This window comes from Rhizobium sp. NFACC06-2 (genome assembly GCF_900101425.1).
In the GTDB taxonomy this organism is placed as follows: domain Bacteria; phylum Pseudomonadota; class Alphaproteobacteria; order Rhizobiales; family Rhizobiaceae; genus Agrobacterium; species Agrobacterium leguminum.
This window is the reverse complement of sequence record NZ_FMVA01000017.1, coordinates 57,672-114,579: the sequence shown is the minus strand read 5'-3', so window position 1 is coordinate 114,579 and position 56,908 is coordinate 57,672. Positions and strand designations below refer to the sequence as shown.

Genomic DNA, 56,908 nt, shown 5'->3' with positions numbered 1-56,908 from the left:
GCGGTGCGCAACGTGCAGAAGGCCGCGCCGAAGGAAAAAACCGTTGTAGCGGTCGCCGTTGAACAGGTTCCTGCGCGCGCGCTTACGCAGCGCACGGGTGAACTGCCGGCAGAACAGGTTCCAGTCATTCTGGAATCAAGCGGCGCGGGCGATTTTCATCTGATTGACAGCGGCAACGGCCTGAAGCTCGAACAGTACGGTGACTACCGCGTCGTTCGTCCCGAGGCGCAGGCGCTGTGGCAGCCTTCCGTTCCTGATCGTGTGTGGCAGAATGCCGATGCCGTCTTTACCGGCGACACGGATGAGGACGGTATGGGGCGCTGGCGTTTCCCCAAGGCGGCTCTGGGTGAAACCTGGCCTCTCTCCCTGCTCGGGGTCGACTTTCTTGGCCGTTTCACCGCTTTCCGTCACGTCGGCGTCTTTCCGGAACAGATCGTCCATTGGGAATGGCTGAAAAATGCCGTCGAGACCGCCGACCGTCCGCTGAAAGTGCTGAACCTCTTCGGTTACACCGGCGTTGCGTCGCTGGTCGCGGCGGCCGCAGGCGCTGAAGTCACCCACGTGGATGCCTCCAAGAAGGCGATTGGCTGGGCCAAGGAAAATCAGGCGCTTGCCGGGCTCGAGCAGGCGCCGATCCGCTGGATTTGCGACGACGCGATGAAATTCATCCAGCGCGAGGAGCGTCGCGGCAGCACATACGACATCATCCTCACCGACCCGCCGAAATTCGGCCGCGGCACCCATGGCGAGGTCTGGCAATTATTCGACCATCTGCCGCTGATGCTGGATATCTGCCGGGAAATCCTGTCGCCCAAGGCGCTCGGCCTTGTGCTGACGGCCTATTCGATCAGGGCCAGCTTTTATTCGATGCATGAGCTGATGCGTGAAACCATGCGCGGCGCCGGTGGCGTCGTCGCATCCGGCGAACTGGTCATTCGCGAGGCGGGGCTTGACGGCAAGACGCCGGGCCGTGTGCTTTCCACATCGCTGTTCAGCCGCTGGGAGCCGAAATGATGAAAGATATGCGCGAAAACACCACGCGCCGGGTTGGCCAGGTCAAGGAAGTGACCAGCCTTGCCAATCCCATCATCAAGGATATCAAGGCGCTCACCCAGAAAAAGGGCAGGGAAGAGACCGGCACCTTCATGGCGGAAGGCCTGAAGCTGGTCATCGACGCGCTTGAACTCGGCTGGACGATCAAGACGCTGGTTTATGCCAAGGCCGCCAAGGGCAAGCCGCTGGTGGAGCAGGCGGCGGTGAAGACGGTCGCATCGGGTGGTTTGGTGCTCGAAGTCAGCGAAAAGGTTATCGCCTCGATCACCCGCCGCGACAATCCGCAAATGGTCGTCGGCATTTTCGAGCAGAAATGGAAGCCGCTGAAGGATATCCGCCCGGAAAAGGGCGAGACCTATATCGCGCTCGACCGGGTTCGAGATCCCGGCAATCTCGGCACCATCATTCGCACGGCTGATGCGGCCGGCGCTTCGGGCGTCATTCTCGTCGGGGATTGCACCGATCCGTTTTCGCTGGAAACGGTGCGCGCCACCATGGGGTCGGTTTTCGCCACGCCCGTCGCCCGCGCTTCGGTCGAGGAATTCCTGTCCTGGAAAAAATCGGCGCAGGTCAGCGTTGTCGCCACCCATCTCGCCGGCTCCGTGGATTACCGAAAGATCGACTATGCTGGAAAGCCGGTCGTGCTCCTGATGGGCAATGAGCAATCCGGCCTGCCGCCGGAACTCGCCGGCAAGGCCGACCAGCTTGCGCGCATTCCACAGCAGGGCCGCGCCGACAGCCTCAATCTCGCCATCGCAACCGCCGTCATGTTGTTTGAAGCACGGCGACATCTCCTCGAACTCGCACCGGTGACGTAATGGCCAAAGCGGCATTGTTCTCGAAATTCGGCCCGGCTTTCGCGCTGATCGTCGCCGCGCTGGTGCTGGACCAGATCGTCAAGCAGCTGGTCGAAGCTTATCTGCCGCTGCAGGAGATGGTTCCCGTTGCCCCGTTCCTGGCGCTTTATCGCACCTATAATCTCGGCGTGGCCTTTTCGATGCTGGAGGACATGCATGGCTGGTTCATCGTCAGCATGCGGCTCGTCATCGTGGTCTTCGTCTTATGGCTGTGGCGCAAGACGGCGGCAGACCGCACCTTTGCCCATCTCGGTTTCGCCTTCATCATCGCGGGTGCTGCCGGCAATCTGCTCGACCGTTTTTTTTATGGACATGTCATCGACTATATCCTGTTTCATACGCAGACATGGTCTTTCGCGGTCTTCAATCTGGCTGACAGTTTCATAACCATCGGCGCAGCCTGCGTTATTCTCGACGAGTTTTTGCACGCCCGGACGGCTAAAAAGTAAAATTTTAGGGTTTCAGCCAAACATATCAAAACCGCTGCCGTGGTAGCGGTTGCCTATGAGCGAACTGGCAAGACTTCGGCAGAAAGTTTCAGATGAGCTGGGCCTGGCCGCGACGGCGGCGCAGCCGGGGGATCGTGTCGAGGCAACAACGCACCATGCGGATGAAGAACATGCGACCGATACCAGGTCGATTGCGCTCTATGTCGCCGTGTCGTTGTCGGTCGGGGCTTTTTCCGCAGCCCTGATCGCGCTTGCTGTGCCTTATGCGGTTACCGTTGCGCTGGCGACCTTCTTTGGCGCGGTTCTCGTCGGTGTCCTGCTCTATGCGCTCTTTGATGAATCTTTCCATCAGCCCACCGTGCGGGCTGCGGATTCCGATCTTCGGCTGCGGCAAACGCAAAACCGCTCGCTGATTGCAGAGATGCAGGAATTCATGGGCGATATCGTCGTGATCCGTGACATGAACAGGCGCATCGTCGAAGCGAACCGGGTCTTTCGCGAAATGACCGGCTGTGCGGCGCCCGAAGGGCTGAGCTGCGAGGAAATCGGCATCGCTTTTCGTCCGGGCGACAAGGTCCATGCCTATGATGTGGAGATCGCGACCCCGTTCGGTCAGCGCATCTTTTCCTGGCATGATGTCGTGACCCGCGATCTGGCAAGCAGCCGTCTTCTCATCAGCAGCATCGCCCGAGACGTGACCGAAGAGCGGCTTGCGCTCGGCGAGCGCGAGGACGCCCGGCTGCGCGCCGAAAAGGCCGATGCCGAAAAGGCACGGCTGCTTGCCACCGTAAGCCATGAAATTCGCCTGCCGCTTTCCGGCATGCTGGGCATGAACCATCTTCTGTCGCAGACGAGGCTCAACGAGGAGCAGCGAAATTATCTCGATGGTATGCGGCAATCTGGCCAGTCGCTGGTGCAGCTTGTCGAGGATCTGCTGGATTATTCGACCATGGAGGCCGGCCGCTTCAGGCTCAACCCGCGCGCGGAAAACCTGCGCCGGCTGATCGAGAGCATCGTGGAGATGCTGGCCCATCGCGCCCATGAAAAAGGTATAGAAATCACCTCCTTCGTCGCGCCGAATGTGCCCGATCATCTCGATTTCGACCCGGCGAGGCTACGTCAGGTCCTCTTCAATCTCCTCGGCAATGCCGTCAAATTCACGCAGGAAGGCGGCGTCGTCATCCGGGCGCGCATGGCCGACGACGAATTGCACATTGCCGTCGAGGATACCGGCCCGGGCATGAGCCGGGCGGAACAGGCCCGTATTTTCGGGGAATTCGAGCAGGCGGGCCCGTTGTCGCAACGAAGTGCCGGCACGGGCCTTGGACTTGCGATTTCCGCTCGTATTGTGCGGGAATTCGGCGGCCGCCTCACTGTTTCGAGCCGCAAGGGCAAGGGCAGCACTTTCAAACTGGCATTTCGCCCGGCGGGCGCGCCTGCCGAAATGGCGGATCCGGGACGGCGTCATTGCCTGCGGCATACAAATGTCCTGCTCATCGCACCGAAGGGCGTGGCGGCGGCGGTGACGATGGAGGCGATCGAGGCTTTCGGCGGTCAATGCACTCTCATCCATCAGCCTGAAGATCTGGAAAAGCTGAGGAAGGGTTCTGCCGCACGGGCGGCCGACCTTACCGATATCATCGTCGACCGGCGCATTGCGCCGCTCTTCAGGGACGCCCTGAAGGATTGGCCGCAACAGAATGTCCGCCGCACGCTGCTGGTCAGCCCCGAAGAGCGGCCGTCGACCATGCATGTGGCCTTCGATGCCTGGTTGATCCGGCCATTGCGGGAAAAATCCCTGATCGACGTCCTGTGCGGCCGTCTGCGCGGCATTGAGAGGCGCGACGCCATCAACGACAACCACCCGGATGTGGGATTTTCCTCGCGGGTGGCGGAAGGGGCGAGCGGTATCGAGATACTCGTGGCCGAAGACGATGCCGTCAATCAGCGCATCATCCGCGCCGTTCTGGAAAAAAGCGGCTATATCGTCCGCGCTGTCGAGGACTTTGAGGCGTTGCGGCAATCTGTGGAGCCGGGCGCAACCCGCCTGCCTGACCTCATCGTCTCCGATCTCAACATGCCGGGCGGCGAGGGGCTCGATGTGCTTCCCGACCTTCTCCACATGCTGAAGGACGAAAGAAATATTCCCGTCATCGTGCTCAGCGCAGATGCGAGTGACGCGACTGCCGAAATCCTGCTTGCGGCCGGTGTTGGTGCGGTTTTGACCAAGCCTGCCGACCCGCGACGGCTGGTTGAGGAAATTCACCGTCTGCTGGAGGCGAAACGCCTGTCGCTGTCATAACTTGACAGACTCGCGCTGGCGGCATTTTGTCACTATTCTGTCGTCAATTAGTGATTTATGACAGGAAAATTCTTTGGTGGCGGAGCGATTCCCCATGGTTGCCGAAATCCTCAATCACGACATTTGTGAAAACAATGTTGTCATTCATCCTCGTCCCGAGGCAGCTCAGGACAATGAGGGTCTTTTCGGCCGTATCGGCACGCTGGAAACACGGCTCGCCAGAAATGAACGCGAGATCGATGCCGCGCAATCCGTGCGTTACCGGGTTTTCGTCGAGGAAATGAAGGCGCGGCTTCCCGCGGAAGCCATGCGCCGCAAGCGCGACATCGATGCCTGGGACAGCGTCTGCGATCATCTGCTGGTGCTCGACAAGGCGATCGAAGGCGACAGCGAAGACCAGATCGTCGGCACCTATCGCCTGCTGCGGCAGGAAATCGCGCTTGCCAATAACGGTTTTTATTCCGCCAGCGAATTCGACATCGCCGGTCTCGTCGCGCGCCATCCGGGCAAGCGCTTCATGGAGCTTGGCCGTTCCTGCGTGCTACCGGAATATCGCACCAAACGCACCGTCGAGCTTCTGTGGCAGGGCAACTGGGCCTATGCCGTAAAACACCGCATGGATGCCATGATCGGTTGCGCCTCCTTCCCCGGCGTGCAGCCGGAAGCCCACGCGCTTGCCCTGTCTTTCCTGCACCATAATTGCGTGGCCAAGGGCGAGTGGGAAGCTTCCGCTCTTCCCGAGCTTTATCATGAGATGGACCTTGTGCCGGCCGAAGCGCTGAACGCCCGCAAGGCGCTGAACGCCATGCCGCCGCTGATCAAGGGCTATATGCGCCTTGGCGCCATGTTCGGCTCCGGCGCGGTCGTGGACCATGCCTTCAATACCACAGACGTCCTCGTGGTCCTGCCGGTTTCGTCCATCGCCGGCCGTTACATCAGCTATTATGGCGGCGAGGCCGAGCGCATCAACGGCTGACCGGGTTTCGGCGCAGCCGGGCGGGATGTTCCTGTGGGCAGCGTTCCCGCGCGTGTTGTGTTGAGGTGGAGATTGCCGCTAGTGTCGGCCCTTCTTTTCCGCAACACGATATGACATCGGCAGGCCATTGACGGACGTTCTGACAACCGCTTCCCTGATCTCGGAAGAGAGCCGCGCGACGGCCACTCCGATGATGGAGCAATATATCGAGATCAAGGCGAACAATCCCGGTTCTCTGCTGTTTTACCGCATGGGCGATTTTTACGAATTGTTCTTCGACGATGCGGTTGAGGCTTCCCGCGCTCTCGGCATCACGCTGACGAAACGCGGCCAGCATATGGGGCACGATATTCCCATGTGCGGCGTCCCCGTCCATGCGGCGGATGATTATCTGCAGAAACTCATCCTGCGCGGTTATCGCGTTGCCGTCTGCGAACAGGTGGAAGATCCGGCGGAAGCCAAGAAGCGCGGTTCTAAGTCCGTGGTCAAGCGTGATGTGGTGCGGCTTGTCACGCCCGGCACACTGACCGAAGAAAAACTGCTGTCGCCGACGGAATCCAACTATCTGATGGCACTCGCCCGCATTCGCGGCAGTGCCGAGGCGCAATTTGCGCTCGCCTGGATCGATATTTCCACCGGCGTCTTCCGTCTGGCGGAAACGACGTTGACGCGGCTGCTCGCCGATATCTGGCGCATCGATCCGCGTGAGCTGATCGTCGCCGACAGCCTCTTCCATGACGAGGAACTGCGGCCGGTCTTTGATGTGCTTGGTCGCGTGGCGGTGCCGCAGCCGGCGATCCTCTTCGACAGCGCCACGGCGGAAGGGCGCATCGCGCGTTATTTCAGCGTCTCGACGCTGGACGGCTTCGGCACCTTTTCGCGAGTGGAAATGGCGGCCGCCGCCGCTGCCGTCGCCTATGTCGAGAAAACCCAGATCGCCGAGCGCCCGCCACTCGGTGCGCCGGAGCGCGAAAGCGCCGCTTCGACCCTTTTCATCGACCCCGCCACCCGCGCCAATCTGGAATTGGTAAAGACGCTGTCGGGCGAAAGGGACGGATCGCTGCTGCATGCCCTGAACCGCACGGTAACAGGCGGTGGCGCGCGGCTTCTCGCCGAGCGGCTGATGTCGCCCTTGACCGACCCGGAAAAAATAAACGCTCGCCTCGATGCCGTGGCCTATCTGATCGATGACGTCTCGCTGTGTGATGGCCTGCGGGATGCGCTGAAACAGGTTGCGGATATGCCGCGTGCGCTCTCCCGCCTTGCGCTGGAGCGCGGCGGCCCGCGCGATCTCGGCGCCATCAGGCAGGGGCTGGCTTCTGCCGAGAAGATTTCGGCCATTCTCGATCAGGGATTGTTGCCGGACGAGCTGGCGGCGGCGCTCGCGGATTTGAAAGCCCTGCCCGGCGGTCTCGAAGCCATGCTCGGCTCGATGCTTGCCGACGATCTACCGCTTCTGAAGCGTGATGGCGGATTTCTGCGTGAAGGCGCCAATCCCGAACTCGACGAGGTGCGGGCGCTGCGCGACCAGTCGCGTCGGGTGATTGCCGGCCTGCAACTGAAATATGCCGATGAGACCGGCATCAAGTCGCTCAAGATCAAGCACAACAATGTGCTGGGTTATTTTATCGAGGTCACGGCCGGCAATGCCGATGTGATGATAGCGACGGACGAGGCCAAGGCGCGTTTTATCCACCGCCAGACCATGGCAGGCGCCATGCGCTTCACCACCACCGAGCTTGCCGATCTTGAAAGCCGCATCGCCAATGCCGCTGCGCAGGCTTTGACCATGGAACTGGAAGCCTTCGAGCGCATGGTCAAGGCCGTGGTGCAACAGGCGGAAGCGATCAAGGCCGGCGCACTGGCACTGGCGGTGATCGATGTTGCCTCGAGCCTTGCCTATCTCGCCACCGAACAGGCCTATTGCCGACCGATCGTCGATGCTTCCATGACCTTTGCGATCAAGGGCGGGCGGCATCCGGTGGTGGAGCAGGCATTGCGGCGGCAGTCTGCCGGACCCTTCATCGCCAATAATTGCGATCTGTCAGCCGTCAACGGTGGTAAGAACGGCGCGATATGGCTACTCACCGGCCCGAATATGGGTGGTAAATCGACCTTCCTGCGCCAGAATGCGCTGATCGCCATTCTCGCGCAGATCGGTTCCTTCGTTCCGGCGGAAGCCGCCCATATCGGCGTCGTGGACCGGTTGTTTTCCCGTGTCGGCGCCTCCGACGATCTGGCGCGCGGCCGCTCGACCTTCATGGTGGAAATGGTGGAAACCGCCGCCATTCTCAACCAGGCGACGGATCGTTCGCTGGTCATTCTGGATGAGATCGGCCGGGGTACGGCGACCTTTGACGGTCTTTCCATCGCCTGGGCGGCGGTGGAGCATCTGCATGAGGTTAATCGTTGTCGTGGTCTCTTCGCCACCCACTTCCACGAATTGACCGTGCTGTCGGAAAAACTCGGCCGCCTTTCCAATGCCACGATGCGGGTGAAGGAGTGGGAAGGCGACGTCATCTTCCTGCACGAGGTCGGCCCGGGCGCTGCGGATCGTTCCTATGGCATTCAGGTGGCCCGGCTTGCGGGCCTGCCTGCATCGGTGGTGGAGCGCGCCCGCGAGGTGCTGACGAAGCTTGAAGATGCCGACCGCAAAAACCCGGCCAGCCAGTTGATCGACGATCTGCCGCTGTTCCAGATCGCGGTTCGCCGCGAGGAAACCCGCAAGGCCGGACCATCGAAGCTGGAGGAAGCTCTGAAAGGCTTCAACCCCGACGAAATGACGCCGCGTGAGGCATTGGACGCGCTCTATGCGTTGAAGAAAGAACTTGGCAAGGCTTAAGAGGATAGACTGCCTGTCCATCGCCTTTAAAACTCGCTATAGGACACTCCCATCGCAAGTGGTGGGATCTCCCACAGGACATGGATACCGGCATAGATGGCCATCAAGGACCTGGATTTTTCCGACATTCTCGATGTATCGGCGCTGAAGCGCGACTGTGACATCATCTTCAAGGAAGACGGCAAACGCATCGCCGATATCAAGTCCGATCTACTGCCGATCTTCCGCAAGGCCAGTACGGAAGGCCGGGAAAAGGCCAGAGAACTACTGAAAGCCGATGGCAGCGGCATTGACTGCGCCCGGCGCATCTCCTGGCTCCAGGATCGGCTGATCGAGACGCTCTATGATCTCGCCTGCCAATACGTCTATCCGAAAGATGCGCCGCAGATCGCGGTCGCCGCGGTTGGCGGTTACGGACGCGGCACGCTGGCGCCGGGATCGGATATCGATCTCCTGTTCCTGCTTCCCACCAAGAACACACCTGACATGCACAAGGCCGTGGAGTTCGTGCTCTATCTCCTCTGGGATCTCGGCTTCAAGGTCGGCCACGCCACCCGCACGGTGGATGAATGCATCCGCCTCTCCAAATCCGACATGACGATCCGCACCGCTATTTTGGAAGTGCGGGCGATCTGCGGCAAGAAATCCCTGACCGACGATCTCGAAAAACGCTTCGAGTCAGAAGTCGTCACCGGAACCGGCCCGGAATTCATCGCCGCCAAGCTCGCGGAGCGCGACCAGCGCCACCGCAAGGCTGGCGATACGCGTTATCTGGTGGAGCCGAACGTCAAGGAAGGCAAGGGCGGCTTGCGTGACCTGCACACGCTGTTCTGGATCGCCAAATATTATTACCACGTCCGCGACACGGCCGATCTCGTCAAACTCGGCGTTTTGTCACGGTCAGAACTGAAACTGTTCGAAAAGGCCGATGATTTTCTCTGGGCCGTCCGTTGCCAGATGCATTTCATCACCAACAAGGCCGAAGAGCGCCTTTCCTTCGACATTCAGCGCGAAATCGCCGATGCGCTCGGTTATCAGCCGCGCCCCGGCCTTTCCGCCGTCGAACGCTTCATGAAGCATTATTTCCTTGTGGCGAAGGATGTCGGCGATCTGACCCGCATCGTCTGCGCTGCCCTTGAAGACCGGCAGGCGAAGGATGTGCCTGGGCTTTCCGGCGTTCTCAGCCGCTTCGCCCACCGTGTGCGCAAGATTCCCGGCTCGGTGGAATTCGTCGAGGATCGGGGGCGCATCGCGCTTGCCAAACCCGACGTCTTCAAGAACGACCCGGTCAATCTGATCCGGCTGTTCCACATTGCCGATATCAACAATCTCGAACTGCATCCCGATGCGCTGCGTGTCGTTACGCGTTCGCTGTCGCTCATCAATGACGAGCTGCGGGAAAACGAAGAGGCAAACCGGCTTTTCCTGTCGATCCTGACATCACGGCGCGATCCGGCGTTGACCCTGCGCCGCATGAACGAGGCCGGCGTACTCGGCAAATTCATTCCCGAATTCGGCAAGATCGTCGCGATGATGCAGTTCAACATGTATCATCACTACACGGTGGATGAGCATTTGATCCGCTCCGTTGGCGTGCTCTCGGAAGTGGACAAGGGAACGGCTGTCGATGCCCACCCGCTCGCCAACCAGCTGATGCCCAGCGTCGAGGAACGTGAGGCGCTCTATGTCGCCGTTCTGTTGCACGATGTGGCAAAGGGCCGGCAGGAAGACCACTCGATTGCCGGCGCGCGTGTCGCCCGCAGGCTCTGCCAACGTTTTCGCCTCACCGGCAAGCAGACCGAAACGGTGGTCTGGCTGATCGAGCAGCATCTTTTGATGTCCATGGTCGCCCAGACGCGCGATCTGCATGACCGCAAGACCATCACCGATTTTGCCGACAAGGTGCAGTCCATGGAGCGGCTGAAGATGCTGCTGATCCTGACGGTCTGCGATATCCGCGCCGTCGGTCCGGGCGTGTGGAACGGCTGGAAGGGGCAGCTGCTGCGTTCGCTTTATTACGAGACCGAACTGCTGCTCTCGGGCGGCTTCTCGGAGGTCTCCCGCAAGGAGCGCGCGCAGATCGCCCGGCAGGCGCTCTACGACGCCCTCGAAGACTGGGGCCAGAAGGCGCGGCGTAAATATACCAAGCTACACTACGAGCCCTATCTGCTGACGGTGGCGCTCGAAGACCAGGTGCGCCACACCCGCTTCATCCGTGAGGCCGACAAGCAGGAAAAGGCGCTGTCGACCATGGTGCGCACCCATTCCTTCCACGCCATCACCGAAATTACCGTGCTGGCGCCCGACCATCCGCGTCTGCTGTCCATCATCACCGGTGCCTGTGCGGCGGCCGGCGCCAATATCGCCGATGCGCAGATTTTCACGACGTCCGATGGGCGGGCGCTGGATACGATCCTGATCAACCGCGAATTTCCGATCGATGAGGACGAGACGCGGCGCGGCAACAATGTCGGCAAGCTCATCGAGGAGGTTCTGTCCGGCAAGCAGCGCCTGCCGGAAATGATCGCCACCCGCACGAAGAGCCGCAAGAAGAAGAGCGCCTTCACCATTCCGCCCTCGGTCATCATCTCAAACGGGCTTTCGAACAAGTTCACCGTCATCGAAGTGGAATGCCTCGACCGGTCGGGGCTTCTGGCGGATATGACGGCTGTCATCGCCGACCTGTCGCTCGATATTCACTCCGCCCGCATCACCACCTTCGGCGAAAAGGTCATCGACACCTTCTATGTGACGGACCTCTTCGGGCAGAAGGTGACGAATGACAACCGGCAGGCCAGCATCGCCACGCGCCTGAAGGCGGTGATGAGCGAGCAGGAAGACGAATTGCGCGACCGTATGCCGAACGGCATCATCGCCCACCCAGACGTGGCGGCCCTGCCGGCCGCGCGCACGGCAAAGGCTTGAGATTATGAGCCTGATCGGCAAGTTCGCCACCGTCGGCACAGCCACGCTCGGCAGCCGCATCTTCGGCTTCCTGCGAGAAACCCTGATGGCAGCCGCCGTCGGCACCGGCCCGGTGGCGGATGCCTTCAATGCTGCTTTCCGTTTCCCCAATACCTTCCGGCGGCTGTTTGCTGAAGGTGCTTTCAACTCGGCCTTCGTGCCGCTGTTCGCCAAGGAAATCGAGGCGAACGGCATGGAGGGCGCGAGGCGCTTTTCTGAGGAAGTCTTCGGCGTCCTGTTCACAGTGCTTTTGGCCCTGACGATCCTGATGGAACTGTCGATGCCATTCATCGTGCGCACGGTGATCGCGCCGGGCTTTCTGGAAGACCCGGTGAAATTCGACAACACCGTCCATCTCGCCACCATCATGTTCCCCTATCTCGCCTGCATGTCTCTGGCGGCGATGATGGGCGGCATGCTGAACTCGCTGCATCGTTATTTCGCAGCCGCAATTGCTCCCGTTTTCCTCAACATCATCCTCATCGGCGTGCTCGCGCTTGCCTGGTGGAAGAATTATGATCCGCTTCAGGTAGGTTATGCGCTCTCCTGGGGCGTCATGGCGGCAGGCCTGGTGCAGCTCGCCATCGTCTGGATCGCCGTGCGCAATGCCGGCATGCGGATCGGCTTTCGCAGGCCGAGGCTGACGAAGAACGTGCAGCGCCTCCTGGTTCTTGCCCTGCCGGCAGCGATTACCGGCGGCATCACCCAGATCAATCTGCTGATCAACACCAATATCGCCTCTGCCGGCGAAGGTGTGATCTCGTCGCTTGCCTATGCCGACCGGATTTACCAGCTGCCGCTCGGCGTCGTCGGCATCGCGGTGGCCACCGTGCTTCTGCCGGAACTGGCGCGGGCGTTGCGCGGCGGGCATATGGTGGAGGCCGGAAGCCTGCAGAACCGCTCGGTCGAATTCGTACTGTTCCTGACACTGCCGGCTGCGGCTGCACTTCTCGTCATGGCGGAACCCATCGTGCGCTTCCTTTACGAGCGCGGCAACTTCTCGCCTTCAGCCACCGTCACCGTCGCGCAAATCCTTGGTATCTATGGTCTTGGTCTGCCAGCTTTTGTGCTGATCAAGGCCTTCATTCCGGGCTTCTTCGCCCGCGAGGATACGCGCACACCAATGATCTTCGCAGCGATTTCCGTGGTGGTGAACGTATCCCTGGCGCTGACGCTCTTCCCGCGCCTTGGCGGTCCGGGCATCGCCATTGCCGAAATCACCGCCGGCTGGGTCAATGCCGCCCTGCTGTTCGGCATGCTTTTGTGGCGCGGGCACTGGCACGTGGATATTCCGCTGCTCACCCGCATACCACGTCTGCTGCTGGCTGCGGCCCTGATGGCCGGTTTCGTGCACTACGCGCTGACCTGGCTGACTTTCGAACTGTCTTCCGCCTCGTCCATTTTTGTGCGGGCGGGCACCATCATGGCTCTCGTTTTCGCAGCCATGCTGGTCTATTTCGTGCTGGCCTTTGTTTCGGGTGGAGCCGATATCGGCATGGTCAAACGAGCCATCCGCAAGCGCGGCAAGAAGAACGTCGACACGGAGGCGGGCTGATGTCCTTTGCCGAAAACCGCCGCATCGCGCTCGTCACGCTTGTCGTGGACGATTACGATCGGGCGAAGGCGTTTTATTGCGACATTCTCGGGTTCGAATGCCTGTCCGATCAGCCGCTTGGCGACGGCAAGCGGTGGCTGGTGGTGAAGCCGCAAGGCGCCGATGGCGGCGCCCTGCTGCTTGCCGAGGCGGACGGTGAACCGCAGAGGCTCGCCATCGGCAACCAGACGGGCGGCCGTGTTGGGTTTTTCCTGCATACCGACAATTTCCAGTGCGATTATGAGACCATGCTCGCCCGCGGCGTGCGCTTTCTGGAAGAACCGCGCCACGAGGTTTATGGCTCCGTTGCGGTCTTTGCCGATCCTTATGGAAATCGCTGGGATCTTCTGGAACCGCGCGGCTGACAGGCCCTGAAACCGCTTGATTGCCGGGGGCTGCGGGTGCATAAGCGCGCGTGCAATTCCAACCATGGGGCGGGGCCCTCCACAAGCCTTTTCGAGGACGACAATGAACGCATTCAAGCCGCTGGTTTTCTCAGGCGTCCAGCCGACCGGCAATCTGCATCTCGGCAATTATCTCGGCGCGATCCGCAAGTTCGTGGCGCTGCAGGAAGATAACGACTGCATCTATTGCGTCGTCGACATGCATGCCATCACCGCCCAGCTCGTTCACTCGGACCTGAAGGCGCAGACCCGCTCGATTGCGGCCGCCTTCATCGCCTCGGGCATCGACCCCGTGAAGCACATCGTCTTCAACCAGTCGGCCGTGCCGCAGCATGCGGAACTCGCATGGGTGTTCAACTGCGTGGCGCGCATCGGCTGGATGGAGCGCATGACGCAGTTCAAGGACAAGTCAGGCAAGAACGCCGAGCAGGTGTCGCTCGGCCTGCTGGCCTATCCGAGCCTGATGGCTGCCGACATTCTCGTCTATCGCGCCACGCATGTTCCGGTTGGTGACGACCAGAAGCAGCATCTGGAACTTGCCCGCGATATCGCCCAGAAATTCAACATCGATTTCGGCGATCATATCCGCAAGGCGGGTCTCGGGCTCGATATCACCGTGGGCGATGAGCCGGTGCACGCCTATTTCCCGATGGTGGAGCCGTTGATCGGCGGTCCTGCACCGCGCGTGATGTCGCTCAAGGACGGCACCAAGAAAATGTCGAAGTCCGACCCTTCCGATCTTTCGCGCATCAACCTGATGGATGATGTCGATGCCATCTCGAAGAAGATCAAGAAGGCAAAGACCGATCCGGACGCGCTGCCGAGCGAAGTGGAAGGCCTGAAGGGCCGTCCCGAGGCCGAAAACCTCGTCGGCATCTATGCCGCGCTGTCCGACAGGACCAAGGCGGATGTTCTTTCCGAATTCGGCGGACAGCAGTTCTCGGCGTTCAAGCCGGCCCTTGTCGAGCTTGCGGTTAATGTTCTGGCCCCCGTCAACAACGAGATGCGCCGCCTTCTCGATGACCCGACCCATATCGACGCCATCCTCAAACAGGGCGGCGAGCGGGCACGCACCATTGCCGAAAAGACGATGAACGAGGTGCGCGACATTATCGGCTTCCTGCGCTGACAGGTCGCTGCTGCGCGAATGCGGCGGGCGGTTTGCGCCTGCCGTGATTTGATATAATCTCCGCCCGAACCGTCGGGCGGTTTTACGGATCACGGCGGACCTAGGGAGTGCAGAATGGTTTCAAAACGGCTGTCGCGTCTGGAAGGGCATCGTCGCAAATTTCTCGCTGTTATCGATGACACACCGGAATGCGAAAGGGCCGTGCACTATGCCGGTCGTCGTGCCAAGAACTCCAATGGCGGGCTGGTGCTGCTCTACATGATCCCGGAAGGCGATTTCCAGCAATGGCTGGGTGTTGAGCAGATCATGCGGGCCGAAGCGCGTGAGGAGGCGGAAGCCACGCTCGCCAAGATCGCCCAGAAGGTGCGCGAGACTATCGGCATCGAGCCGGAAGCCGTCATTCGCGAAGGCAGCGCCACCGAGCAAATCCACGGGCTGATCGAGGAAGACCGCGACATCGCGATTCTCGTTCTGGCAGCAGGCTCGACGAAGGAAGGGCCGGGACCGCTTGTTTCCTCCATCGCCGGACGTGGGGCAGCCTTTCCCATTCCCGTCACCGTGTTGCCGGATACGCTGTCGGACGAGGAAATCGACGCGCTCTGCTGAACCTGGTTTCGGGCAAGATCTTGGGGCTGACGATTTCTTGAATGTAATTATCATGTCAGGGCTTGAAGTGTAGCTTCGCCGGGCGTATTTTTTGGAAGAATTCTAAATTACGGGGCGTGAACGGCGACCTCGAAGGAGACAGACGATGTTCATTCAGACGGAAGCCACGCCGAACCCGACGACGCTGAAGTTCCTGCCGGGCAAAGTGGTGCTGGAAAGCGGTACGGCTGAGTTTCTCAACCCGTCGCAGGCGCAGGCTTCGCCGCTGGCGGAGCGCCTCTTCACCATTCCGGGTGTGACCGGCGTTTATTTCGGTTTCGATTTCATCACCGTCACCAAGGACGGTGCGGAATGGCAGCACCTGAAGCCTGCTATTCTGGGCTCGATCATGGAACATTTCATGTCCGGCCGCCCGATCATGGGCACGGCTGTTGCGGCTGAAGTGTCGGATGAGGAGGGCGAATTCTTCGAAGAGGGTGACGAAACCATCGTCGCCACCATCAAGGAGTTGCTGGATACCCGCGTCCGCCCCGCCGTGGCGCAGGATGGCGGCGATATCACCTTCCGCGGTTTCCGCGACGGCACGGTGTTCCTGAACATGAAGGGCGCCTGCTCGGGTTGCCCGTCCTCCACCGCCACGCTGAAGCATGGCGTTCAGAATCTGCTTCGCCATTTCGTGCCGGAAGTGCGCGAAGTCGAAGCGGTATAAAAGCGCAAGCCAGGCCATCATGATTGTTCTCGCACTCGACACCTCAGGTGTGGATTGTTCCGCCTGCGTTTATGATAGCGCCTCCGACAGGGTGCTCGGCGAGGTATGTGAAACGATCGGCAAGGGCCATGCCGAAAGGTTGATGGCGGTGATCGACGGTGCTCTGGAGCAGGCGCAACTGTCGCTCCAGAATGTCGGGCGCATCGCCGTGACCATCGGGCCGGGGTCTTTCACCGGTATCCGCGTCGGGGTCGCTGCCGCGCGCGGCTTTGCCCTGTCGCTCGGCGTCGAGGCCGTGGGTGTCACCACGCTTGAAACGCTGGCGCTTCATCATCTGCTTGCAAATCCCGGCCGGTCCGTGGCCGTTGCGCTGGATGCCAAGCGCGGCGAAGCCTATCTCCAGACATTCGGTGCGGATGGATCGCCATTGCGCGATGCTGCGCTTCTGCCCCTGGATGACGCCAAAACGGTTACTACCGGTTTTGATGGCGCCGTTATCGGTTCAGCCGCGCCGCTTTTGGCGGGGTTGGAGGTGGGTTCGGGACCGGATCACTTCCCGATTGCCTCGGTCGCGCGTGCTGCTGCGCGCAAGCCGGCTGGCCAGCCGAAACCCGCGCCGCTTTATCTGCGCGGGCCGGATGCCCGGCCGCAGACCGGTTTTGCGCTGGCACGTCAGGGCGTTGCCTGATAGGGCATTCGTCAACATGTGCGAATGATTCCTGTGATGCCCGATTCCTGTTATGTTTGACGACTATCTGACCTGGAAGCCCTATTTCGAGATCGTGCCGATGCAGCATGAGGATTGCGCCGCGGTGGCGGAGTTGCATGCGCTGCGCTTTCCGCGCCCTTGGAACGACGGGGAGTTTTCCGGGCTGCTGACGCAAGGGTCGGTTTTCGGTGCTGTCGCACGCCAGACCAACGCCTTTTTCAGCAAGCCGCTCGGTGGTTTCGTGCTGGCGCGGGAAGTGGCGGGCGAGGCGGAAATCCTGACCGTTGCCGTGGCCGACAAGTTCGCACGCGCCGGTCTCGGCTGGCGTCTGATGCAGTCGGCCATCCGCGAGGCGATGATGCGCGGCGCCGAAACCATGTTCCTTGAGGTGGATAATAATAATGCCTCTGCGCTGGGGCTTTACAGGAAGCTCGGCTTCAAAACCGTCGCGGAACGCAAGGCCTATTACGCCGCAAAGGATGGAACGAAGTCGACGGCGCTTGTCATGCGCCGCGATCTTCGCTAGTTCCCTGCGACAGGCATTTTTCGGCGAAAGCCGCAAACCGGAATTCTCAAAAGGCCAGAAGACGTGACAGACCTTTCGAAAACGCTGGAGGAGCTTTGCGCCGAACGCGGCATGCGGATGACGGATCAACGCCGTGTCATCGCCCGCGTCCTTCAGGAGTCAGCCGACCATCCCGATGTCGAGGAGCTTTACCGCCGCTCTTCCGCCGTGGATCCGCGCATCTCGATTTCCACCGTCTACAGAACGGTGAAGCTGTTCGAGGATGCCGGCATCATCGAGCGTCACGATTTTCGCGACGGCCGTTCGCGCTATGAGACCGTGCCCGAAGAACATCATGATCACCTGATCGACCTGAAGAACGGCGTGGTCATCGAATTTCATTCCGCCGAGATCGAGGCCCTTCAGGAAAAGATCGCCAGGGAACACGGCTTCAAGCTCGTGGATCACCGGCTGGAACTTTACGGCGTGCCGTTGAAGCCAGGCGAACGTTGAGACCCCGGTGAACGAGCGGGCGTTTTCCCCATGATGTGGCTCCGGACAGCCTATATTGCGGTCATTCTCCTGATCGTCACGCTTGTCTTGCTGCCGCTTCAACTGCTGGGCCTTGCCTTCGACTGGCGGCTTCGCCGTCGCATTCCGCGCCTCTGGCATCGCATCGCCTGCCATGTTCTCGGCATCCGCGTGCATGTGCATGGTGATGTGGAGCGGGCGAAACCGCTGATGCTTGCGGTCAATCACGCCTCGTGGAAGGACATCCTCGTTCTCGGCAGCATTGCCGACGTGGTGTTCATCGCCAAGACGGAAGTGCGGGACTGGCCGGTATTTGGCTGGCTTGCCCGCTTGCAGAAAAGCATCTTCGTTCAGCGTGAGCAGAAGCGCAGCACCGGCGCGCAGGTGAGCGAGATCGCCAGCCGCATGGCCGATGGCGAGATCGTCGTTTTGTTTCCCGAAGGCACCACCTCGGACGGCAACCGCATGCTTGCCGTCAAATCCTCGCTGTTCGGTGCGGCCTCCACCGCCGCTGAACAGGTACCGGGCAAGCTGGTTTATGTGCAGCCGGTCGCCATCGCCTATACCAGGGTGCACGGCATGGCCATGGGGCGTTACCACCGGGTCATCGCCGCCTGGCCGGGCAGCATCACGCTCGCGCCGCATCTGCTCGGCATCATCAGGGCCGGCGCCATCGATGTTGACGTGACCTTCGGTGACAGCGTTCCATTTCACAGCACGGATAATCGCAAGCGTCTGGCGACCGATATCGCCGCCTCCATCCGCTCCATGCTGGCCTTCAGCCTGCGCGGCGGCTGGCGGAATTAGCGAGATCATAGCTTTTCCGGCATTTTTCTGTTTAATCTGGCCGTGAAAAACACTAGATAGCCGCCATGACCCAGGAAACGCTTGGCTTCGACGCCCCACCCATGATTGCCCGCGAGGGTTCGAACAGCAGAAAGGTCTTCATCAAGACCTACGGCTGTCAGATGAACGTCTACGATTCCGTCCGTATGAGCGATGCGCTGGCGAAGGACGGCTATGTTCAGACGGAAGATATGGGCGAGGCGGATCTGGTTCTGCTGAACACCTGTCATATCCGCGAAAAGGCGGCTGAAAAGGTCTATTCGGCGCTCGGCCGCCTGCGCGACATGAAAAAATCGCGCGAAGAGCAGGGTCGCGAATTCATGATCGGCGTTGCCGGTTGCGTTGCGCAGGCGGAAGGCGAGGAAATCCTTCGCCGTGCGCCCGCCGTCGATGTCGTCATCGGCCCGCAGACCTATCATCGCCTGCCGGACGCCCTGAAGCGGGTGCGCGGCGGCGAGCGTGTCATCGAGACCGAATATGCGGTTGAGGACAAGTTCGAGCACCTGCCTGTCGCCGAAAAATCCACGCTGAGGACGCGCGGCGTAACGGCGTTTCTGACGGTGCAGGAAGGTTGCGACAAGTTCTGTACCTTCTGTGTCGTGCCCTATACGCGCGGTTCGGAAGTCTCCCGCCCCGTGCGCCAGATCGTCGATGAGGCGATGAAGCTCGTCGATGCCGGCGTGCGCGAGATCACGCTGCTCGGCCAAAACGTCAATGCCTGGCAGGGCGAAGGCCCGAAGGGTGAGAAATGGGGCCTTGCCGAGCTGCTTTACCGGCTGGCGGAAATTCCCGGCCTTGCACGGCTTCGCTACACCACCAGCCATCCGCGCGACATGGACGAGCGCCTGATCGGCGCGCATCGCGATCTCCGCATCCTGATGCCCTATCTGCATCTGCCGGTGCAATCGGGTTCGGACCGCATTCTGAAAGCGATGAACCGTCGCCATACGGGTGAGGAATATATCCAGCTTATCGAAAAAATCCGCGCTGCCCGCCCTGATATTGCCATGTCGGGAGACTTTATTGTCGGTTTCCCCGGTGAGACGGATCGCGATTTCGAAGATACGATGGCGATGGTCGAGACGGTGAAATATGCGCAGGCCTTCTCGTTCAAATATTCCACCCGCCCCGGCACGCCGGGAGCCGATCTCACCGATCAGGTTGCGGAAGAGGTGAAGGCCGAGCGACTGGAAAGATTGCAGGCCCTGTTGCTGCGGCAGCAGAAGGAATTTGCGGAATCGCTGGTCGGAAAAACCATGGATGTGCTGCTGGAAAAGCCCGGCCGCATGCCTGAGCAGTTGATAGGTCGCTCTCCATGGCTGCAATCCGTGAATCTTGATGCAAAGACTTTGAAAATCGGTGACATTGTTAATGTACGAATCACCGCAACGGGTCCAAACAGCTTGTTTGCCGAGGTGGCAGGGAGTTAGAGTAAGGAGCCGACACTGATTGGGACAGGAGCCTGACCGCTTGAACGCACACGAATTGGTATCAAATTCATCGCGCCAGCCACGCCAAGCCGCGACCGACGCCAATCACTTCGTCCTCACGTTCGAGAATAACAGGATAGCGGGAGAGCTATTCGGTCAGTTCGATCAGAACCTGAAGCTTCTGGAACAGCGCCTCAATATCGACGCTCGCCCGCGCGGTAATTCCGTTGCCATCACCGGCGATGTCGTTGCCACCAATCAGGCTCGTCGGGCGCTGGATTTCCTTTATGAACGGCTGCTCAAAGGCGGAACCGCCGAGGTCTCCGATGTCGAAGGCGCGATCCGCATGGCCATGGCCGCCGACGACCAGCTGACCTTGCCGACGATGGAACGCAAGGCGAAGATTTCCATGGCACAGATTTCCACCCGCAAGAAGACCATCGCTGCCCGCACGCCGACACAGGACGTCTACATGCGGGCACTGGAGCAATCCGAACTGGTTTTCGGCGTCGGCCCCGCCGGCACCGGCAAGACCTATCTTGCCGTGGCGCATGCGGCGCAGCTTCTGGAGCGCGGCGCGGTTGACCGTATCATCCTGTCGCGCCCCGCCGTCGAAGCGGGTGAGCGCCTGGGCTTCCTGCCGGGCGACATGAAGGAAAAGGTCGATCCTTATCTGCGTCCGCTTTATGACGCGCTTTATGACATGATGCCGGGCGACAAGGTGGAGCGCGCCATTCAGGCGGGCGTCATCGAAATCGCACCGCTTGCCTTCATGCGCGGCCGCACGCTGGCCAATGCCGCCGTCATTCTGGACGAAGCCCAGAACACCACGACCATGCAGATGAAGATGTTCCTCACCCGTCTTGGTGAGAACGGCCGCATGATCGTGACCGGTGACCCAAGCCAGGTGGACTTGCCGCGCGGCGTCAAATCCGGTCTTGTCGAGGCCCTGCAAATCCTCGGCGATGTGGAAGGCGTGTCCGTCGTGCGCTTCAAGGATGTCGATGTCGTTCGTCATCCGATGGTGGCGCGTATCGTCCGGGCTTACGAATCCCACACGGCCGTGCCGGATGAAAGCCTCGTAAAGGGCAGCTGACGTAAAGACAATGACAGCTCTGGATATTCAAATCAGTGTCGAGGCCGAAGGCTGGTCCTCGGAAGAGGATCTGCTGGCCTTCGCCACCAGGGTGCTGGACGCGGCGGTTGATTTCCTGAAGCGGGAAGAGGACCAACCTTTCCCGAAAATGCCGGTGGAACTGTCGCTGGTCTTCACCGACGACGAAAATATTCGCGAAATCAACGCTGAGTGGCGCGACAAGGACAAAGCAACCAATGTCTTGTCTTTCCCGGCTTTTCCGCTGGAGCCGGGCGGAATGCCGGGCCCGATGCTGGGCGATATCGTCATCGCGCGCGAGACGGTTGAACGCGAGGCCCTTGAACTTGAGAAGAGTTTCGGGGATCATCTGACCCATCTGCTCGTCCATGGGTTCCTGCATTTGTTCGGTTACGACCACATGGACGAGGAAGAAGCGGAAGAAATGGAGTCGCTTGAGACTCGCATTTTGGCGGTGCTTGGCCTATCTGATCCTTACGCGGGTCAGGAACCGCTTTAAATATTGTCTGGAGCCATGAACGAACATTCTGCACGACCTGCCAATGAGGGCAGAGAAAACGGCGAGCAGTCCTCTTCGGAGGAGGGCAGTAGTCACTTACGTCACGACTACAACGCCAAGCCGAAATCGACCATCTGGTCACGCATCGCACGGTTGCTGAAACCATCCCAGGGCGAGCGCCTGCGCGAGGATTTGACCGACGCGCTGATGGACGACACCGAAATCGGTGCGGCCTTTTCGCCCGAAGAACGGGCGATGCTCAACAATATCCTGCGTTTCCGCGAGGTTAGGGTCGAAGATATTATGATCCCGCGTGTGGACATCGACGGTCTCGATGAGAATATGACGATCGGCGATGCGCTGATCCTCTTCGAGGAAACCGGGCGTTCCCGCATGCCGGTCTATGACGAGACGCTGGATAATCCGAAGGGCATGATCCACATTCGCGATCTGCTGGCCTATGTCGCCAAGCAGGCCCGCAACAAACGCCGTGCCGGTTCGCGGAGCGTCGCTTACGGTGAGGTAAAGGCGCCGCGTTCACCGCGACCGAATTTCGACCTGGCACGTGTCGATCTGGAACAGACGGTCGCCGCTGCCGGGTTGGTGCGCAAAATTCTTTTCGCACCGCCCTCCATGCTGGCCTCCGACCTTTTGAAGACGATGCAGGCCCAGAGAACCCAGCTTGCGCTGGTGATTGACGAGTATGGCGGCACCGACGGTCTCGTCAGCCACGAGGATATCGTCGAGATGGTCGTGGGTGATATCGATGACGAGCACGACAAGGACGAGGCGATGTTTTCGCGTCTTTCAGCCGATGTGCTTGTCGCGGATGCGCGCGCAGAACTCACCGAACTTGCCGAGGCGATCGGGCCGGAATTCGATGTGCGTGAACATCTGGAGGAAATCGATACGCTCGGCGGTCTCATCTTCTTCGCGCTCGGCCGCATTCCGGCCAAGGGCGAGGTGGTCAGGGCCGTGCCAGGTTTCGAGTTCCAGATCCTCGATGCGGATAGCAGGCGCATCAAGGGCGTTCGTATCGTCCGCGATCACGGCTCCGAAGGTGAGGATGATCGCGCTCCGGGCGAAGCGGGCGCCAATGAGGTGATTGCGCTGCCTGCGCCGGATGTTCGCCTTATCACGCACCAGCAGAACGCCGATTAAGAAAGGGCGACGGGGTTTTTCCCCGTCGCTTCCACCTTTCGACATATCAATCCGACAGGTATTAGTGCCCGTGTTCGGCGTCGAAAAGAACACATGGCGCTTCGGTCGCCATGCCTCCTGTGGACTGCGAATCTTTTTTCCTTTACGTCGGGTCTAAGGGGAAATTCCGTGGCGCGGCCTTGTCGGCTGCGGGCTTTTCCGGACGCGCATAAACGGAGATGGCATGGAGCGTCTTGCAGGCAGGGTAATGCTGGCCGGCGGCATGAGCCGCGCAGTTATGGCGATTGCCGCAGGTGCGGTCGGGGCGCTCGCTTTGCCTCCATTCGGCTTTTTCGCGGCGCTGTTTTTCTCTTTCACCCTGCTTGTCTGGCTCGTGGATGGCTGCACCGGCAAGCCGGGCGGCGGCCTCTTCAGCCGCATCCTGCCGGCCTTCGGCATCGGCTGGTGTTTCGGGCTCGGTTACTTCGTCGCGGGCCTATGGTGGCTCGGCAATGCTCTCCTGCTGGAGGCCGATGAATTCGCCTGGGCGCTGCCGCTCGCCATCCTTGGTCTTCCCGCTTTTCTGGCGTTGTTTTACGGTTTTGCGGTTGCCGCAGCCAATCTCCTCTGGTCGGAGGGGCTCGGCCGTATCGCTGCACTTGCTGCCGCGTTCGGCTTTTCGGAATGGCTGCGCAGCTTCCTGGCCACCGGCTTTCCCTGGAACGCCATCGGTTACGGCATCATGCCCATCCCGATCATGATGCAGTCGGCACATCTGCTTGGTCTTTTCAGCGTGACGACGCTTGCGGTTTTCATCTTCGCCTCGCCGGCGCTGATAGGCACGAAAAAAGGAATGTGGTCGGGTCTCGTCGTGGCGGGGCTGCTACTGGCCGGCCATTTCGGTTATGGCTTCTACCGTCTCCAGACGCCGGCGGAAGTGCCCGCAGACGCACTGACCGTTCGGATCGTGCAGCCTTCCATCGATCAGTCACGCAAGATGCTGAACGCGGATAGGGCGGAGATTTTTGGCGAGCACCTGCGGCTCTCGGCTCTGCCGCCCGGCGAAGGGAAAAAGCGCCCTGATATCATCGTCTGGCCGGAAACCTCCGTGCCGTTCATTCTGACGCAAAACCCGGATGCTCTGGCGGAAATCGCCAAAACGCTGGAAGATGGGCAGGTGCTGTTCACGGGCGCCGTCAGAATGGAAGATCAGGGGGCAGGCCGCCCGCCGCGTTATTACAATTCGGTCTATGCGATCGACAGCCAGGGCGAGATCATCGGCGCGACCGACAAGGTGCATCTCACTCCTTTTGGCGAATATGTCCCCTTTGAAGGCATCCTGCGGGAATTCGGCATCGACAATGTCATCGCCCTGCCGGGGGGCTTTTCCGCAGCTTCCTCGCGCACGCCGCTCACGCTTCCTTCGGGTAAGACCTTCTATCCTCTCATCTGCTACGAGATCATTTTCCCGGGTGAGATGACGCCGGGGCTGGCCGGTTCGGCCGCCATCCTGAATGTGACCAATGATGGCTGGTTCGGCGATACGCCCGGCCCCTATCAGCATTTTCTGCAGGCGAGGGTCCGGGCCGTTGAGACGGGCGTGCCGGTGATTCGCGGTGCCAATACCGGAATTTCCGCCGTCATAGACCCCTATGGCCGCATTATTGCGGGGCTCGATTACGGTCGGGTGGGAATTGTTGACGCCACTTTGAGTGGTGGGTCAAACGACGCATTTACTTACGACATACATCGGACGTATTTCTGGTTGATTTTTTCTATCTTGATGATCGTTGCGGTATTTCCCGCCTTGAGTTTCGCTCGGCGCCAGAATTGACCGGGAACCCCTGTAATTGCATAGTGAATACGTCAGTCGTAAAACAAGTTTAGACGCTGTCGAATTGCCGACTCATTTCTTCGAATAGTAATGAAGCGAGATATCAACCCTTTCCGAGTGTCAGGACCGCATGATGACCGAGAATAAGAAAAAGCCTAATCCCATCGACATTCATGTCGGAAGCCGAATTCGCCTTCGCAGAACCATGCTCGGAATGAGCCAGGAGAAGCTGGGTGAAAGTCTCGGAATTACCTTTCAGCAAATCCAGAAGTATGAAAAAGGCACGAACCGCGTTGGCGCCAGCCGCCTCCAGAATATTTCCGCGATCCTCAATGTGCCCGTTTCCTTTTTTTTCGAAGATGCACCCGGCGATCAGGCTGGCGGCACACCCGGCATGGCGGAGGCGTCGAGCTCCAACTATGTGGTCGACTTTCTGTCCTCGGCTGAAGGTCTGCAGCTGAACCGCGCCTTCGTGAAGATCGCCGACCCGAAGGTTCGCCGCCGTCTCGTCGATCTCGTCAAGGCGCTCGCCGCCGAAGGTGACGCCGAGTAAGCGCAGCCCGCGCGACGCAGAAAATTTCCGGCACGGGATGCCGGGCACTCAACGGTCCGCAAGGACCGTTTTTTTGTGCCCGATTGAAAAGGAATTCTCACATAAAGATATATTTATGTGGTTGTGTCCTTGTTTTTCACGGCCGAAATGACTAACAAACTCCAAGACCGTTCTTTGAGGGGAATCCCGCATGCGTGCCAATTATCTGTTCACCAGCGAGTCCGTGGCCGAGGGTCATCCGGACAAGGTTTGTGATCGTATTTCCGATGAAATTGTGGATCTCATCTATCGTGAAGCGTCCAAGACGGGCGTTGACCCGTGGACCGTGCGCATTGCCTGCGAAACGCTTGCGACGACCAACCGCGTCGTTATCGCCGGTGAGGTTCGGGTTCCCGATACGCTTCTGAAGAAGGACAAGGACGGCAAGGTCCTCAAGGACGCCGCTGGCCATCCGGTCATCAACCCCTCGAAGTTCAAGTCCGCCGCCCGCAAGGCGATCCGCGACATCGGCTACGAACAGGATGGTTTCCACTGGAAGACCGCCAAGATCGACGTTCTCCTGCATCCTCAGTCTGCTGATATCGCGCAGGGCGTGGACAACGCCTCCGACAAGCAGGGCGACGAGGGCGCTGGCGACCAGGGCATCATGTTCGGTTACGCCTGCAAGGAAACGCCGGACCTCATGCCGGCTCCGATCTATTATTCCCATCGTATCCTGCAGCTGCTCGCCACCGCCCGTAAAAGCGGCGACGGCGAAGCGGCCAAGCTCGGCCCCGACGCCAAGAGCCAGGTCACGGTTCGTTACGTCGACGGCAAGGCGGCCGAAGCCGTATCCATCGTTCTGTCCACACAGCATCTCGATGCAAGCTGGGATTCGAAGAAGGTTCGCGCCGTTGTCGAACCTTATATCCGCGAAGCTCTGGGCGACCTGAAGATCGCTGACGATTGCCAGTGGTACATCAACCCGACCGGCAAGTTCGTCATCGGCGGCCCCGATGGTGACGCTGGCCTTACGGGTCGCAAGATCATCGTCGACACGTATGGCGGCGCTGCGCCCCACGGCGGCGGTGCATTCTCCGGCAAGGACACGACCAAGGTCGACCGTTCCGCCGCCTATGCCGCCCGTTATCTCGCCAAGAACGTCGTGGCTGCCGGTCTTGCCGAGCGCTGCACGATCCAGATTTCCTACGCAATCGGCATCGCCCAGCCGCTGTCGATCTATGTCGATCTGCATGGCACCGGCAAGGTCAGCGAAGATCAGGTCGAGGCCGCGATCCGCAAGGTCATGGACCTTTCGCCGTCGGGCATTCGCCGTCATCTCGATCTCAACAAGCCGATCTACGCCAAGACGTCTTCCTACGGCCATTTCGGCCGCAAGGCCGGCCGTGACGGCTCCTTCTCCTGGGAGAAGCTCGATCTGGTGAAGCCGCTCAAGGAAGCTTTGAGCGCTTGAAGCATTTCCGGTAAAATCGCGTAGCGGTTTTACGTCCGGAAATGCGTCAACCAGATATCGCGCTTGTTATTTGACGGCGATTGAGAGATACCGTCACCAACCTTGTAACCCGCACAGTGCCTCATGTGGCGCTGTGCGGGTTAGGTCTATTTGTTCTTGAGAGTATGAGATGACGGAAGAACGGCGTTCGCGCGCGACGGAAGCGTTTTTTGGCAGACGCAAGGGCAAGCCCCTGCGCCATCAGCAGGTCGATACAATCGAGAACCTGTTGCCTTTGCTGAAAATCGATCTGGAAAGCGCCCCGCCGCAAAATCTCGCCGCTCTTTTTCCCGCGGATGTGCGGTCGATCCGTCTGGAGATAGGCTTTGGCGGCGGCGAGCATCTCGCCCACCGCGCGGTTGAAAACCCGGAGACGGGTTTCATCGGCGTGGAGCCCTTCGTCAATTCCATGGCCAAGCTGCTCGCTGCCGTGCGTGAACGCGAGCTCATGAATATCCGCCTTTACGACGATGATGCGACGCAATTGCTGGACTGGCTGCCCGAGGGATCGATCGATCATATCGACCTTCTCTATCCTGACCCTTGGCCGAAGAAGAAGCACTGGAAGCGTCGTTTCGTTTCAGACGTCAACCTTGCCCGCTTCCATCGTGTGCTGAAACCCGGTGGAAAGTTCTGCTTCGCTTCCGATATCGATACCTACGTGAACTGGACGCTGCAGCATTGCGCCCGCCATGGCGGCTTCGAATGGACAGCGACGAGCGCTGAAGACTGGCGCACGCCCTACGCCAACTGGCCGGGCACGCGTTATGAGAACAAGGCGAAAAGAGAAGGCCGCAGCTCAGCCTATCTCACCTTCATTCGTCGTTGAGCGGCTGATCCCTCAGAGTGCCGCATCCACTTCCGCGGCAAGCGGAATGGAAGGCTGCGCGCCGGCGCGGGTGCAGGCGAGCGAACCTGCGACGGCGGCGCGCTTCAGCGCCCTTTCGAAATCCATACCCTGATCGAGGCTCGCGGCGAGATAACCGCAGAAGGTGTCGCCCGCACCGACCGTATCGACCGGTTCGATCTTGAGGCCGGAAGCCCGGAAAACCTTGCCGTTGCGCATGGCGATCACACCATCGGCACCGAGCGTCACGATCAATGTTTGGCCGGTCCTGTCATGCAGGGCTTTCAGTTCGTTTTCCCGCTCAGAACCGGAAAGGCCGTTCTTTCCGATCAGCAATTCGAACTCGGTTTCATTGGCGATGACGATATCGGCAAGGCCCGCAAGCCGCGGCCCATCGGCGGTCAGTGGCGCAGTATTGATGACGGTGGTGACGCGCTTTGCCTTCGCAGCCGTCAGCGCCGCTTCGATAGCGGGCGCGGGTATCTCGAACTGCAGCATCAAAATATCGCCCGCCGACATTTCCGCCAGGGCTTTCGCGGCGTCGGATGCGGAGACTTCACCATTGGCGGCGGGAATGACCGAGATCATGTTTTCCCCGCCTTCGCCGATAAGGATCACTGCCGTCCCCGTAGGGCCGGGCGTGGTCTTCACCAGTGAGAGATCGGTGCCGGCGTCGCGCAGCAATGTCAGCGCCGGCGCGGCAAAGGTGTCATCGCCCGCAGCCCCTGCCATCTTGACCGTGGCGCCCGCACGCCGTGCGGCCAGCGCCTGGTTGGCTCCCTTGCCGCCGGCGGCCGTGGAGAAGGTCTCGCCCGTCACGGTTTCACCCGGCTTGGGCAGGCGTTTGGCGGTGGCGACGAGGTCCATGTTGATGGAGCCGAAAACAGTAATCATGGAGGGCGTGTCCGTATAGAATTCAAGCAAGGCGGCGACTTTGCCCGAGCGGATCACTCGTCGTCAACCACCCGCAACTTTGCCGTTCCCGCCCTGTTCTCGGCAAAGCGTCGAGCCTGCTCGATTTCCCCGTGCGAAGTCTCTTTTTCCGTCGGTGAAAAATCGAGACCCTCGATTTTCTGGCCGCGCGCCAGCACCTTGTCGGAGGAGATCAGCATCATGTCGATATCTTTTTGGGCCAATCCAAAATGTGCCTGCAGCTTGCGCGTCCGGTCGTCCAGCCGCCGCACATCGTCCATCAGCAATGCCACTTCACCCTGAATGAGATGCGCCTGCTCGCGCATGCGCTGATCCTTGAGCACGGACTGGATGACCTGTACCGACAGCATCAGAAGTGACGGCGAAACGATGACGACACGGGCGCGGTGGGCGCGTTGCACCAGATATTCGAAGTGCTGGTGAATATCGGCGAAGATCGATTCGGACGGCACGAAGATGAAGGCCGTATCCTGCGTCTCACCGCGGATGAGATATTTCTCGGCCACATCGCGAATATGCACTTCCATATCGCGGCGGAACTGCTGCACGGCGGCGCGTTTGGTTTCTGGCGTTTCGTCCGCCTTGATGGCGTTCCACGCCTCCAGCGGAAACTTGGCGTCGATGACGAGCGGCGGGGCATTGTTGGGCATCTTGATGGTGCAGTCAGGCCGGTATCCGTTCGAAAGCGTTGGCTGCAACTGGAAGGCCCCGGCCGGAAGCGCATCGGCAATCAGCGTCTCCATGCGGGCCTGTCCAAAGGCGCCGCGCGTCTGCTTGTTGGAAAGGATGGCCTGCAGCCCGACCACATCCTTGGCCAGATCCTGAATATTGCCCTGCGCGGCGTCGATGACCGCGAGACGCTCCTGCAGGCGGCTCAGATTCTCATGCGTCGACCGGGTCTGCTCCGTCAGTGTTTCGCCAAGGCGCTGCGACATGCCGTCGAGGCGCTGGTTCAGCGTCTGGCTCATCTCGGTCTGGCGGGTGCCGAGCGTTTCCGCCATGGCGGCAATGCGGCCATGCAGTTCGGACTGTGTTTTGAGGAGGTCGGAGATTTCGCCATCGGCTCCCGCTTTTTTCGCACGGCTCGCCGTCACCAGCCAGGTCGTGACCAGACCGAAAACCAGAGCCGCGAGCAGCGCGCCGAAGCTGATGTCGACGGAGCCGGCCCGTAACGCGGGATCGAGGAGAACGGAGAAATCTATGCTCATGATTAAATCTAGCAGGTTTCTTGTGATTCGGAAGATCAAAACAAGAACATTCCTGCGGCGGAAATGAGTCGGGCGGGGCGGATGCCGGAGGCTGATTGAACCTCGTGTTTTTTATTTCCTCCGCGCAAGAGATACGTTATGGGAAGCCATGACCATCAAACCGCTTATCATTTTGCCCGATCCCGTGCTGCGCCAGCAATCGAAGCCCATCGAAAAGGTGGATGCCGAGGTGCTGCGTCTTGCCGACGACATGCTGGAAACCATGTATGATGCGCCGGGTATCGGCCTCGCCGCCATTCAGATCGGCGTGGCGCGCCGCATGCTGGTGATCGACGTTGCGCGTGAAGGCGAGGAAAAGACCCCGATCGTCTTCATCAATCCGGAAATCCTCAAGGTGTCGGACGATGTCTCGACCTATGAAGAAGGCTGCCTCTCCATCCCCGATTATTACGCCGAGGTTGAGCGTCCCGCGTCGCTCACGGTGCAATATGTCGGCCGTGACGGCAAGCAGCAGACGGTCGAGGCGGATGGCCTGCTCGCCACCTGCCTGCAGCACGAGATCGATCACCTGAACGGCGTTCTCTTCATCGACCATATTTCGCGGCTGAAGCGCGACATGGTCATCAAGAAATTCACGAAAGCGGCCCGCGCAAAGATCTGATCCGTCGCCGCAGGCGAACGGAGCGGAAGACAGGGCAGGGGGCGATCATGGCTCTTCGCATCATATTCATGGGCACGCCGGAATTTTCCGTTCCGACGTTGCGTGCATTGGCGGAAGTCGGTCACGAGATCGCCGCCGTCTACACCCAGCCGCCGCGTCCAGGCGGCCGTCGCGGCCTTGATCTGCAGAAATCGCCGGTGCATCAGGCTGCGGAACTGCTGAGTTTACCGGTACTGACACCATTGAATTTCAAGGCAGAGGAAGATCGCCAGCAGTTCCGGGATTTCAATGCCGATGTCGCGGTCGTCGTGGCTTACGGGCTGCTGCTGCCCGAAGCGATCCTCTCCGGCACACGTCTTGGCTGTTACAATGGTCACGCCTCGCTGCTTCCGCGCTGGCGCGGTGCTGCCCCCATTCAGCGGGCGATCATGGCCGGGGACACTGAAACCGGCATGATGGTCATGAAAATGGAAAAGGGGCTCGATACCGGCCCCGTCGCGCTCACCGCAAAGGTGGCGATCGACGAAAATATGACGGCCGGCGAGCTGCATGACAGCCTGATGCTGACAGGCGCTCGGTTGATGCGTCAGGCGATGGACAAGCTGGAAGCAGATGAGCTGCCCCTCGTCGAGCAGGCGGAAGAAGGCGTTCTCTACGCCGCGAAAATCGACAAAGGCGAGACCCGCATCGATTTTTCAAGACCGGCGCAGGATGTGCATAATCATATTCGTGGCCTTTCGCCGTTTCCCGGCTCATGGCTGGAGATGGAGATCGGCGGCAAGCCCGAGCGCGTCAAGGTACTGGCGTCCGAGCTCGCCAGCGGAATGGGCGAGGCAGGCAGCGCACTGGATGATGTCCTCACCATTGCCTGTGGCAGCGGCGCCGTGCGGCTCACACGTTTGCAGAAGGCGGGCGGCAAGCCGATGTCGGCGGCCGATTTCGTGCGCGGTACCCCGGTTCCGGCCACCACGAGGCTCGGCTGATGCCACGGTTTCGCATGACCGTCGAATATGACGGTACGCCCTATTATGGTTGGCAGAGACAGGAAAACGGCCCCTCGGTTCAGGGTGCGCTGGAGGCTGCGGTTCGGTCGCTGACCGGCGAGAGCGTTTCCATTCGCGGCGCTGGCCGCACCGATTCCGGCGTGCATGCCGTTGGCCAGGTCGTTCACGTCGATCTCTCGCGAGACTGGGAGCCCTACAAGCTACGCAATGCCCTCAATGCGCACCTCGCCATGGCGGGTGAAGCGTTGGCCGTGCTCGATGCCGCTTCCGTGACTGAGGATTTCGACGCCCGTTTTTCCGCCCTTCGTCGGCACTATCTCTACCGCATCATCTGCCGCAAAGCCCGGCTGGCGCTGGAGCACAAGCGGGCGTGGTGGGTGTCGAAGGACCTCGATCACGAGCGCATGCATGAAGCCGCCCAGATGCTTGTCGGCCGGCACGATTTCACCACCTTCCGCTCGGTCCATTGCCAGGCGAACAGCCCCGTGCGCACGCTCGACCGGCTGGACGTGACGCGCAATGGCGATCTCATTGAGATTCGTGCCACCGCGCAGAGCTTTCTGCATAATCAGATACGCTCCTTCGCGGGCACGCTGAAACTGGCGGGCGAAGGCGGCATGACCCCGGACGACGTGCGTGCTGCACTGGAGGCGCGGGATCGCAAGGCCTGCGGCCCGGTTGCACCGCCGGACGGTCTTTATTTCACGCAGGTCGATTATCCCGAGGTCATTCCGCCGCGCCGCCGCCCGGAAATCGAAATAGCGGAAGATGCGGACTGACCGAAAGCCCGCCGCCTCTCAGGCGGGGTAGACGCCGAGAAAACGCTGCAATGCTTCCGACAGCAACATGGCGGGCACCAGCAGCGTCATGACGATTGCCGAAACGAGCAGCGACTGGTCGCGGATGAAAAATCTGACGATCCGCGAAAAGGCGAAGACCAGCGACAGAAGCAGTGCCAGCCAGAGAATGGCGATCAGCCCCTGCAGCGGCGGCAGAAAGAATGCGATCAGGATCAGGACGGCATAGGCATAGGAAAAGGGCAGCGACAGCCAGTTCATTGTGGTGACGAGCGGTGCGAATTTTTCCCGGGCGCCAAAGGCGTAGAGCAGCATGCCGATCAACAGCAGCGGCACGATCCAGCAGATGGCCTCGACCATGGCCAGGCGGAAGAAGAAGATAAAGCCTGTTCCGGTTCCGGGCGGATAGCTGGCGAGAAAGGCGGCGCGCAGCCACAGCCAGGAAACCAGCATGGCCGGCAGGCACCACAGCGCCGAATAGAAGGATCGCCACATGCCGCGCTCGGAGAGATCGAGATACCGCGCGCCATTGTGATCGCCGAGCAGCAGAAGCCACAGGCCTGTCAGATAGAGCCTGACTTCACTTGCCGTCGGCATGGGCGAACCAGCGTTCGATAAAGGTCTCGTAAATGCGCGTCAGCGTCTCGAGATCGGCAACTGCCACGCGCTCATCGACCATATGCATGGTCTGTCCGACGAGACCGAACTCCACGACAGGGCAATAATCCTTGATGAAGCGCGCATCCGAGGTGCCGCCGGTGGTCGAAAGCTTCGGCTCCTTGCCGGTTACGGCTTCAACCGCGTCTGACAGTGACGAGATGAGCGCATTGTTGCGGGTCAGGAAGACATGGCTCGGACGGTCCGCCCAGACGATCTCATATTTGACCGGAGCCCGGTCGGGGCGAAGCTCGCCTTCGGCTGCGGCGGCATCGAGGCGGCGGATGATTTCCGCCCGCAGGCTCTCTGCCGTCCAGCTATCGTTGAAACGAATGTTGAAGGCCGCCGTCGCCCGCGCCGGGATGACATTGGTGGCGGCATTGCCGGTATCGACGGTCGTTACTTCCAGATTGGAGGGCTGGAAATTGTCGGTGCCATGATCGAAGGGCGGATGCATTAGCGCATGGGTCAGTTGCAGCAGACCGCGAATGGGGTTGTCGGCGAGATGCGGATAGGCGGCATGGCCCTGCACGCCATGAACCGTGATGCGGCCGGAAAGCGATCCCCGGCGGCCGATCTTGATCATGTCGCCAAGCTGGTCGGGATTGGTCGGCTCGCCCACCACGCAGGCATCCCATGTCTCGCCCTTGGCGGCCGCCCATTCCAGCAGCTTGGAGGTGCCGTTGATCGACGGGCCTTCCTCATCGCCTGTAATCAGGAAGGAAACGGAGCCCTGCGGTTTGCCGTGTTTTTCAATATGGCGGGCAATGGCGGCAACGAAACAGGCGATGCCACCCTTCATGTCCACTGCACCGCGACCGAACATTTCGCCGCCGGCGATTTCAGCCGCAAACGGCGGATGGCTCCATGCGGCCTCGTCGCCCACCGGAACGACATCCGTATGGCCGGCAAACATTAGATGCGGACCTTCGGTGCCGAGCCGGGCGTAAAGGTTCTCCACGTCAGGCGTTCCCGCCTCGCTCGCCACCATCCTGTCCACCTGGAAACCAAGCGGTGAAAGCAGGGTGTCGAGCAGGGAAAGCGCGCCGCCTTCCGCAGGCGTCACCGAAGGGCAACGGATGAGGGCGGCGAGATTGGCAACGGGATCGGTCGTGGTCATGGCAGTCGCTTTATATCAGTCGCGCAGAAGCTCATTGATGCCGGTCTTGGAGCGGGTCTTTTCATCGACGCGCTTGACGATGACGGCGCAATAAAGGCTCGGGCCCGGCTCGCCGTTCGGGAAAGGCTTGCCCGGCATGGTGCCGGCAACGACGACGGAATAGGGCGGCACTTCGCCATAGGTGATCTCACCGGTGGCGCGGTCGACGATCTTGGTGGACTTGCCGATGAAGACGCCCATGCCGAGAACGGCGCCTTCACGCACGATGCAGCCTTCGACGACTTCCGAACGGGCACCGATGAAGCAATTGTCCTCGATGATCGTCGGGCCCGCCTGCAGGGGCTCCAGAACGCCGCCGATGCCGACGCCGCCCGACAGATGCACATTCTTGCCGATCTGCGCGCAGGAGCCGACGGTCGCCCAGGTGTCGACCATCGTGCCTTCATCGACATAGGCGCCGAGATTGACGAAGGAAGGCATCAGGACCACGTTCTTGGCGACATAGGCGGAGCGGCGCACGACGGCGTTCGGCACGGCGCGGAAACCGGCGGCGCGGAACTGGTTTTCACCCCAATTCTCGAATTTCGACGGCACCTTGTCCCACCAGGTGGATTCGCCCGGTCCGCCGGTGACGATCTCCATGTCGTTCAGGCGGAAAGAGAGAAGCACGGCCTTTTTCAGCCACTGGTTCACCTTCCAGTTTCCGTCAGCCTGCTTTTCGGCCACGCGTGCCTTGCCGCTATCGAGAAGTTGAAGAGATGTGTCCACGGCGTCGCGAACCTCGCCCTTCGTCGATACATTCACGCCATCGCGGTTGTCGAAGGCGGTTTCGATGATGGTTTCGAGGGAAGAGAGATCCGTAAGGCTCATGGAAAATTCCTTGAATGTCGCGTGTGGTGTGGTCACGGAAAGGCCCGCGCCGCTGGAAGGCTTTGGCCATTTGATCTAAGGGAGTGTTGGAAAGGCGTCAATGTGATTTGGGTGATTTGGCGCGTCAGACGAAAGGCATGGAAATGACACGACTGAAAAACGGCAAGTTGCGGCGCAAGGACGGGGCATGGGACCCCTTGAAGCGCAGTGCTGTGGACAAGCAGCAGGCCGAGGTCGTTGTCAAAACGCCGCAGTCGGATTCTCCGTCTTACCGGCTGGCCTATGTGGATACGGACTTTCTCTGCCGTGAGGAATTGCGCCCCGTCCGGCTGCAGCTCGAACTTCTGAAGACGGAAATGGCGCTCACCGAGCGCGGGATCAATTCCACCGTCGTGATGTTCGGCGGCGCCCGCATTCCCGAACCGGGCGGAGAGGCCTGGGCGGCGCGCAACGAAACGCAGAAGCGCAATCTCGAGCAATCCTCAGTTTATTACGATGAAGCGCGAAAGTTCGCCCGCCTTTGCACCGACTACGGTGCGAAATCCGGTCACCTGGAATATGTCGTGGTCACCGGCGGCGGTCCCGGCGTCATGGAGGCGGGTAACCGAGGCGCCATGGATGCCGGCGGCCCTTCCATCGGCCTCAATATCGTTTTGCCACACGAGCAGGCGCCCAACCCTTATGTAACGCCGGAACTGAGCTTCAACTTCCACTATTTCGCCATCCGGAAAATGCACTTCCTGATGCGGGCGAAGGCCGTGGTGGTTTTCCCCGGTGGTTTTGGCACGCTGGATGAGCTTTTCGAGGCTTTGACACTGATCCAGACCAAGCGCATGGCCCCGATCCCTCTCATTCTTTTTGGAGAAAAGTTCTGGCGATCCGTCGTCAATTTCGGGTTCTTGGCGGATTTCGGCACCATCGCTCCCGAAGATATGAATCTCCTGCACTTTGCCGAAACGGCAGACGATGCCTGGAAAATCATTTCCGACTACTACGAACATTGAAGATGCCTGGCGCGACAAAGTAACATTAGGAATTAATTAGCAGATAATATTCTAATTTGCCTCGTCGCGCTGCAGCGCACTGTCCCCACGCGGACGGGCCTCCATGACGGAGATTGTCATCCGTTGACGTCAGCTCTTTCGGGTTGACGATTTCCATTTGGGGCCGAAATGTTCAATCTCAAAGTGAAGTCGCTTGCGACCAAGCTGATCCTCGTAACCGGCTGTGCCATCACCACGGTTCTCGTTGCATCCAATTCCTTCCTCATCTTCCAGACCAGCGAGCGCGTGCATGCGCTCACCATGGATCAGGCCAATACGGAAGCCCGCGCCATAGCCAACGTCATCGCCGCCGATGTCGGCGAACTCGGCAGCGCCGCGCGCTCCATGGCTGGCGTCATCGGCCGGGCGCATCAGGCGAAATCGATGGATCGTCCCGGTATCGTCAACATCCTCAAGGCCAACGTCGAGCAGAATACTTTTGCATTCGGCAGCTGGTTCTGTGAGCAGCTTGGCCTTTTTGATGGGCAGAGCAAGGAGATTGCGGGCAGGCTCGATCTCGGTACGAATGAAAACGGCGCGTTTGCGCCCTACTGGTCGAAGACCCAGAAGGGCGACATCCAGTTCTCGACCTTCAAGAACGATTATGCGGCGGAGTGGTATGCGCTGGCCGCCAAGACCGGCAAGGGTGCAATTACCCAGCCTTACCTCGCTGAAGGCACGGAAGTGCCGACCACGATGACCTCGCTTGCCTATCCCGTCATGTCGGATGGCAAGATGATCGGTGTGGCCGGTGTCGATATTTCGCTCGCCTCGCTCACCCAGAAACTGCAGGCGCTGCATCCTTTCGAAACCGGTCGTGTCACCCTTGTCTCGCAGGGTGGCCAGTGGCTGGTGCCGCCGACGCCTGAGCAGAACATGAAGGCCTATGACGGAGAAGGCGCAAGCACCGTCCAGAGTGCGCTCGCCTCCGGCAAGCAGGGCCTCATCGAAAATCTTGGCCTCGATACCGACGCGCCATATAACCGTCTCGTTTATCCATTCGCCGTTCCTGGTCTCAACGCAACCTGGGTCGTCCTTGTCGATATTCCCCATCAAGCCTTGAATGCTCCGGTTCAGGAGCAGACCTATCTGATGATCATCGGTGCGATCGTCATTCTCGCCGCCGTCATTGCAGCGCTTTATTTTGCAGTCCGTTATTTCGTTCGCAACCCGCTTGCATCGCTGGTTACCGACGTCAGGACTTTGAGCGACGGTCGCTACGATGTGCCGGTCTCCGGTCAGGACCGTCAGGATGAAACGGGTTCGGTTGCCACAGCGCTTGAAGGTTTCCGTGCCAAGCTTGCCGGCATCCGTGAAATGGAAGCCGAAGCCACCGCCCAGCGCGGTCACGCCGAAACGGAGCGCCAGCGCTCTGAGTTCGAACGCAACGAAAACAGCCGCATGCAGCAGCACATTGTCAGCGTTTTAGGCTCGGGTCTGAATGCTCTGTCGCAGGGCAACCTGACCTACCGTATTCAGGACGAGTTCCCGGGCGAATACGCGAAGCTGCGCGAGGACTTCAACTCGGCGCTCGCCAGCCTCGAGGAAACGGTTTCCACCGTCAACGCAACCGTCGTCAGCATCGGCAATGGTACCGGCGAGATCACCCGCGCCGCTAGCGATCTCTCGCATCGCACGGAACAGCAGGCCGCCAGCCTCGAAGAAACCGCTGCCGCACTTAATGAGCTGACCGCACAGGTCAATTCCAGTGCGGAGAATGCCGCAGAGGCAGCCGGCGCCGTCAGCCATGCCTGCGACGACGCCGGTAAGTCTGGCGAGGTCGTGCAGCAGGCCGTCAACTCCATGCAGGGCATTGCGCAATCTTCGGCGGAAATCTCCCGTATCATCGGGGTGATCGACGAGATCGCCTTCCAGACCAATCTTCTTGCGCTGAATGCCGGCGTCGAAGCGGCCCGCGCGGGTGATGCAGGCAAGGGCTTTGCCGTTGTCGCACAGGAAGTGCGCGAACTCGCGCAGCGCTCCGCAACTGCTGCCAAGGAGATCAAGGGCCTCATCAACACCTCGGCCACGCAGGTGGGCGAGGGTGTTCAGCTGGTCGGCAAGGCCGGCGACACGATGAAAAAGATCGCCGATCAGGTTCTTCAGATCAACCAGCTGATACGGCAGATCTCTGCCTCGGCCAGCGAGCAGGCGGTGGGCCTGAAGGAAATCAACTCCGCCGTCACGCAGATGGATCAGGTCACCCAGCAGAATGCCGCGATGGTAGAGGAAACCACGGCGGCCAGCGTGACGCTGAACAGCGAAGCCGAAACCCTGAAATCGCTTGTTGCCGGTTTCGTGGTCTCCGGTGGCCATTCAAGCCAGCAATTGCGCGCCACGGCAGCAGCAATGCGTGCGCCCGCTGCTCCGGCAAGGGCTCTCGCTTCGGCTCCCCGTGCCCGTCCGAGAACCAGCGGTGCAAACGCACTGGCGCAGGATGACTGGACAGAATTCTGATCCGCCATTCCCGCTTTAAATAAAAAGGGCCGCTGGTTTTTCCAGCGGCCCTTTTTGTTCCTTTCCGGATCAGAGCCGTGCGAAACGTTCGGTCAGCAACTCGAAGAAGCCGTCGGAATCCACATTGCGCATCACGCGGGCATTGGCGGGACGGTCAGTCACCCGCCACCAGTCCACCACGGTCATGCCCATGGTCAGCTCGGAATGGACCTCGATCTCGACATTGCACTCGCGGCCCTTAAACAGTTCGGGCTTGATGAGATAGGCAATGACGCTCGGATCATGCAGCGGACCGCCGTCAGAACCGTATTTCTCGATGTCGAAACGCTCGAAAAACTCCAGCATTTCCGCCATGGCGATGGCAGGGCGCGTGCCGATGTCGCGAATGCGGCTGACACGCGCCTTGGTCGTCAGCAATTGATGTGTGACATCGAGCGGCATCATGACGATGGGCATGCCGGAGCGGAAGACGATATCGGCGGCCTGCGGGTCGACATAGATGTTGAATTCCGCCGCCGGGGTGATGTTGCCGCCCTCGAAGAAACCGCCGCCCATCATCACCAGTTCCTTGACGCGGTCGGCGATTTCCGGCGCCTTCAGGAGCGCCAGCGCCACATTGGTCAGCGCGCCGAGCGTGCAGAGCGTTACGGTGCCGGCGGGTTCCCGCATCAGCGTTTCGATGATGAAATCGACCGCATGCTGCTTTTGCGCTTCCATGGTCGGCTCATCGAGAACCGGGCCATCGAGGCCGGTGCTGCCGTGAACGTGCTCGGCGGTGATGGGCTTGCGCACCAGCGGCTTCTCGGCGCCCTCATAGACGGGAATATCGGTGCGGCCGCACAATTCGCTGATGATGCGGATGTTGCGGCTGGTCAGCTTCAGCGGAACGTTGCCGGCGACGGCGCACAATCCGAGAATGTCGATTTCCTCCGGGCTTGCGAAGGCGAGCATGATTGCCGCTGCGTCGTCCTGGCCCGGATCGGTGTCGATAATGATTTTTCTGCGTTCTGCCATGTCTTGCCCGCCGTTGAGATGAGCGCTTTTTTCGAGCGGCGGGTGCTCACTTGTCAAGCCTCATTCCCCGGTGTCCCCTTTGCTCGTCGCCGCGTCTTGCGTATTGCGGTTGTGCTTCCCATATTGCAGGGGCCGGTACGATTGACCGGCGAGGTTGCCGGAAGCGGGACCGCGAAACGTCGCTTGGTTGCAAGGACAAAAGAGACATGAGCCGCATGACGCCATTAACCCACCCGCTTTTGCTGGGTTTTGATGCCATGGAAAAAACGCTGGAGCGCATGGCGAAGGCCAATGACGGCTATCCTCCCTATAATATCGAGCGCCTGCCGGGCGGTGACGACGTGCCGGAACGCCTGCGCATCACCATCGCGGTTGCCGGTTTTTCGCAGGACGATCTGGATGTGACGACGGCCGATAACCAGCTCGTCATTCGCGGGCGCCAGCAGGAACAGGAGAAACGCGATTTTCTCTATCGCGGCATCGCGGCCCGCCAGTTCCAGCGGGTGTTCGTGCTTGCCGAGGGCATGCAGGTCAGGGAAGCGCGCCTGCGCAACGGCCTGCTTTCCATCGATCTGGTCCGGCCGGAAATTTCAAACGTGGTGAAGAAAATTAATATTTCCGTCTCAGAGTAGAACGTGAACGCCGGAATCCGACACGAATCGCTCGGCGTGAAGAAGGAGGCTGAAATATGCTGTTGAAAGAAGCGCATGCGCGTCTCACCCAATCCCAGCTCGCCCATATCGGCGAAGGAGAAGTGGGATATATCCGCAAGATCCGCGCGGAAGACGTCAGCCGCTGTTTCCCGGAAGCGCCCGATCTCGATCCGCAATTGGACCTTTGGGCGCTGTTCGGTGCAGATGGTACGCCGATCCTCCTGACGGACAACCGGTCCAGTACGTTTTTCAAGGCTGCCGAAGACGATCTCCAGACCGTCAGCCTGCATTGAAGAAAAAAGCCCGCTTTTGAGCGGGCTTTTTCTTTAGCGGGTTAAAGGAACGGGCGGTCCGGCATGTCGTCGATGGAGATGACGCCGTCCTTGTTCTTGTCCAGCCGTTCGAACATCTTTTCGCCGGCAGCGGTGAATTCGGCCTTGCTGACCTGACCGTTCTCGTCGGTATCGGCCCAGCGGATCAGCGCGAAACCTGCGCCCTTGCCGCCATGCTTGCCCCAGCCCTGATGGCCGAAACGGCCGCCATGTTCGCGCTCGGCATGTCTTTCGGCGCGCTTGCCCTCGGGGCCCTTGCCGTCTTCGGCTTTGGCGTCCTCACGCTCGGGGCGCGGATTGGCGGCGCGGAAAGCTTCCATCTTCGCCTGACGATACTCACGCATTTCCTTCGGCGTGATCGAGCCGTCCTTGTCCTTGTCGATCTCGGTGAAGAGCGCGTCCTGACGGGCGGCGAATTCCTCCTTGGAAATCTTGCCGTCCTTGTTGCTGTCGGCCACCTTCAGCAGGTGAACGAAGGCCGCTTCCTGGCGGATCGGCATGCGCTCGCCATGGCCTTTGCCCGGAGCGGGCGGAGCGGCAAAGCTTGCCGTCGCGGCCGTGCCGATCAAAAGGGCTGCGCCAAGAGCAGACAGGGCGATTTTTCGTGTGGTCATCGTCATTACCTTTCTTTGGTGTCCCTGAAGAGAAGATAGTGACGTCGCGCAGGCCCCACCACTTAAACATCCGTAAGGTGGATGAAGCTTCGGTAATGTTCGCTGCTCAGCCTGCGATGGTTTTCGTCAGGAAGCCGGTCAGGTCGTCGGTGATGTAGTCGATATGCGCATCCGTGGCGGCGGGGATTTCCCAGCGTTCCATGATGATGCCCTCGAGATTGGCGGGGACGAGCAGAACGGTCTTCATGCCGAGCGCCTTGGGCGCCGCGAGATTGCGCGGCAAATCCTCGAACATGGCGGCTTTTTGCGTGTCGAGTTTCGCAAGCGCCGCGAACTTCTCATAGGTCGCGCTGGCCGGTTTCGGCAGATAGCCCGCGGCGACGATATCGAAAATATCCTCGAAATGATCGAGAATACCGAGCGCACCGGCCGCCGCCTGCGCATGTTTGAGGCTTCCGTTGGTAAGGATGAATTTGCGGCCCGGCAAAGCCTTGATTGCCTCGCCGAGTTCCGGATGCGGCTTCAGCGCCGAATAATCGATGGCATGGGCGCGTTCCAGAAACTCGTCCGGGCTGATGCCGTAGTGGATCATCAGCCCCTGAAGCGTCGTGCCATGGTCATGATAATAGCGCTTCTGCAGTGCCCGGGCCTCGTCGGGATCGAGCTTCAAAAGCTCCGCCACATAGGCCGTCATGTTACGGTCGATCTGCGAAAACAGATTGATGTGATGCGGATAGAGCGTGTTATCGAGATCGAAGACCCATTCGCTCACATGGTCGAAATCGGCGGCTTCGGGCAGGTTTTTCGGCTTTGTGTCCATGGGCTGCTTTATGCCCGTTTCGAAGGCCGAAGAAAATCGAAAAGACGACGATTGATCAGAAAATCGGGCTTGGCTGCGGCCTCCGGTGCATGATACCGCCAAGGCCATGGAACTCTGGATAGGCATCACTTTCGCAAGCGCGTTCTTGCAGAACCTGCGCTCGACCCTGCAAAAGCACCTCAAGGGCATGATGGGCACCACGGGCGCGACCTTCGTGCGCTTCGTTTTCGGCATGCCTTTCGCTCTCGCCTATCTTGCTTTTCTGCATTTCGGGCTCGGCCGCCCTCTGCCGGTGCCGAACATGTCCTTCGCCGTGTGGGCGACGGTCGGCGCCATGGCGCAGATCGCCGCCACCTTCCTGCTGGTGCACCTGTTCTCCTTCCGTAATTTTGCGGTTGGAACGGCCTATTCCCGCACCGAGCCGGCGCAGGCGGCGCTGTTTGCGCTTATTTTCATCGGGGAAAGCGTCAATGGCGGCACATTGGCGGCCATCGCCATCTCGGTCGCCGGCGTCATGCTTATTTCGGTGGCGCGCACGGAAGTCACGCCCGCTTCCTTCTTCACGTCGATCTTCAGCCGGACAGCGGGTATCGGCCTTGCCTCGGGGGCTTTCTTCGGCCTGTCATCGGTTGCCTACCGGTCGGCGTCGCTCGCGCTTGCGCCGAGCCTTCCCGCCCCGGACGCGATGATGCAGGCGGGCTTTACCCTCGTTGTCGTCATCGTCATGCAGACGGTGTCGATGTTCCTGTGGATCGTCTGGCGCGAGCGGGAAGAGTTGCGGCGGATCGCCAGGGTGTGGAAACCGTCGCTTGCGGTCGGTTTCGTAGGTGCCACGGCCTCATTCGGCTGGTTCACGGCGATGACCCTGCAACAGGCCGCCGTGGTGAAGGCATTGGCGCAGGTGGAGATGCTCTTCGCCTTCGCTTCGACCGTGCTTTTCTTCAAGGAGAAGATCAACCGGCTCGAACTCTCCGGCTGCCTGCTGATTGTCGTGGGTGTGCTGTCGCTGCTGGCATTCGGCTGAATGCCCGATGTGGCGAACAGGCTCGCTGTCCGCCACCTGAAGCACGTCAGGGCACGATGAGCGTGCCGGCGCCTTCCGTGAAGATTTCCAGAAGGACGGAATGCGGCGTCTTGCCGTTGAGGATCACCACGCCCTGAACACCGGCCTTGATAGCGTCGATGCAGGTCTCGACCTTCGGGATCATACCGCCGGAAATCGTGCCGTCCTTGATGAGCGCACGCGCCTGCGAGACGGTGAGTTCCTTGATGAGTTCCTTGTTCTTGTCGAGAACGCCGGGAACGTCGGTGAGAAACAGCAGACGCGAGGCGTGAAGCGCACCCGCAATCGCGCCGGCGAAGGTATCGGCGTTGATATTGTAGGTGGCACCATCGCGGCCTGGCGCGACCGGGGCGATGACCGGGATCATTTCCGACTTGGCGAGCAGGTCTAGCAGGGTGCGGTCGACTTCGGTGACTTCGCCGACGAAGCCGAGATCGAGCACACGTTCGATATTGCTGTCGGGATCGATGACGGTCTTTTTAGCCTTTTCGGCAAAGACCATGTTGCCGTCCTTGCCGCACAGGCCGATGGCCCATTCGCCCGTCTGGTTGATGAGGGCGACGATTTCCTTGTTGATCGAGCCGGCCAGAACCATTTCGACGATCTCGACCGTCTTGGCGTCAGTGACGCGCAGTCCGCCCTCGAATTTCGATTCGATGCCCATCTTGGTCAGCATCGCGCCGATCTGCGGGCCGCCGCCATGTACGACGATGGGGTTAATGCCCGATTGCTTCAAAAGGGCGATGTCTTCCGCGAAAGCCTTGCCGAGCGTGGAATCCCCCATGGCGTGGCCGCCATATTTCACCACGATGGTCTTGTTCTCGTATTTCTGCATGAAAGGCAGAGCCTGTGCGAGCAGCCGCGCCTGAGTTTCGCTTTCGGAAAACGTCATCTAAAAACCTCGGTCTGTGGTTGCGGCCGTTGAAAGCCTGTCACCGCTCTAAAGCAAGTCTTTGACGGATGAAATAACCTCCTGGCCTTATTGTGTCGGCAGCGGTCAAATTTCTTTTTTTTGGCTGTCCCAGCGCTGTAATGCGATTGACATAAAGGCCCAATGGGACCAGCCTTGTAGGGGAAAGGGGAGGGGTTAATTCAGGGCGATATGGGATGTCGCGCGCCGCGGGAGCGATGCTGACCTGAACGACCGAGGAGCGAGAGACCCATGACGGCACCCGATAGAGACAAGCAAAGCGGTTTGCGGGATGAAGTCCTTGCGGGCGAATATGTGCTGGGTGCCCTGCCGCCGGAAAGCATGGCGGAGCTTGCCAAGCGCGTCAAACGCGACCGCCAGTTCGCAGCCATGGTCAGGCGCTGGCGGGACAATCTGGCGGAAACCGAATATCGCGAAAACGCGACCGTCGCCGCGCTGCTGGAACGGGACCCAAGCCGCTCCGGCCTGCCATTCAGGGGCCAGCCGCTACGGGGTGGCAGCATGTTCGCAGCCATGCTTTCGGAGGTCTGGCATTCCGTGCGCTTCTGGCGCCTTCTGGCGTTGACGGCGATGCTCTGGACCGCCGTTCTGCTTTTCACCATCGCCTGAGAGGCGTGTCTTTCAAAGAGAGATCGTTCTGACGATCTCGGCCCGCAGGCTATCCAGCCCGAATGATTTTTCCGAGGATGTGGCGAGAACTTCCGGATAGGCGGCGGGACGCTTGCGGATTTTCTCCAGCGTTTCGCCGATCAGCCGCGGAACGCCGGCATCCTTGATCTTGTCCGTCTTCGTCAGCACGATCTGGTAGGAAACGGCCGCCTTGTCGAGCAGGGTCAGAACCTCTTCGTCGTTCTTTTTCACGCCGTGGCGGGAATCGATCAGCACGTAAACGCGCTTCAGCGTCGCACGCCCGCGCAGATAATCGAAGACGAGCTTCGTCCAGGCATCGACCTGATCCTTCGGGGCCTGCGCATAACCGTAACCGGGCATGTCGACCAGCGCCATCGGCGGCAGATCGCCCGCTTCGCCGGAATAACCATCCGGAACGAAATAGTTCAGTTCCTGCGTGCGTCCGGGCGTATTGGACGTGCGGGCAAGCCCCTTGTGGCCCACCAGCGCATTGATGAGCGAGGACTTGCCGACATTCGAACGGCCGGCGAAGGCAATCTCCGGCGGGCCTTCGGGCGGCAGAAATTTCATCGCGGGAACGCCGCGAATGAAAATCCAAGGTCGCCCGAACAGGGGCTTTTCGGTTGCCGTGCCGGTCTCGGTCATTTCGATTGCACCGGCTTTCGCTTGAACAGCCCCTTGATGTTATCGAACAGCTCGATCTTGGCGCCCTGGCGCTTCATGATGACGGCCTGCTGGGTGATGGAGAGCGTATTGTTCCATGCCCAGTAGATGACCAGACCGGCCGGGAAGGAGGCCAGCATGAAGGTGAAGATCAGCGGCATCCAGTTGAAGATCATCGCCTGCGTCGGATCGGGCGGCGTCGGGTTCATGCGCATCTGCAGGAACATGGTGATGCCCATGACAAGCGGCCAGACACCGATCATCAGGAAGTGCGGCACATCATAGGGCAGAAGGCCGAAGAGGTTGAACAGCGATGTCGGGTCCGGCGCGGAAAGGTCGTGAATCCAGCCGAAGAACGGCGCATGCCGCATTTCGATGGTGACGTAGATGACCTTGTAGAGCGCGAAGAAGACCGGGATCTGCAAAAGCATCGGCCAGCAGCCGGCAACAGGATTGATCTTCTCTTCCTTGTAGAGCTGCATCATCGCCTGCTGCATGGCCATGCGGTCATCGCCATGCTTGGCCTTCAGCTCTTCCATCTTCGGCTGCACGCGCTTCATGTTCGCCATGGAAGCATATTGCTTGCTGGCGAGCGGGAAGAAGAGAGCCTTGACGACGATGGTGGTGAGCAGGATCGCCACGCCGAAATTACCAAAATAACGGAAGAAGAAATCCATCAGTTTGAACATCGGCTTGGTGATGAAGTAGAACCAGCCCCAGTCGATCAGAAGGTCGAACTTCGGAATGGCGTAGGTCGTCTCGTAACGGTCGACCAGCGGCACTTCCTTGGCACCAGCGAAAACGAGGCTCTTCAGCTCGATCGACTGGCCGGGCTCGACCGTCAGCGGGTCGCTCTTGAAATCGGCCTGATAGCTCGGCTGATTGCCGGTGATGTGCGAATAACGGGTTTCGAACGGCGTCGTCTGCGGCGGAACGATGGCCGCGGCCCAATATTTGTCGGTGATGCCGAGCCAGCCGCCGGTCGCCTTGGCAACCGTTACCGGTGCTTCTTCGACGTCCTTGTATTTTTCTTCCGTCAGGCTGCCGTCTTTGCCCGAAACGCCGAGAAAACCTTCATGGATGACGAAGACCGGGGGAACTGCGGGCTTGTTGTTGCGCGTCACGCGGCCATAGGTGGCGAAGGAGATCGCTGCCTGTCCGGGGTTCTCCACCTTGTCGGCGACCGAGATCATGTAATGCTCGTCGATCGAAACCGTACGGGAGAAAATCACGCCCTTGGAATTGGTGTAGGTGAGGGTGACCGGGGTGGTTTCCGTCAGCTTGTCGCCACTTGCGAGCGTCCAGACGGTGGTCGGGCCGGGAACGCCGCCGACTTCCTGTGCTGCAACGTAACCGAGTTCGGTGAAGTAGCCGTCCTTGGTGTCGGAGGGCGAGAACAGCGTGATGATCGGACTCGAGTCATCGACGGTCTCATGGTAGTCCTTGAGCCGGATGTCATCGAAGCGGGCGCCGGTAAGGTTGATCGAGCCGGCGATGGCGTTGGTCTCGATGGCCACGCGCTGGGTTCTTGCAATCGACTCTTCGCGGGTCGCCGTGGCGGCAGTCTGCGGTGAGGAAGCGGGCGGTGCGCCTTCAACGGCAGCGCCTGGTGCGGCGCCCGGCGCCTGCTGCTGTTGCTGCGTCGTCTGCTGCTGCGCCTGGCGGGCCTCTTCGGCGCGGCGCTGCTGCTCGATACGCGGATTCATGTAAAGGAATTGCCAGGCGAGGACGATGACAACCGAAAGGGCTATCGCGATGAAGTAATTACGGTTCTTTTCCATCATTCTTTCCTGGAGCGGGTCTCCTGGGACCGTTTCGGTTTCGCCGTTCCTTCAATTCGCTCGTTAAGGAGAGACTGAAGTTTCGGGAAGGCCGCATCGAGCACGTCCCTGCGGGCGACAATCACATAGTCATGACCGGGCTTCATTGCGAATCCGGCAGAAAGCCTGACGGCTTCCTTGAGACGGCGGCGCATGCGATTTCGCTCTACCGCGTTGCCTTGTCTTTTCGTTACGGTAAAACCGACGCGAGGCTCGGTTTCCGGGGCTTTCCGGTCAAGCACTTCCAGAAGAAAGGTGCCTCCCCGCCGTTTTTCTCCTGCCTGAACGGCAAGGAAATCCGACCGGTTTTTAAGCCGGCCGGGCAGTTTTCCTGTCTTACTCATGTGCCCGCGACTTTCACCGGGTCACAGAGGCGGCAATTAAGCCGAAAGACGAGCGCGGCCGCGCGCACGGCGGGCTGCGAGAACCTTGCGGCCGCCGGCGGTAGCCATACGGGCGCGGAAGCCATGGCGACGCTTGCGGACAAGCTTGGACGGTTGGTAAGTACGCTTCGACATTTATTTAATACCGCGGTGTGCGGCCCTTCTTGAATTTGCAATAATTTGCAAGAGCGTTTCGTTTTTTGCACGGCTAACCCCGCCTGGGCGAGCTTTCAATGGCCGAGCGTGCGCGGCTTATAAGGGCATAGGCCGAGCAAAGTCAATTGCCGAAGGGGTTTTCGCGCTTCACCTTTTGCGGAAAACGCACCGCCATCTCCTTCGCCGACTGCCGAGAGAGGCCGATTCCGGCGCGCAATCGATAAAATCTGAAATTCTTTCTTAACGCGGCGTTGATAAATCTTGTGACGCGAAAAAGTTATGCCAGCTTCCCATTTTCATCGCGCGGCTGGTTTTTGTTGGGGGAACGAAGTTGAGAATTCGCGGTCGTATCAATCTACTTGTCGGGCTGATGAGCCTTGTGGCCTGTACCATTGGCGGGCTGTCCATCTATGCGATCAACGAATTCTGGGTTCGGTCGCATCACTTCGAGGAAGCGGCCGAAAGGGCCTACAAGGGCGAGGCGCTCAACCGCCTGGTGACGGCAGTCGTCATGGAGGCGCGCGGTGTCTACGCGGCAGCCGATGTGGCGGCAGCTACCCCCTTTGCCGACGGCATGGTCAAAAACCTCGACGCCATGGAAAAGCTCATTGCCAGCTGGGCGCCGCTCGTGCCGGCGGAACAACAGGCGAGTTTCGACAAGCTTGTCGGCCGGTCCAAGGAATTCCGCACTTTCCGTCTGGAGACCGTGCGGCTGGCGAAGGAAAACGGGCCGCAGGCGGCCAGCCAGCAGGGCAATAACGAGGCGAACCGCGCCAACCGCAAGGCCTATCAGGCGGAGATCGACAGCGTCGTGAAAAACGACCTCGCCGAACTCGAAGTCGTGAAGGCAGGAGTAGATTCTTTCAGCACCGCGATATTCTGGGTGATCGTCGCGGTGACGGTTGCCGGTGTCGGCGCGGGAGCCGCCTTCGGTCTCTACATAGGAACGCAGCAGCTCAGCGCACCCATCCGCAGGGTTTCGCAGGTGATGAATGCCGTGGCCGATGGAAATCTCGACGCGGACGTCCCCTATCTCGGCCGCAACGACGAAATCGGCGAAATGGCTGCGGCCGTCGAGGTCTTCAAGAAAAACGGCAGCGAAGTGCGCCGCATGAATGCGCAGGAAGCCGCCACGCGCGCCAAGAGCGACGATCTGCAGGCCGGCATGGCCATCGTCGTCGACGCTGCGGCCCAGGGCGATTTCAGCCGCCGCATCAACAAGGACTATGGCGACGACAACCTCAATCGTTTCGCCGCGACCATCAATTCGCTCCTCACCGGCGTCCATAATGGCGTATCCGAGACCAGCCGCGTCATCGAAAGCCTTGCGCGGGGCGATCTGACGGAGAGAATGGATGGCGAGTTCCGGGGCGTCTTTGCCGAACTCCAGGGGAACGTCAACCAGACGCTGACCAAGCTGCGGGAGACGATGCGGGAAGTGCGCGGCAGCACGGAAGGCATCAGCGGTAACGCGAACGAATTGCGCTCGGCGGCCGACGACCTGTCGAAGCGGACCGAGCAGCAGGCCGCGGCGCTGGAGGAAACCTCCGCCGCTCTGGATGAGATTACCGCCGTCGTCCGCAATTCGACCGACCGTGCGCAGGAAGCCAGCGCCATGGTTGCCGAAACAAAGCAGAAGACGGAAGAGTCCGCCAATGTCGTGCGCGATGCCGTGTCCGCCATGGATCGCATCGAGCACGCCTCGCGCGAAATCAGCCAGATCATCAATGTCATCGACGAAATTGCATTCCAGACCAACCTGCTGGCGCTGAATGCCGGCGTGGAAGCCGCCCGTGCGGGTGAAGCCGGCAAGGGATTTGCCGTCGTCGCTCAGGAAGTGCGAGAACTTGCGCAACGATCCGCAACGGCCGCGAAGGACATCAAGGCGCTGATCACCAAATCCGGCGAAGAGGTCGGGCGTGGCGTATCGCTGGTGCAGAGAACCGGCGGCGCACTGAGCGAGATCGAGACCCGCGTTCTGGCAATCAACGAGCACATCCATTCGATCGCCACGGCCGCCAGGGAGCAGTCCACCGGCCTGCATGAGGTGAATACCGCCATCAATCAGATGGACCAGGTAACGCAGCGCAACGCCGCAATGGTGGAGGAGACCTCGGCTGCAACCCACAAGCTGAGCAGCGAGGCCGACCATCTCGTGACGCTCGTGGCGCGCTTCAATGTCGGCGCGGAAAATGTGCAGCGCAGCCCCCGCATCGAGCAGCCCGTGAGGCCGATGACGGTCTCCGCCGGACCGGTGGCGGTCTCCGGCAGGACGCAGGCGGTGGCGTCTCCGGCCCGGAAATTGATGAACAGCGTCAGCCGCGCGCTCAATGCCCAGCCTGCGGCAGCACCCGCACATGGCGACTGGCAGGAGTTCTAGACGACCAGCGGTCCGCTTCCAAACCGGCTTACCTTCGAACGCCGCCCCTGCCGGGCGGCGTTTGTTTTTCCGGCAATGAAAACCTTTATTTTGCAGCGCATTGGAAAAATATCCATTAGGTCCTATTATCATCGCTGCATATAAACCGAGCCGTTCCACGTAAGCAGCGGCGCGCATACAGGATCATGGCCCGGTGTTTTCTAAAGGCGTAGACAGCTTGGACCGCACGCAAGACGATCCGGTGCATTGCATGCCGGGATTGACCGCCGGTCTTTCGGGACGGCTGCTGCTGCTGACGGTCATCTTCGTGATGATCGCCGAAGTGCTGATCTTCGTGCCTTCCGTCGCCAATATGCGTCTTTCATGGTTGCGCGACCGTCTGAATACGGCCGCGGCCGCCGGCGCTGTCATCGACGGCCTGCAGGCTGAACTGCCGCGAAGCGTGCAGAACGACACGCTGATGGCAACCGGGGCGAAGCTGATCGCGCTGCGCAAGGACGGCACCTCACGCCTGCTCGCCGTGGCGGAAACGCCGCCGGGCGTCGATGAGCAATATGACCTTTCCGACGTTTCGCAGGTGGCGGCGGTGCGGGACGCCTTTTCCACCCTACTGTTCGGCGGCAACCGCGTCATCCGCGTTTTCGATGTCGTCGGCGACAGCGACACGATCATCGAACTGGTGCTCGGCGAAAACAAGCTGCGGGCGGCAATGCTTGCCTATGCCCGCAACGTTTTCCTGATTTCCATCGTCCTGTCGCTGATCACCGCAGGCCTGATCTTCATCTCCATCAACCGCATCATGATCCGGCCCATACGCCGGCTGACGCTCGGCATGCAGAACTTCTCCGAGGACCCGGGCAATCCCGAGCGGATTTTCGTACCTGATGAGGGAACGGATGAACTATCGGTTGCCGGCCGCCACCTCGCCGACATGCAGACCCAACTGCAGAAGACCCTGCGCCAGCAGAAGAACCTCGTGGATCTCGGCCTCGCGGTCTCGAAGATCAATCACGACATGCGCAACATCCTGTCCTCCGCGCAGCTCATGTCGGACCGTCTGGTGGACGCAAAGGATCCGATGGTCAGGAGCTTTGCGCCGAAACTGCTGCGCACCATCGACCGCGCCGTGGCCTATACCGGCGAGGTTCTGGCCTATGGCCAGGCGACCGAAGGCGCACCGAAACGCAAGATGGTGCAGTTGAGCCTCCTGGTGCGGGATGTGCGCGATATTCTGGCGCTCGATCCGGACAGCGGCATCGAATTTCAGGACAGCGTGCCATCTGATCTCACGGTCGATGCGGATTCCGAGCAGCTTTTCCGGGTCATCCACAATCTCTGTCGCAATGCGGTTCAGGCCCTGCAATCCGATACCGCGAATGCCGGGCTTCGGCATCTTTCCATCTCGGCTCAGAGGGCCGGCAGCGTTGTCAGCATCGTCATCGACGACAATGGGCCGGGCATGCCACGCAAGGCCAAGGAGAACCTGTTTTCCGCTTTCAGGGGTTCGGCCCGCTCCGGCGGCACGGGCCTCGGGCTGGTCATTGCCCGCGAACTCGTGCTTGCCCATGGCGGCACGATCGCGCTCGTCGAAAAGCCCGGTCCCGGCACGCAGTTCCGCATCGAGATCGCCGACCGCGCCGCTTCCGTACAGGCGGCCAGAACCGCCTGAAAAACCTGCTTTGCAGCCGCTTCGCGCAATCATTCTCCCCGCCCAAACGGACAGGGTATCTGGCCCGCGGAAAATGATCCGCATGGAATTTATAATAAAATCAATGTGATACATGAATTGCTGCGGAAAAATGACAATTTCGAAGCGAAATCGCTTGCATTCGGAATGAGGACGTTTTAGAGGATCGCCACGCCACCGGAAACGACCGGAACGGCACGCACCCGTAGCTCAGCTGGATAGAGCACCAGACTACGAATCTGGGGGTCAGGAGTTCGAATCTCTTCGGGTGCGCCATTTCTCTTCCCATAAAATAAAGTCCTGAAACAATCGCTCTCACGCGCGATATCGCTGATATCGGCAAGTCCGTTCAGGCGAATGCTTCGACGCTCCGCAGGACCGAGTGAATTCCGAACGTCCCGAATATATGCTAAAGTCACCCCGTCATCAGATGTCCCCGGGGTGAAAGCCATGTTGGAAGCGGACAAGGTGTTTGCGGGTTCGATTCCGGAAAATTACGACCGCTATATGGTGCCGCTGATTTTTGCGCCATTCGCCGCCGATCTGGCGCGCAGGGCGGCTGCCTTGATGCCAATTGATATTCTGGAAATCGCCGCAGGCACCGGCGCCGTCACGCGCGAATTGGCTCCCCGATTATTGCCCGCGGCAAACTATGTGGTAACCGACCTCAACCAGCCGATGCTCGATTTTGCGGCGTCGCAACAGGCACTGGATCGCCGCATAAAATGGCGGCAGGTGGATGCTCAGACGCTGCCTTTTGAAAACGCTGTGTTCGATCTCGTTTTCTGCCAGTTCGGCGCGATGTTTTTTACCGACCGCTTGTCAGCCTATCGCGAGGCAAAGCGGGTATTGAAGCCCGGCGGACATTATCTATTCAATGTATGGGACCGCATCGAGGAAAATCACTTCGCGGATGATGTGACGAACGCCCTGGCGCGCCTGTTCCCCGATGATCCGCCGCGCTTCATGGCCCGTACCCCGCACGGTTATCATGACACGGCACTCATTCGCCGCGAGCTGGAGGAGGCCGGTTTTTCCCGCGTGACGATTGAGACGGTGACCGCGCAGAGCCGCGCCTCTTCGCCACGCATTCCGGCAATGGCTTATTGTCAGGGAACCGTGCTTCGGACGGAAATTGAGGCGAGAGCACCGGGAGGGCTCGACACCGCGACAGATTGCGCCGCCACGGCCATCGAAGCGCGGCATGGCGGTGGCGCGGTTACCGCGAAAATTCAGGCGCATGTGATTCTCGCCGCCGTTTAAACCGGCGCTGCCGGCCCGGTTCTCAGTCTATAAGTGCGAACGAGGAATATTTTAGCAATACCCCCTAAATATTAGTGGTTTTGGGTGGAGGCCTGTACCAAAGGATTTTCCGACAGCCCGGGATTACCGGGCTTTCGAGTGTCATCGAACTTTCCGCAAACCTTCGTCATATTGTCATACAATATAAGCATATGCGCTTCAGAAAAGGAGCGCAGAATGACGCCACAATCACTTGAACTTTCGGGCATCGGCAAAGGCTTCGGGGCTGACGATGTTTTGAAAGAGATCGATCTCTCCATCCGTCCCGGAGAGTTTTTGTCTCTCGTCGGCATGTCGGGCTGCGGCAAGTCCACGCTTCTGCGTATCATTGCGGGGCTGGAAACACCGGATCGCGGTTCGGTCTCCATCGGCGATCAGGATGTGACAGAGGTTGATCCGAGCGATCGCAATCTGGCGATGGTTTTCCAGTCCTACGCCCTTTATCCGCATATGAGCGTGCGCCAGAACATTGCCACGCCGCTCAGGATGCGGCGTCTGCCCTTTGCCGCCCGCCTGCCGCTGGTCGGACGGTTTGCGGCCCCGACAGAAACGCTGAGCCAGATCGACGCCGCCGTCGAACAGGCGGCCGAGACGCTACAGATCGCGCATTTGCTGGATCGCAAGCCGGCGCAGCTTTCCGGCGGCCAGCGCCAGCGCGTGGCGCTCGCCCGGGCGCTGGTGCGTTCGCCCGCCGCCTTCCTGATGGACGAGCCGCTCTCCAACCTCGATGCGAAGCTTCGCGCCCACATGCGTGAGGAACTGGCCGGCCTGCACCGTCGGCTGGGGGCGACCTTCATCTATGTCACCCACGACCAGATCGAAGCCATGACCATGTCCGACCGCATCGCGTTGATGTCGGAAGGCCGCATCGAGCAGCTTGGCACGCCGGACGAGCTTTACCGCAAGCCCGCGACGCTGACGGTCGCACGTTTCATCGGCACGCCATCGATCAACCTGCTGCCGGTCGAAATCGACGCGCAGGGTAAAGTCAAGGCCTTTGGGCGCGATCTTGGCATCGAGGGTGTGGGCCGCGATGCCGGCCCGGCGACGCTCGGCCTTCGTGCCGAAGATTTGCGCCCGGGCGAAGAAGGTTTTGCCGTGCGCGTGGTGCGCAGCGAAACCCACGGGGCCGACCGCTTCGTGAGCTGCCGCCTGCTGAGCGACGAAACGGTCGCCATCACCCTGCGTCAGGGCGCCGGCGATGCCGTGGGCGCGGATATGAATGGCGTGATGAATCTTGGCTTTGCGCCGGAACGCGCGCATCTTTTCGCGGCCGATGGCCTGCGTCGCAAGGTGACGGTGCGCGAACGGGTGCCGGCATGACGGCGGTCGATTTTTCCACGGCCGCGCGCGCGAAGGCTCGCCCGCGGCTGTCAAAGGCGGACCGGCGGATGATCTGGCGCGGCCTGATGTTCGCGGCCCCCGCAAGCCTGCTGCTTCTGGCAATCTATATCGTGCCGATGCTCGTTCTGGCCGGTTTTTCCGTCACCGATTACCAGCTCGGTTCGCTCTCCACCCGCTTTGTCGGCCTCGGAAACTTCGTCAAGGTGTTTCAGGATCCGGTCTTCCTGCGCTCTCTGGCCAATACCGCCATCTATGCGCTCATCGTCATTCCCTTCGGTGTGTTTCTTGCGCTCGGTGTGGCTTTGCTCGTTTATAACCGCAAGCGCAGCCGGGCTTTCTGGGAGGTGGCTTATTTCCTCCCCGTCACGGCAACCCTCGTCGCCATGGCGACCGTGTGGCAGTTCCTGCTGCATCCCTCGCTCGGTCCGGTGAATGCGGCGATCAAATGGCTGGGCTTCGAGCCGGTCGCCTTCCTCTCCAATCCCGTCCTCCTCATTCCCACCATGGCGCTGATGGGCGTCTGGCAGATCCTGGGTTTCAACATGGTGCTGTTCCTCGCCGGCCTCACCGCCATTTCGAAGGATCTGCACGAGGCGGCGCGGCTGGATGGCGCCAAGAACCCGGTCGACCGCTTCCTGACCGTGACTTGGCCGATGCTCGGGCCGACGACCATGTTCGTGGTGGTCACCACCTCCATCTCGGCCTTCAAGGTGTTCGAGACGGTGGCTGTGCTCACCAAGGGCCGCTTCGGATCGGAAACCCTGTTGTTCGATCTCTATCTCGAAGGTTTCGAATATTCGAACACCGGTTATGCCGCCGCGCTGACGATTATCTTCCTCGCGATCGTGCTGGTCCTGTCTATCGGCCAGACGCTGCACATGGACCGGAAGGTGCACTACTGATGGCCGCACTCCGCAAATATCTCCCACATCTCGTGCTTGCCCTTGGCGCTTTCGTGATGCTCCTGCCGTTCTACTGGATGGTGTTGACCTCGATCCGCTCACCTGCGGAGATTTTCGATGTCTCGCTCTGGCCGATCCCGCAGAAATTCGACGCGGCCGATAATTACGCCCGGGCGGCGGGTCAGGTGCCGATGGCGCGTTTCATGCTCAACGGCGTCATCGTCTGCGTCGGCATTCTCGTCGTGCAGATCCTGACGTCGGTTCCGGCTGCCTATGCGCTGGCGAAGCTCCGGTTCCCGGGCCGCAAGCTGCTGCTGGGCCTCGTCATTGCGGCGCTCTGCGTTCCCATTCAGGCGCTCGCCCTCCCGCTCTTTGTCGGTCTCGCCAAGACGGAGCTTCTGAATACGTACTTTGCGATGATGATGCCGTTCTTCCTTTCGGTCTTCGCAATCTTCCTGTTCAACCAGTCCTTCCGCAGCTATCCGAATGAGATCATCGAGGCTGCCCGCATGGATGGGTTCTCGGAAATGGAGATTTGCTGGGGGCTGGTCCTTCGCGGGTCGCTGCCTTCGCTCGCCGCTTTCTCGATCTTTTCGCTCGTTGCCCACTGGAACGACCTTTATTGGCCGATGATCGTGGTCTCCGACACCAATCTCGCCCCGCCGCCGCTTGGCATGATGCTTTTCGCCGATGTCGAATCCGGCGCGAATTACGGTGCGCTGATGGCGGGCGCTACACTGATTACCGCGCCGATGGTGCTGTGCTTCCTCCTCGCACGGCGGCACTTCATCGCCGGTATTACCATGACCGGCGTCAAGTGACGCCGTTCAGATTTCCTCCTCCCAACCTCTCTGGAGACTGACATGAAACTCAACCGACGCGCTGTGATGGGCGGTCTGGCTCTCGGCATGGCTTTTGCGGGCCTCGCTCAGCCGGTTATGGCCAATGAAATCACGCTCAACGTTCTTTACAACCTGCCGGGCTTCACCAAGTTCCATCAGCCGCTGGCCGATGAATTCATGAAGAAGAACCCGGACGTGAAGATCAACTTCCTCGCTCCGGCCGCCGGTTATAATGAAGGCCAGCAGCAGGTTCTGCGCTCCGCCGTAACGGGCAATCTGCCGGATGTTTATTTCTCGGGTTACAATCTGACGGCGGAACTCGTTCACACGCTCGCACCGCGCAACCAGATCACCGATCTCGGCCCGTTCATTCAGGCTGAAGGCGGTCAGGCCTTCCTCGACAAGAACTACAGCCCGAAGATGGCCGCTCTCGGCCAGATCGACGGCAAGCAGTATGGTCTGCCGGTCAACGCGTCCTCGCCGATCATCTACATCAACTCCGACCTCGTCACCAAGGCTGGCGGCGACCCGGACAAGATGCCGACGACCTTTGCGGAGCTCATTGCTCTCGCAAAGAAGATCAAGGCTCTCGACCCCAAGTTCGCCGGCATGAGCTACGACATCAACGGCTGGCCGGATGACTGGTTGTGGCAGGCGCTCATCGTCGAACAGGGCGGCAAGCTCGTTGACGAGAAGGCCAAGACCGTTGGCTTCGATAACGAGATCGGCCTCAACGCCCTGAAGATGACCCGTCAGTTCGTTACCGAAGGCGGCCAGAACCTGCTCGACTGGGATCAGTCGCGCCAGCAGTTCGGTGCAGGCCTCACCGGTTTCATCTTCTCGACGCCTGCCCATGTTCAGACGATCCAGGGTCTGGTCGGCGACCGCTTCAAGCTGAAGACCGCGACCTTCCCGCTCGACAACAAGGCAAAGGGCGGCGTTCCCACCGGCGGCAACTCGGCAGTTATCCTGACCCAGGAAAAGGCCAAGCAGGACGCCGCCTGGAAGTACCTGAAGTGGATCACCGGTCCGGAAGCGCAGAACACCATCGTTCGCATCACCGGTTACCTGCCGACCAACAAGCTGGCCACCGGCCCGGACTTCCTCGCTCCTTATTATGTCGAGAACCCGAATGTGAAGACCGCTTCGCTTCAGGCTGACCGTTCTCTGCCCTGGGTCGGTTATCCGGGTGGCGATTCCGTCCGCATCTGGCGCACCCAGCGCGACATCATCGGCA

At 60.3% G+C, this 56,908-nt stretch carries 53 protein-coding genes and 1 tRNA gene (2 of these 54 only partly in view); 41 read left to right on the top strand and 13 right to left on the bottom strand.

What is annotated here, in order from left to right; genetic code table 11:
* From F3H58_RS22925 to trmB, 24 genes are all read left to right on the top strand, one after another.
* Positions 1-1,014 carry the 3' portion of a class I SAM-dependent methyltransferase gene (locus F3H58_RS22925; RefSeq protein WP_149743893.1) on the top strand. 120 nt of this gene lie to the left of the window's left edge, so only the last 1,014 of its 1,134 coding nucleotides appear in the window; the start codon falls outside the window, past its left edge; its stop codon occupies positions 1,012-1,014.
* Entirely contained in the window at positions 1,011-1,871 is an 861-nt protein-coding gene (locus tag F3H58_RS22920; protein ID WP_080818073.1) for a TrmH family RNA methyltransferase, read from the top strand. Before F3H58_RS22925 ends, F3H58_RS22920 begins: the two co-directional genes overlap by 4 nt.
* Entirely contained in the window at positions 1,871-2,359 is a 489-nt protein-coding gene (gene lspA, locus F3H58_RS22915) for a signal peptidase II (protein ID WP_003520075.1), read from the top strand. Before F3H58_RS22920 ends, lspA begins: the two co-directional genes overlap by 1 nt.
* A gap of 55 nt (positions 2,360-2,414) precedes the next feature.
* A complete protein-coding gene (locus F3H58_RS22910; protein WP_149743892.1) occupies positions 2,415-4,661 on the top strand; it encodes a hybrid sensor histidine kinase/response regulator in 2,247 nt (748 codons plus the stop codon).
* Positions 4,662-4,755: 94 nt separating this feature from the next.
* The gene (gene olsB, locus F3H58_RS22905) at positions 4,756-5,637 is read left to right on the top strand and encodes a l-ornithine N(alpha)-acyltransferase (RefSeq protein WP_065654580.1); all 882 of its coding nucleotides are present in this window, start codon (positions 4,756-4,758) and stop codon (positions 5,635-5,637) included.
* Positions 5,638-5,827: 190 nt separating this feature from the next.
* The gene (mutS, locus tag F3H58_RS22900; RefSeq protein WP_149743897.1) at positions 5,828-8,479 is read left to right on the top strand and encodes a DNA mismatch repair protein MutS; all 2,652 of its coding nucleotides are present in this window, start codon (positions 5,828-5,830) and stop codon (positions 8,477-8,479) included.
* Between the two features lie 96 nt (positions 8,480-8,575).
* On the top strand, positions 8,576-11,404 hold the full coding sequence (locus tag F3H58_RS22895; protein WP_149743891.1) for a [protein-PII] uridylyltransferase: 2,829 nt from the start codon (positions 8,576-8,578) through the stop codon (positions 11,402-11,404).
* Between the two features lie 4 nt (positions 11,405-11,408).
* Positions 11,409-12,998: a murein biosynthesis integral membrane protein MurJ gene (murJ, locus tag F3H58_RS22890; RefSeq protein WP_149743890.1), complete on the top strand. Its 1,590-nt coding sequence runs from the start codon at positions 11,409-11,411 to the stop codon at positions 12,996-12,998.
* The gene (locus F3H58_RS22885) at positions 12,998-13,402 is read left to right on the top strand and encodes a VOC family protein (protein ID WP_149743889.1); all 405 of its coding nucleotides are present in this window, start codon (positions 12,998-13,000) and stop codon (positions 13,400-13,402) included. The genes murJ and F3H58_RS22885 overlap by 1 nt, the downstream gene beginning before the upstream one ends.
* Positions 13,403-13,505: 103 nt before the next feature.
* Positions 13,506-14,570 carry a tryptophan--tRNA ligase gene (gene trpS, locus F3H58_RS22880; protein WP_149743888.1) on the top strand — a complete coding sequence of 355 codons (1,065 nt, stop codon included), beginning with the start codon at positions 13,506-13,508 and terminating at the stop codon, positions 14,568-14,570.
* A 114-nt stretch (positions 14,571-14,684) separates the two neighbouring features.
* Positions 14,685-15,176 (top strand): universal stress protein, encoded by a 492-nt coding sequence (locus F3H58_RS22875; RefSeq protein WP_003503758.1) that lies wholly within the window; start codon positions 14,685-14,687, stop codon positions 15,174-15,176.
* Between the two features lie 145 nt (positions 15,177-15,321).
* Positions 15,322-15,885 (top strand): NifU family protein, encoded by a 564-nt coding sequence (locus F3H58_RS22870; RefSeq protein WP_020812436.1) that lies wholly within the window; start codon positions 15,322-15,324, stop codon positions 15,883-15,885.
* 19 nt (positions 15,886-15,904) lie between these two features.
* A complete protein-coding gene (gene tsaB, locus F3H58_RS22865; RefSeq protein ID WP_149743887.1) occupies positions 15,905-16,573 on the top strand; it encodes a tRNA (adenosine(37)-N6)-threonylcarbamoyltransferase complex dimerization subunit type 1 TsaB in 669 nt (222 codons plus the stop codon).
* 52 nt (positions 16,574-16,625) lie between these two features.
* Positions 16,626-17,120, top strand: coding sequence for a GNAT family N-acetyltransferase (locus F3H58_RS22860; protein WP_078051332.1), 495 nt, complete (start codon positions 16,626-16,628; stop codon positions 17,118-17,120).
* 63 nt (positions 17,121-17,183) lie between these two features.
* A complete protein-coding gene (locus F3H58_RS22855) occupies positions 17,184-17,612 on the top strand; it encodes a Fur family transcriptional regulator (RefSeq protein ID WP_077984423.1) in 429 nt (142 codons plus the stop codon).
* A gap of 30 nt (positions 17,613-17,642) precedes the next feature.
* The gene (gene olsA / locus F3H58_RS22850; RefSeq protein WP_149743886.1) at positions 17,643-18,437 is read left to right on the top strand and encodes a lyso-ornithine lipid O-acyltransferase; all 795 of its coding nucleotides are present in this window, start codon (positions 17,643-17,645) and stop codon (positions 18,435-18,437) included.
* Between the two features lie 65 nt (positions 18,438-18,502).
* Positions 18,503-19,906, top strand: coding sequence for a tRNA (N6-isopentenyl adenosine(37)-C2)-methylthiotransferase MiaB (miaB, locus tag F3H58_RS22845; RefSeq protein ID WP_188129036.1), 1,404 nt, complete (start codon positions 18,503-18,505; stop codon positions 19,904-19,906).
* Positions 19,907-19,946: 40 nt separating this feature from the next.
* Entirely contained in the window at positions 19,947-21,002 is a 1,056-nt protein-coding gene (locus F3H58_RS22840; protein WP_020812441.1) for a PhoH family protein, read from the top strand.
* A 10-nt stretch (positions 21,003-21,012) separates the two neighbouring features.
* Positions 21,013-21,519, top strand: a complete 507-nt coding sequence (gene ybeY / locus F3H58_RS22835) for an rRNA maturation RNase YbeY (protein ID WP_149743885.1) — start codon at positions 21,013-21,015, stop codon at positions 21,517-21,519.
* A 15-nt stretch (positions 21,520-21,534) separates the two neighbouring features.
* Complete coding sequence (locus F3H58_RS22830; RefSeq protein WP_149743884.1) at positions 21,535-22,680, top strand: hemolysin family protein; 1,146 nt, start codon at positions 21,535-21,537, stop codon at positions 22,678-22,680.
* Between the two features lie 223 nt (positions 22,681-22,903).
* Complete coding sequence (lnt, locus tag F3H58_RS22825; RefSeq protein ID WP_080855865.1) at positions 22,904-24,493, top strand: apolipoprotein N-acyltransferase; 1,590 nt, start codon at positions 22,904-22,906, stop codon at positions 24,491-24,493.
* Between the two features lie 133 nt (positions 24,494-24,626).
* Positions 24,627-25,046 (top strand): helix-turn-helix domain-containing protein, encoded by a 420-nt coding sequence (locus F3H58_RS22820; protein WP_003520055.1) that lies wholly within the window; start codon positions 24,627-24,629, stop codon positions 25,044-25,046.
* A gap of 190 nt (positions 25,047-25,236) precedes the next feature.
* Complete coding sequence (gene metK, locus F3H58_RS22815) at positions 25,237-26,499, top strand: methionine adenosyltransferase (protein WP_149743883.1); 1,263 nt, start codon at positions 25,237-25,239, stop codon at positions 26,497-26,499.
* A gap of 169 nt (positions 26,500-26,668) precedes the next feature.
* A complete protein-coding gene (trmB, locus tag F3H58_RS22810) occupies positions 26,669-27,367 on the top strand; it encodes a tRNA (guanosine(46)-N7)-methyltransferase TrmB (protein ID WP_149743882.1) in 699 nt (232 codons plus the stop codon).
* Between the two features lie 12 nt (positions 27,368-27,379).
* Here the strand turns inward: trmB and F3H58_RS22805 are convergent, their stop codons facing one another.
* Positions 27,380-28,279, bottom strand: coding sequence for a ribokinase (locus F3H58_RS22805; protein ID WP_149743881.1), 900 nt, complete (start codon positions 28,277-28,279; stop codon positions 27,380-27,382).
* Positions 28,280-28,332: 53 nt separating this feature from the next.
* Positions 28,333-29,526 carry a DNA recombination protein RmuC gene (locus F3H58_RS22800; RefSeq protein WP_031234343.1) on the bottom strand — a complete coding sequence of 398 codons (1,194 nt, stop codon included), beginning with the start codon at positions 29,524-29,526 and terminating at the stop codon, positions 28,333-28,335.
* A gap of 148 nt (positions 29,527-29,674) precedes the next feature.
* Here F3H58_RS22800 and def point away from each other — a divergent pair, with 148 nt between their 5' ends.
* From def to truA, 3 genes are read left to right on the top strand one after another with little or no spacing between them, the layout of a single operon-like run.
* Complete coding sequence (def, locus tag F3H58_RS22795) at positions 29,675-30,187, top strand: peptide deformylase (protein WP_003503724.1); 513 nt, start codon at positions 29,675-29,677, stop codon at positions 30,185-30,187.
* 47 nt (positions 30,188-30,234) lie between these two features.
* A complete protein-coding gene (gene fmt / locus F3H58_RS22790; protein WP_149743880.1) occupies positions 30,235-31,170 on the top strand; it encodes a methionyl-tRNA formyltransferase in 936 nt (311 codons plus the stop codon).
* The gene (truA, locus tag F3H58_RS22785; RefSeq protein WP_149743879.1) at positions 31,170-31,970 is read left to right on the top strand and encodes a tRNA pseudouridine(38-40) synthase TruA; all 801 of its coding nucleotides are present in this window, start codon (positions 31,170-31,172) and stop codon (positions 31,968-31,970) included. Before fmt ends, truA begins: the two co-directional genes overlap by 1 nt.
* Before the next feature lie 18 nt (positions 31,971-31,988).
* Here truA and F3H58_RS22780 read toward each other — a convergent pair whose 3' ends face one another.
* From F3H58_RS22780 to dapD, 3 genes are read right to left on the bottom strand one after another with little or no spacing between them, the layout of a single operon-like run.
* Positions 31,989-32,585, bottom strand: a complete 597-nt coding sequence (locus F3H58_RS22780; RefSeq protein ID WP_149743878.1) for a hypothetical protein — start codon at positions 32,583-32,585, stop codon at positions 31,989-31,991.
* Positions 32,569-33,765: a succinyl-diaminopimelate desuccinylase gene (dapE, locus tag F3H58_RS22775; RefSeq protein ID WP_149743877.1), complete on the bottom strand. Its 1,197-nt coding sequence runs from the start codon at positions 33,763-33,765 to the stop codon at positions 32,569-32,571. Before dapE ends, F3H58_RS22780 begins: the two co-directional genes overlap by 17 nt.
* 15 nt (positions 33,766-33,780) lie before the next feature.
* Positions 33,781-34,635, bottom strand: a complete 855-nt coding sequence (gene dapD, locus F3H58_RS22770; RefSeq protein ID WP_149743876.1) for a 2,3,4,5-tetrahydropyridine-2,6-dicarboxylate N-succinyltransferase — start codon at positions 34,633-34,635, stop codon at positions 33,781-33,783.
* 143 nt (positions 34,636-34,778) lie between these two features.
* On the opposite strand from dapD, the gene F3H58_RS22765 reads away from it, so the two are divergent.
* Together F3H58_RS22765 and F3H58_RS22760 are read left to right on the top strand one after the other, a co-directional pair.
* A complete protein-coding gene (locus F3H58_RS22765) occupies positions 34,779-35,639 on the top strand; it encodes an LOG family protein (RefSeq protein ID WP_188129035.1) in 861 nt (286 codons plus the stop codon).
* 168 nt (positions 35,640-35,807) lie between these two features.
* Positions 35,808-38,135 (top strand): methyl-accepting chemotaxis protein, encoded by a 2,328-nt coding sequence (locus F3H58_RS22760; RefSeq protein WP_149743874.1) that lies wholly within the window; start codon positions 35,808-35,810, stop codon positions 38,133-38,135.
* A 69-nt stretch (positions 38,136-38,204) separates the two neighbouring features.
* Here F3H58_RS22760 and F3H58_RS22755 read toward each other — a convergent pair whose 3' ends face one another.
* Complete coding sequence (locus F3H58_RS22755) at positions 38,205-39,149, bottom strand: nucleoside hydrolase (protein ID WP_149743873.1); 945 nt, start codon at positions 39,147-39,149, stop codon at positions 38,205-38,207.
* A gap of 206 nt (positions 39,150-39,355) precedes the next feature.
* Between F3H58_RS22755 and F3H58_RS22750 the strand changes: the two genes are divergently transcribed.
* Together F3H58_RS22750 and F3H58_RS22745 are read left to right on the top strand one after the other, a co-directional pair.
* On the top strand, positions 39,356-39,781 hold the full coding sequence (locus F3H58_RS22750) for an Hsp20 family protein (RefSeq protein WP_149743872.1): 426 nt from the start codon (positions 39,356-39,358) through the stop codon (positions 39,779-39,781).
* A gap of 56 nt (positions 39,782-39,837) precedes the next feature.
* The gene (locus F3H58_RS22745) at positions 39,838-40,095 is read left to right on the top strand and encodes a BQ00720 family protein (RefSeq protein WP_003520040.1); all 258 of its coding nucleotides are present in this window, start codon (positions 39,838-39,840) and stop codon (positions 40,093-40,095) included.
* A gap of 41 nt (positions 40,096-40,136) precedes the next feature.
* On the opposite strand, the gene F3H58_RS22740 is transcribed toward F3H58_RS22745, so the two are convergent.
* Entirely contained in the window at positions 40,137-40,754 is a 618-nt protein-coding gene (locus F3H58_RS22740) for an EF-hand domain-containing protein (protein WP_035263941.1), read from the bottom strand.
* A gap of 100 nt (positions 40,755-40,854) precedes the next feature.
* Complete coding sequence (locus tag F3H58_RS22735) at positions 40,855-41,568, bottom strand: pyrimidine 5'-nucleotidase (RefSeq protein WP_149743871.1); 714 nt, start codon at positions 41,566-41,568, stop codon at positions 40,855-40,857.
* Positions 41,569-41,674: 106 nt separating this feature from the next.
* Here F3H58_RS22735 and F3H58_RS22730 point away from each other — a divergent pair, with 106 nt between their 5' ends.
* Complete coding sequence (locus F3H58_RS22730) at positions 41,675-42,592, top strand: EamA family transporter (protein ID WP_137452434.1); 918 nt, start codon at positions 41,675-41,677, stop codon at positions 42,590-42,592.
* Positions 42,593-42,638: 46 nt separating this feature from the next.
* On the opposite strand, the gene argB is transcribed toward F3H58_RS22730, so the two are convergent.
* Positions 42,639-43,523, bottom strand: coding sequence for an acetylglutamate kinase (gene argB, locus F3H58_RS22725; RefSeq protein ID WP_149743870.1), 885 nt, complete (start codon positions 43,521-43,523; stop codon positions 42,639-42,641).
* 270 nt (positions 43,524-43,793) lie between these two features.
* Here argB and F3H58_RS22720 point away from each other — a divergent pair, with 270 nt between their 5' ends.
* The gene (locus F3H58_RS22720) at positions 43,794-44,171 is read left to right on the top strand and encodes a hypothetical protein (protein WP_149743869.1); all 378 of its coding nucleotides are present in this window, start codon (positions 43,794-43,796) and stop codon (positions 44,169-44,171) included.
* A 12-nt stretch (positions 44,172-44,183) separates the two neighbouring features.
* Here F3H58_RS22720 and yihA read toward each other — a convergent pair whose 3' ends face one another.
* Genes yihA through rpmH form a run of 4 tightly spaced genes read right to left on the bottom strand, consistent with a single transcriptional unit; the run spans position 44,184 to position 47,193 of the window.
* The gene (gene yihA / locus F3H58_RS22715; RefSeq protein ID WP_149743868.1) at positions 44,184-44,837 is read right to left on the bottom strand and encodes a ribosome biogenesis GTP-binding protein YihA/YsxC; all 654 of its coding nucleotides are present in this window, start codon (positions 44,835-44,837) and stop codon (positions 44,184-44,186) included.
* Entirely contained in the window at positions 44,834-46,636 is a 1,803-nt protein-coding gene (yidC, locus tag F3H58_RS22710; protein WP_149743867.1) for a membrane protein insertase YidC, read from the bottom strand. Before yidC ends, yihA begins: the two co-directional genes overlap by 4 nt.
* On the bottom strand, positions 46,636-47,019 hold the full coding sequence (rnpA, locus tag F3H58_RS22705; RefSeq protein ID WP_149743866.1) for a ribonuclease P protein component: 384 nt from the start codon (positions 47,017-47,019) through the stop codon (positions 46,636-46,638). Before rnpA ends, yidC begins: the two co-directional genes overlap by 1 nt.
* 36 nt (positions 47,020-47,055) lie before the next feature.
* Complete coding sequence (gene rpmH, locus F3H58_RS22700) at positions 47,056-47,193, bottom strand: 50S ribosomal protein L34 (RefSeq protein ID WP_003493611.1); 138 nt, start codon at positions 47,191-47,193, stop codon at positions 47,056-47,058.
* Positions 47,194-47,545: 352 nt separating this feature from the next.
* On the opposite strand from rpmH, the gene F3H58_RS22695 reads away from it, so the two are divergent.
* The 8 genes from F3H58_RS22695 to F3H58_RS22655 form a co-directional block, all read left to right on the top strand.
* Positions 47,546-49,594, top strand: a complete 2,049-nt coding sequence (locus F3H58_RS22695; protein WP_149743865.1) for a methyl-accepting chemotaxis protein — start codon at positions 47,546-47,548, stop codon at positions 49,592-49,594.
* Positions 49,595-49,844: 250 nt separating this feature from the next.
* Entirely contained in the window at positions 49,845-51,263 is a 1,419-nt protein-coding gene (locus tag F3H58_RS22690; RefSeq protein WP_188129038.1) for an ATP-binding protein, read from the top strand.
* A gap of 217 nt (positions 51,264-51,480) precedes the next feature.
* Positions 51,481-51,557 (top strand) — tRNA-Arg (locus F3H58_RS22680).
* A 174-nt stretch (positions 51,558-51,731) separates the two neighbouring features.
* A complete protein-coding gene (locus tag F3H58_RS22675; RefSeq protein WP_149743896.1) occupies positions 51,732-52,544 on the top strand; it encodes a class I SAM-dependent methyltransferase in 813 nt (270 codons plus the stop codon).
* Positions 52,545-52,760: 216 nt separating this feature from the next.
* A complete protein-coding gene (locus F3H58_RS22670; RefSeq protein ID WP_188129034.1) occupies positions 52,761-53,906 on the top strand; it encodes an ABC transporter ATP-binding protein in 1,146 nt (381 codons plus the stop codon).
* On the top strand, positions 53,903-54,829 hold the full coding sequence (locus F3H58_RS22665) for a carbohydrate ABC transporter permease (protein ID WP_149743863.1): 927 nt from the start codon (positions 53,903-53,905) through the stop codon (positions 54,827-54,829). Before F3H58_RS22670 ends, F3H58_RS22665 begins: the two co-directional genes overlap by 4 nt.
* Positions 54,829-55,650, top strand: a complete 822-nt coding sequence (locus F3H58_RS22660) for a carbohydrate ABC transporter permease (protein WP_127756790.1) — start codon at positions 54,829-54,831, stop codon at positions 55,648-55,650. The genes F3H58_RS22665 and F3H58_RS22660 overlap by 1 nt, the downstream gene beginning before the upstream one ends.
* A 42-nt stretch (positions 55,651-55,692) precedes the next feature.
* Positions 55,693-56,908, top strand: partial view of an ABC transporter substrate-binding protein gene (locus F3H58_RS22655; protein WP_149743862.1) — the 5' portion only. Its footprint extends 77 nt past the window's final position; only the first 1,216 of its 1,293 coding nucleotides appear in the window; the start codon lies at positions 55,693-55,695; its stop codon lies off the right edge, out of view.

What these genes read in the sequence shown, in the direction of transcription:
- yihA (WP_149743868.1), bottom strand. Translation starts at nt 44,837, where the DNA reads ATGACCGAGACCGGCACGGCAACCGAAAAGCCCCTGTTCGGGCGACCT.
- F3H58_RS22750 (WP_149743872.1), top strand. Translation starts at nt 39,356, where the DNA reads ATGAGCCGCATGACGCCATTAACCCACCCGCTTTTGCTGGGTTTTGAT.
- lnt (WP_080855865.1), top strand. Translation starts at nt 22,904, where the DNA reads ATGGAGCGTCTTGCAGGCAGGGTAATGCTGGCCGGCGGCATGAGCCGC.
- trpS (WP_149743888.1), top strand. Translation starts at nt 13,506, where the DNA reads ATGAACGCATTCAAGCCGCTGGTTTTCTCAGGCGTCCAGCCGACCGGC.
- F3H58_RS22820 (WP_003520055.1), top strand. Translation starts at nt 24,627, where the DNA reads ATGACCGAGAATAAGAAAAAGCCTAATCCCATCGACATTCATGTCGGA.
- F3H58_RS22675 (WP_149743896.1), top strand. Translation starts at nt 51,732, where the DNA reads ATGTTGGAAGCGGACAAGGTGTTTGCGGGTTCGATTCCGGAAAATTAC.
- F3H58_RS22760 (WP_149743874.1), top strand. Translation starts at nt 35,808, where the DNA reads ATGTTCAATCTCAAAGTGAAGTCGCTTGCGACCAAGCTGATCCTCGTA.
- F3H58_RS22755 (WP_149743873.1), bottom strand. Translation starts at nt 39,149, where the DNA reads ATGGCAGAACGCAGAAAAATCATTATCGACACCGATCCGGGCCAGGAC.
- dapE (WP_149743877.1), bottom strand. Translation starts at nt 33,765, where the DNA reads ATGACCACGACCGATCCCGTTGCCAATCTCGCCGCCCTCATCCGTTGC.
- F3H58_RS22780 (WP_149743878.1), bottom strand. Translation starts at nt 32,585, where the DNA reads ATGCCGACGGCAAGTGAAGTCAGGCTCTATCTGACAGGCCTGTGGCTT.
- miaB (WP_188129036.1), top strand. Translation starts at nt 18,503, where the DNA reads ATGACCCAGGAAACGCTTGGCTTCGACGCCCCACCCATGATTGCCCGC.
- F3H58_RS22910 (WP_149743892.1), top strand. Translation starts at nt 2,415, where the DNA reads ATGAGCGAACTGGCAAGACTTCGGCAGAAAGTTTCAGATGAGCTGGGC.
- F3H58_RS22885 (WP_149743889.1), top strand. Translation starts at nt 12,998, where the DNA reads ATGTCCTTTGCCGAAAACCGCCGCATCGCGCTCGTCACGCTTGTCGTG.
- F3H58_RS22895 (WP_149743891.1), top strand. Translation starts at nt 8,576, where the DNA reads ATGGCCATCAAGGACCTGGATTTTTCCGACATTCTCGATGTATCGGCG.
- F3H58_RS22665 (WP_149743863.1), top strand. Translation starts at nt 53,903, where the DNA reads ATGACGGCGGTCGATTTTTCCACGGCCGCGCGCGCGAAGGCTCGCCCG.
- F3H58_RS22870 (WP_020812436.1), top strand. Translation starts at nt 15,322, where the DNA reads ATGTTCATTCAGACGGAAGCCACGCCGAACCCGACGACGCTGAAGTTC.
- metK (WP_149743883.1), top strand. Translation starts at nt 25,237, where the DNA reads ATGCGTGCCAATTATCTGTTCACCAGCGAGTCCGTGGCCGAGGGTCAT.
- F3H58_RS22735 (WP_149743871.1), bottom strand. Translation starts at nt 41,568, where the DNA reads ATGGACACAAAGCCGAAAAACCTGCCCGAAGCCGCCGATTTCGACCAT.
- F3H58_RS22875 (WP_003503758.1), top strand. Translation starts at nt 14,685, where the DNA reads ATGGTTTCAAAACGGCTGTCGCGTCTGGAAGGGCATCGTCGCAAATTT.
- F3H58_RS22660 (WP_127756790.1), top strand. Translation starts at nt 54,829, where the DNA reads ATGGCCGCACTCCGCAAATATCTCCCACATCTCGTGCTTGCCCTTGGC.
- F3H58_RS22860 (WP_078051332.1), top strand. Translation starts at nt 16,626, where the DNA reads ATGTTTGACGACTATCTGACCTGGAAGCCCTATTTCGAGATCGTGCCG.
- lspA (WP_003520075.1), top strand. Translation starts at nt 1,871, where the DNA reads ATGGCCAAAGCGGCATTGTTCTCGAAATTCGGCCCGGCTTTCGCGCTG.
- murJ (WP_149743890.1), top strand. Translation starts at nt 11,409, where the DNA reads ATGAGCCTGATCGGCAAGTTCGCCACCGTCGGCACAGCCACGCTCGGC.
- F3H58_RS22745 (WP_003520040.1), top strand. Translation starts at nt 39,838, where the DNA reads ATGCTGTTGAAAGAAGCGCATGCGCGTCTCACCCAATCCCAGCTCGCC.
- mutS (WP_149743897.1), top strand. Translation starts at nt 5,828, where the DNA reads ATGATGGAGCAATATATCGAGATCAAGGCGAACAATCCCGGTTCTCTG.
- rnpA (WP_149743866.1), bottom strand. Translation starts at nt 47,019, where the DNA reads ATGAGTAAGACAGGAAAACTGCCCGGCCGGCTTAAAAACCGGTCGGAT.
- F3H58_RS22740 (WP_035263941.1), bottom strand. Translation starts at nt 40,754, where the DNA reads ATGACGATGACCACACGAAAAATCGCCCTGTCTGCTCTTGGCGCAGCC.
- dapD (WP_149743876.1), bottom strand. Translation starts at nt 34,635, where the DNA reads ATGAGCCTTACGGATCTCTCTTCCCTCGAAACCATCATCGAAACCGCC.
- truA (WP_149743879.1), top strand. Translation starts at nt 31,170, where the DNA reads ATGCCACGGTTTCGCATGACCGTCGAATATGACGGTACGCCCTATTAT.
- F3H58_RS22800 (WP_031234343.1), bottom strand. Translation starts at nt 29,526, where the DNA reads ATGAGCATAGATTTCTCCGTTCTCCTCGATCCCGCGTTACGGGCCGGC.
- F3H58_RS22830 (WP_149743884.1), top strand. Translation starts at nt 21,535, where the DNA reads ATGAACGAACATTCTGCACGACCTGCCAATGAGGGCAGAGAAAACGGC.
- yidC (WP_149743867.1), bottom strand. Translation starts at nt 46,636, where the DNA reads ATGGAAAAGAACCGTAATTACTTCATCGCGATAGCCCTTTCGGTTGTC.
- F3H58_RS22730 (WP_137452434.1), top strand. Translation starts at nt 41,675, where the DNA reads ATGGAACTCTGGATAGGCATCACTTTCGCAAGCGCGTTCTTGCAGAAC.
- F3H58_RS22765 (WP_188129035.1), top strand. Translation starts at nt 34,779, where the DNA reads ATGACACGACTGAAAAACGGCAAGTTGCGGCGCAAGGACGGGGCATGG.
- tsaB (WP_149743887.1), top strand. Translation starts at nt 15,905, where the DNA reads ATGATTGTTCTCGCACTCGACACCTCAGGTGTGGATTGTTCCGCCTGC.
- F3H58_RS22720 (WP_149743869.1), top strand. Translation starts at nt 43,794, where the DNA reads ATGACGGCACCCGATAGAGACAAGCAAAGCGGTTTGCGGGATGAAGTC.
- F3H58_RS22690 (WP_188129038.1), top strand. Translation starts at nt 49,845, where the DNA reads ATGCCGGGATTGACCGCCGGTCTTTCGGGACGGCTGCTGCTGCTGACG.
- rpmH (WP_003493611.1), bottom strand. Translation starts at nt 47,193, where the DNA reads ATGTCGAAGCGTACTTACCAACCGTCCAAGCTTGTCCGCAAGCGTCGC.
- olsA (WP_149743886.1), top strand. Translation starts at nt 17,643, where the DNA reads ATGATGTGGCTCCGGACAGCCTATATTGCGGTCATTCTCCTGATCGTC.
- F3H58_RS22805 (WP_149743881.1), bottom strand. Translation starts at nt 28,279, where the DNA reads ATGATTACTGTTTTCGGCTCCATCAACATGGACCTCGTCGCCACCGCC.
- trmB (WP_149743882.1), top strand. Translation starts at nt 26,669, where the DNA reads ATGACGGAAGAACGGCGTTCGCGCGCGACGGAAGCGTTTTTTGGCAGA.
- argB (WP_149743870.1), bottom strand. Translation starts at nt 43,523, where the DNA reads ATGACGTTTTCCGAAAGCGAAACTCAGGCGCGGCTGCTCGCACAGGCT.
- ybeY (WP_149743885.1), top strand. Translation starts at nt 21,013, where the DNA reads ATGACAGCTCTGGATATTCAAATCAGTGTCGAGGCCGAAGGCTGGTCC.
- def (WP_003503724.1), top strand. Translation starts at nt 29,675, where the DNA reads ATGACCATCAAACCGCTTATCATTTTGCCCGATCCCGTGCTGCGCCAG.
- F3H58_RS22670 (WP_188129034.1), top strand. Translation starts at nt 52,761, where the DNA reads ATGACGCCACAATCACTTGAACTTTCGGGCATCGGCAAAGGCTTCGGG.
- fmt (WP_149743880.1), top strand. Translation starts at nt 30,235, where the DNA reads ATGGCTCTTCGCATCATATTCATGGGCACGCCGGAATTTTCCGTTCCG.
- F3H58_RS22920 (WP_080818073.1), top strand. Translation starts at nt 1,011, where the DNA reads ATGATGAAAGATATGCGCGAAAACACCACGCGCCGGGTTGGCCAGGTC.
- olsB (WP_065654580.1), top strand. Translation starts at nt 4,756, where the DNA reads ATGGTTGCCGAAATCCTCAATCACGACATTTGTGAAAACAATGTTGTC.